This is a genomic window from Nocardia sp. NPDC004415 (assembly GCF_053602435.1).
In genome coordinates this window covers 1-57,671 of record NZ_JBSGDP010000033.1, presented here as the reverse complement: position 1 = coordinate 57,671, position 57,671 = coordinate 1, and the positions used below count along the sequence as shown (strand labels likewise).

37 protein-coding genes (1 of these 37 running past the window's edge) are annotated in these 57,671 nt (G+C 71.3%); 27 read left to right on the top strand and 10 right to left on the bottom strand.

Going from position 1 to position 57,671, the window contains the following annotated elements; translation table 11 throughout:
• From infB to ACWEMY_RS17340, 4 genes are all read left to right on the top strand, one after another.
• On the top strand, positions 1-712 hold the final stretch of the coding sequence (infB, locus tag ACWEMY_RS17355; RefSeq protein WP_452390833.1) for a translation initiation factor IF-2. The gene continues 2,261 nt to the left of window position 1, outside the view; the window shows 712 of its 2,973 coding nt (coding positions 2,262-2,973); the start codon falls outside the window, past its left edge; its stop codon occupies positions 710-712.
• 89 nt (positions 713-801) lie between these two features.
• Entirely contained in the window at positions 802-1,095 is a 294-nt protein-coding gene (locus ACWEMY_RS17350; RefSeq protein WP_375935315.1) for a DUF503 domain-containing protein, read from the top strand.
• 15 nt (positions 1,096-1,110) lie between these two features.
• Positions 1,111-1,560, top strand: a complete 450-nt coding sequence (rbfA, locus tag ACWEMY_RS17345; protein ID WP_452390832.1) for a 30S ribosome-binding factor RbfA — start codon at positions 1,111-1,113, stop codon at positions 1,558-1,560.
• Positions 1,561-1,641: 81 nt separating this feature from the next.
• Positions 1,642-2,640, top strand: coding sequence for a DHH family phosphoesterase (locus ACWEMY_RS17340; protein WP_452390831.1), 999 nt, complete (start codon positions 1,642-1,644; stop codon positions 2,638-2,640).
• 12 nt (positions 2,641-2,652) lie between these two features.
• Here ACWEMY_RS17340 and ACWEMY_RS17335 read toward each other — a convergent pair whose 3' ends face one another.
• On the bottom strand, positions 2,653-3,819 hold the full coding sequence (locus ACWEMY_RS17335) for an MFS transporter (RefSeq protein ID WP_452390830.1): 1,167 nt from the start codon (positions 3,817-3,819) through the stop codon (positions 2,653-2,655).
• Between the two features lie 217 nt (positions 3,820-4,036).
• Here ACWEMY_RS17335 and ACWEMY_RS17330 point away from each other — a divergent pair, with 217 nt between their 5' ends.
• Positions 4,037-5,386 (top strand): MATE family efflux transporter, encoded by a 1,350-nt coding sequence (locus tag ACWEMY_RS17330; RefSeq protein WP_452390829.1) that lies wholly within the window; start codon positions 4,037-4,039, stop codon positions 5,384-5,386.
• A gap of 5 nt (positions 5,387-5,391) precedes the next feature.
• Here the strand turns inward: ACWEMY_RS17330 and ACWEMY_RS17325 are convergent, their stop codons facing one another.
• The gene (locus ACWEMY_RS17325) at positions 5,392-5,694 is read right to left on the bottom strand and encodes a putative quinol monooxygenase (RefSeq protein WP_452390828.1); all 303 of its coding nucleotides are present in this window, start codon (positions 5,692-5,694) and stop codon (positions 5,392-5,394) included.
• An 86-nt stretch (positions 5,695-5,780) separates the two neighbouring features.
• Here ACWEMY_RS17325 and ACWEMY_RS17320 point away from each other — a divergent pair, with 86 nt between their 5' ends.
• The 4 genes from ACWEMY_RS17320 (at position 5,781) to truB (ending at position 8,821) form a co-directional block, all read left to right on the top strand.
• The gene (locus ACWEMY_RS17320) at positions 5,781-6,137 is read left to right on the top strand and encodes an ArsR/SmtB family transcription factor (protein WP_375929158.1); all 357 of its coding nucleotides are present in this window, start codon (positions 5,781-5,783) and stop codon (positions 6,135-6,137) included.
• Positions 6,134-7,090, top strand: coding sequence for a metallophosphoesterase family protein (locus ACWEMY_RS17315; protein ID WP_452390827.1), 957 nt, complete (start codon positions 6,134-6,136; stop codon positions 7,088-7,090). Before ACWEMY_RS17320 ends, ACWEMY_RS17315 begins: the two co-directional genes overlap by 4 nt.
• A gap of 121 nt (positions 7,091-7,211) precedes the next feature.
• Positions 7,212-7,895 carry a 4'-phosphopantetheinyl transferase Npt gene (gene npt, locus ACWEMY_RS17310; protein ID WP_452390826.1) on the top strand — a complete coding sequence of 228 codons (684 nt, stop codon included), beginning with the start codon at positions 7,212-7,214 and terminating at the stop codon, positions 7,893-7,895.
• The gene (gene truB / locus ACWEMY_RS17305; RefSeq protein WP_452390825.1) at positions 7,895-8,821 is read left to right on the top strand and encodes a tRNA pseudouridine(55) synthase TruB; all 927 of its coding nucleotides are present in this window, start codon (positions 7,895-7,897) and stop codon (positions 8,819-8,821) included. The genes npt and truB overlap by 1 nt, the downstream gene beginning before the upstream one ends.
• 47 nt (positions 8,822-8,868) lie before the next feature.
• On the opposite strand, the gene ACWEMY_RS17300 is transcribed toward truB, so the two are convergent.
• Complete coding sequence (locus ACWEMY_RS17300; RefSeq protein ID WP_452390824.1) at positions 8,869-9,567, bottom strand: hypothetical protein; 699 nt, start codon at positions 9,565-9,567, stop codon at positions 8,869-8,871.
• A 58-nt stretch (positions 9,568-9,625) separates the two neighbouring features.
• Between ACWEMY_RS17300 and ACWEMY_RS17295 the strand changes: the two genes are divergently transcribed.
• Entirely contained in the window at positions 9,626-9,844 is a 219-nt protein-coding gene (locus ACWEMY_RS17295; RefSeq protein ID WP_452390823.1) for a hypothetical protein, read from the top strand.
• A 608-nt stretch (positions 9,845-10,452) separates the two neighbouring features.
• On the opposite strand, the gene ACWEMY_RS17290 is transcribed toward ACWEMY_RS17295, so the two are convergent.
• The 4 genes from ACWEMY_RS17290 to ACWEMY_RS17275 all read right to left on the bottom strand — a co-directional run bounded on the left by ACWEMY_RS17290 (position 10,453) and on the right by ACWEMY_RS17275 (position 14,485).
• Positions 10,453-11,388, bottom strand: coding sequence for a hypothetical protein (locus ACWEMY_RS17290; RefSeq protein WP_452390822.1), 936 nt, complete (start codon positions 11,386-11,388; stop codon positions 10,453-10,455).
• Between the two features lie 4 nt (positions 11,389-11,392).
• The gene (locus ACWEMY_RS17285) at positions 11,393-12,475 is read right to left on the bottom strand and encodes a DUF3696 domain-containing protein (RefSeq protein WP_452390821.1); all 1,083 of its coding nucleotides are present in this window, start codon (positions 12,473-12,475) and stop codon (positions 11,393-11,395) included.
• The gene (locus ACWEMY_RS17280; protein ID WP_452390820.1) at positions 12,472-13,653 is read right to left on the bottom strand and encodes a DUF262 domain-containing protein; all 1,182 of its coding nucleotides are present in this window, start codon (positions 13,651-13,653) and stop codon (positions 12,472-12,474) included. Before ACWEMY_RS17280 ends, ACWEMY_RS17285 begins: the two co-directional genes overlap by 4 nt.
• Before the next feature lie 61 nt (positions 13,654-13,714).
• A complete protein-coding gene (locus ACWEMY_RS17275; protein WP_452390819.1) occupies positions 13,715-14,485 on the bottom strand; it encodes a metal-dependent transcriptional regulator in 771 nt (256 codons plus the stop codon).
• 63 nt (positions 14,486-14,548) lie between these two features.
• Between ACWEMY_RS17275 and ACWEMY_RS17270 the strand changes: the two genes are divergently transcribed.
• From ACWEMY_RS17270 to ACWEMY_RS17245, 6 genes are all read left to right on the top strand, one after another.
• The gene (locus ACWEMY_RS17270) at positions 14,549-15,526 is read left to right on the top strand and encodes a bifunctional riboflavin kinase/FAD synthetase (RefSeq protein WP_375929152.1); all 978 of its coding nucleotides are present in this window, start codon (positions 14,549-14,551) and stop codon (positions 15,524-15,526) included.
• Positions 15,527-15,653: 127 nt separating this feature from the next.
• Positions 15,654-15,923, top strand: coding sequence for a 30S ribosomal protein S15 (gene rpsO, locus ACWEMY_RS17265; protein WP_019048089.1), 270 nt, complete (start codon positions 15,654-15,656; stop codon positions 15,921-15,923).
• A 380-nt stretch (positions 15,924-16,303) separates the two neighbouring features.
• Complete coding sequence (locus ACWEMY_RS17260; protein WP_375929151.1) at positions 16,304-18,571, top strand: polyribonucleotide nucleotidyltransferase; 2,268 nt, start codon at positions 16,304-16,306, stop codon at positions 18,569-18,571.
• Between the two features lie 663 nt (positions 18,572-19,234).
• Positions 19,235-41,827, top strand: a complete 22,593-nt coding sequence (locus ACWEMY_RS17255) for a non-ribosomal peptide synthase/polyketide synthase (protein WP_452390818.1) — start codon at positions 19,235-19,237, stop codon at positions 41,825-41,827.
• A gap of 120 nt (positions 41,828-41,947) precedes the next feature.
• Positions 41,948-43,288 carry a M16 family metallopeptidase gene (locus ACWEMY_RS17250; protein ID WP_452390817.1) on the top strand — a complete coding sequence of 447 codons (1,341 nt, stop codon included), beginning with the start codon at positions 41,948-41,950 and terminating at the stop codon, positions 43,286-43,288.
• 51 nt (positions 43,289-43,339) lie between these two features.
• On the top strand, positions 43,340-44,716 hold the full coding sequence (locus ACWEMY_RS17245) for a tetratricopeptide repeat protein (RefSeq protein ID WP_452390816.1): 1,377 nt from the start codon (positions 43,340-43,342) through the stop codon (positions 44,714-44,716).
• A 3-nt stretch (positions 44,717-44,719) separates the two neighbouring features.
• Here the strand turns inward: ACWEMY_RS17245 and ACWEMY_RS17240 are convergent, their stop codons facing one another.
• Complete coding sequence (locus ACWEMY_RS17240) at positions 44,720-45,049, bottom strand: ArsR/SmtB family transcription factor (protein ID WP_375929147.1); 330 nt, start codon at positions 45,047-45,049, stop codon at positions 44,720-44,722.
• 108 nt (positions 45,050-45,157) lie between these two features.
• Here ACWEMY_RS17240 and ACWEMY_RS17235 point away from each other — a divergent pair, with 108 nt between their 5' ends.
• Positions 45,158-46,381, top strand: coding sequence for an MFS transporter (locus tag ACWEMY_RS17235; protein WP_452390838.1), 1,224 nt, complete (start codon positions 45,158-45,160; stop codon positions 46,379-46,381).
• Here ACWEMY_RS17235 and ACWEMY_RS17230 read toward each other — a convergent pair whose 3' ends face one another.
• Complete coding sequence (locus ACWEMY_RS17230; protein WP_452390837.1) at positions 46,382-46,780, bottom strand: VOC family protein; 399 nt, start codon at positions 46,778-46,780, stop codon at positions 46,382-46,384. It lies immediately after the preceding gene.
• Between the two features lie 136 nt (positions 46,781-46,916).
• On the opposite strand from ACWEMY_RS17230, the gene ACWEMY_RS17225 reads away from it, so the two are divergent.
• The 8 genes from ACWEMY_RS17225 (at position 46,917) to ACWEMY_RS17190 (ending at position 54,030) form a co-directional block, all read left to right on the top strand.
• Positions 46,917-48,017, top strand: a complete 1,101-nt coding sequence (locus ACWEMY_RS17225) for an alcohol dehydrogenase catalytic domain-containing protein (protein WP_452390815.1) — start codon at positions 46,917-46,919, stop codon at positions 48,015-48,017.
• Positions 48,018-48,090: 73 nt separating this feature from the next.
• The gene (gene dapB, locus ACWEMY_RS17220) at positions 48,091-48,837 is read left to right on the top strand and encodes a 4-hydroxy-tetrahydrodipicolinate reductase (protein ID WP_375929144.1); all 747 of its coding nucleotides are present in this window, start codon (positions 48,091-48,093) and stop codon (positions 48,835-48,837) included.
• Positions 48,834-49,328 (top strand): hypothetical protein, encoded by a 495-nt coding sequence (locus ACWEMY_RS17215; RefSeq protein WP_375929143.1) that lies wholly within the window; start codon positions 48,834-48,836, stop codon positions 49,326-49,328. Before dapB ends, ACWEMY_RS17215 begins: the two co-directional genes overlap by 4 nt.
• A 6-nt stretch (positions 49,329-49,334) precedes the next feature.
• The gene (locus tag ACWEMY_RS17210; protein WP_452390814.1) at positions 49,335-49,787 is read left to right on the top strand and encodes a flavodoxin family protein; all 453 of its coding nucleotides are present in this window, start codon (positions 49,335-49,337) and stop codon (positions 49,785-49,787) included.
• 110 nt (positions 49,788-49,897) lie between these two features.
• Positions 49,898-50,563, top strand: a complete 666-nt coding sequence (locus ACWEMY_RS17205) for a response regulator (protein ID WP_375929141.1) — start codon at positions 49,898-49,900, stop codon at positions 50,561-50,563.
• Positions 50,560-51,780: a sensor histidine kinase gene (locus ACWEMY_RS17200; protein WP_452390813.1), complete on the top strand. Its 1,221-nt coding sequence runs from the start codon at positions 50,560-50,562 to the stop codon at positions 51,778-51,780. The genes ACWEMY_RS17205 and ACWEMY_RS17200 overlap by 4 nt, the downstream gene beginning before the upstream one ends.
• A complete protein-coding gene (locus ACWEMY_RS17195) occupies positions 51,767-52,792 on the top strand; it encodes a hypothetical protein (RefSeq protein ID WP_375929139.1) in 1,026 nt (341 codons plus the stop codon). Before ACWEMY_RS17200 ends, ACWEMY_RS17195 begins: the two co-directional genes overlap by 14 nt.
• A 38-nt stretch (positions 52,793-52,830) precedes the next feature.
• Positions 52,831-54,030 carry a winged helix-turn-helix domain-containing protein gene (locus tag ACWEMY_RS17190; protein WP_452390812.1) on the top strand — a complete coding sequence of 400 codons (1,200 nt, stop codon included), beginning with the start codon at positions 52,831-52,833 and terminating at the stop codon, positions 54,028-54,030.
• Positions 54,031-54,037: 7 nt separating this feature from the next.
• Here the strand turns inward: ACWEMY_RS17190 and ACWEMY_RS17185 are convergent, their stop codons facing one another.
• Entirely contained in the window at positions 54,038-54,484 is a 447-nt protein-coding gene (locus ACWEMY_RS17185; protein WP_452390811.1) for a hypothetical protein, read from the bottom strand.
• A gap of 150 nt (positions 54,485-54,634) precedes the next feature.
• Between ACWEMY_RS17185 and dapA the strand changes: the two genes are divergently transcribed.
• Together dapA and ACWEMY_RS17175 are read left to right on the top strand one after the other, a co-directional pair.
• Positions 54,635-55,543, top strand: a complete 909-nt coding sequence (dapA, locus tag ACWEMY_RS17180; protein ID WP_375929136.1) for a 4-hydroxy-tetrahydrodipicolinate synthase — start codon at positions 54,635-54,637, stop codon at positions 55,541-55,543.
• Positions 55,540-57,633, top strand: a complete 2,094-nt coding sequence (locus ACWEMY_RS17175) for a ribonuclease J (protein WP_452390810.1) — start codon at positions 55,540-55,542, stop codon at positions 57,631-57,633. The genes dapA and ACWEMY_RS17175 overlap by 4 nt, the downstream gene beginning before the upstream one ends.
• Positions 57,634-57,671 lie beyond the last annotated feature (38 nt).

The following is a 57,671-nucleotide window of genomic DNA, read 5'->3' as shown; positions in this document are numbered from 1 at the left end:
GATCGCCGACCGCCGCAACGCCCGCAAGCGCAACGCGCTGGCCGCACGCAGCCGCAAGCGGATCAGCCTGGAAGATCTGGATGCCGCCCTGAAGGAGACTTCGGAGCTCAACCTGATCCTCAAGGGCGACAACTCCGGTACCGTCGAGGCTCTCGAAGAGGCCCTGCTCGGCATCGAGATCGACGACGAGGTGCGTCTGCGCGTCATCGACCGCGGTGTCGGTGGCGTCACCGAGACCAACGTCAACCTGGCGTCGGCCTCGAACGCGATCATCATCGGCTTCAACGTTCGCGCGGAGGGCAAGGCCACCGAGCTGGCCAACCGCGAGGGCGTCGACATCCGGTACTACTCGGTGATCTACCAGGCCATCGACGAGATCGAGAAGGCCCTCAAGGGCATGCTCAAGCCGATCTACGAAGAGGTCGAGCTGGGCCGGGCGGAGATCCGCGCGATCTTCCGTTCGTCGAAGGTCGGCAACATCGCCGGTTGCATGGTCCTGTCGGGTTCGGTCAAGCGCAACGCCAAGGCGCGCCTGATCCGCGACGGCCGGGTGATCGCCGAGACGATGACCATCTCCTCGCTCAAGCGGGAGAAGGACGACGCCACCGAGGTGCGCGAAGGTTACGAGTGCGGTATGACCGTGACCTACAACGACATCAAGGACGGCGACATCATCGAGGCCTACGAGCTGCGCGAGAAGCCGCGCGACTGATATCGCAGACCGCTGCACACGCCGCATCCGAGTTTCGGGTGCGGCGTGTGGTCATGCGGGCGATTCCATCTACCAGGAGGTGAGCACCGCTGTACATCGGTGCGCTCGAATTCGATCTACTGCTCGGTGACGTGCACTCGCTCAAGGAGAAGCGGTCGGTGATCCGCCCGATTCTCGCCGAGTTGCAGAAGCGCTACGCGGTCAATGCCGCCGAGGCCGGGGATCAGGACCTGCACCGCCGGGCATTGCTCGGGGTGGCCATGGTCAGTGCGGAGACGGGACACCTGAACGAGGTGCTCGACAAGTGTGAGCGGCACGTTGCCGCGCGTCCGGAGATAGAGTTGCTGGCAGTACGCCGCCGGATCTTCGGACCCGAAGACTAAGAGGAGGACAGACCCATGGTGGATCAAGCCAGGGCACGCCGACTCGCCAAGCGGATTTCCGCGATCGTGGCCACCGCGATCGAATACGAGATCAAGGATCCGCGGCTGCGGTTCGTCACCGTCACCGACGCCAAGGTGACCGGCGATCTGCGCGAGGCGACGGTGTTCTACACGGTGATGGGCGAGACGCTCGACGCCGAACCCGACTACGCGGCCGCGGCCGCCGGTCTGGAAGCGGCCAAGGGTGTGCTCCGGTCCAAGGTCGGCGCGGGCACCGGGGTGAAGTTCACCCCGATCCTGTCGTTCACGCTGGACAAGGTGCCCGACGCGGCGCGCGAGATGGAAGAACTGCTCGCCCGGGCCCGCGCCATCGACGACGAGGTGGCCAAGGTCGCGGCCAACGCCACCCACGCCGGCGAGGCCGACCCGTACAAGTCCGATCGCGACGACGAAGACGCCGAGTAGTCCGATGTCCGACCGGCGTCCGGTGACGGCGGCCCGCGTGCGCACGCGGGGCGACCGGGCATGCCTCGGGGTCCGCGTCGGATGACGGGGGTCCTGGACGGAACCCAGCTGGACGCTGCCGTCGCCGCACTGGCGGCGGCGCGTTCGGTGACCGTGCTGTGCCATGTGCACCCCGACGCCGACACCATCGGCAGCGGCCTGGCCCTGGCGCTGGCGCTGGAGCGGCGCGGGACCCCGGTGTGCGTGTCGTTCGCCGAGCCCGCCGAACTGCCGCTGTCGCTGCGCACCCTGCCCGGGGTGCGGCATGTGGTGCCGCCCGCGCAGGTGCCCGCCGAGGTCGATCTGCTGATCGTGGTCGACTGTGGCGCGCGCAGCCGTCTGGGCGCGCTCGCCGACCGATTACCGGGTGCGCGCACGACCGTGGTCATCGACCACCACCGCGCCAACGACGGGTTCGGCACCGTCGACCTGATCGACGAATCCGCGGCGTCGACGACCGAACTGGTCACCCGCCTGCTCGACGCCTGGGGTGTCGCGCTCGATGCCGAGATCGCGCACTGCCTGTTCGCGGGCCTGGTCACCGATACCGGGTCCTTCCGCTGGGCCAGGCCGGGCAGCCACGCGCTGGCCGAACGGCTGCTCGCCACCGGTATCGACGGCGCCGAGATCACCCGTGTCCTGCTCGACACCCATCCCTTCACCTGGCTGCCCATGCTGGCCAAGGCCCTCGCCTCCGCGGTGGTGGTGCCCGGCGCGGCGGGTGTGGGCCTGGTCTACGCGCTGGTGCGCGCCGCCGACACCCACGAGGTGGGCCCGGAAGAGGTGGAGAGCGTCATCGATGTCATCCGCACCACGGCCGAGGCGGGCATCGCCGCCGTCTTCAAGGAAGCCCGCGGCCAGAACGACCGCTGGACAGTGTCCCTGCGTTCGCGCGACTCGGCGCCCGGGATGTCCGATGGGGTCGATGTCGCCGCGGTCGCCGCCGGGTTCGGCGGGGGTGGGCACCGGTTCGCAGCGGGGTACACGACATACGGCAGCGCCGAGGGAGTCGTGCGCGCGCTGGTCGCCTCGCTCGGCTGAGCGAGCGCTCCGTCAGCTGACTTCGACGACCGCGCCCGGGCGAAGGCGGGAGGCCAGCAGGGCACCCAGGACGGTGGTGGTCGCGCAGAGGCCGAAGGCGAGGGCGGGGTGGTCGACGAACACTCCGGTCAGGCCCGCGACGACGAGGCCGCCGAGGTTGCCGGTCATCCAGATCAGGCCCGCCGCGGTGCCGTCGGCGGTGCCGGTGTGGCGTTCGGCCATGGCGAGCACGATGGGGAGCGCGGGGAGCAGGGTCAGCCCGATCAGGACGAAAGCCAGGAAGCCGGTGGCCAGTCCGGGAGCCACGGCGACGAGCAGACAGGCCAGGGCACTGGCCGTGAGTCCCACCATGACCGCGGGCAGTTCGATGCTGCGGCGCAGCACCGCGACGGGGATCACCGCGCAGCCGATGACCCCGGCGACCACATTGACCAGCAGCACCACACTGGCCGCGTCCGCGCTGACGCCCGCCGGTTCCAGCAGTGCCTGGCCGAAGGTCGCCAGGGCGACGAAGGTGCCGAACGGGAAGAACACGGCCGCGCACAGCCTGCGCACATAGCTGTCACCGAGCGTGGCCCGCAGCGCCACCATCGATGTCGATGTGCTCGCCACCGGCCCGTCACCCGCGCGCCGCAGCTCCAGGGTGAGCAGTACGGCGGTCACGGTGGCGAAGACGGCGCCGATCGCGGCCAGGGTGGTGAGCTGGTCCGCGCGCGGCAGCATCGCGCCGAGCACGAAGGCCGCCGCCATGCCCGCGAAGGTGCTGGCCGTGCCGACGGCGATCCCGGTCGCCCGGTCCTTCTCCGCCAGATAGTGCCCGGCGATCCCGGTGATGGCATTGAGCACCAGCGGCTGGGCCACGGCCACCACGGTCTGGCCGAGCAGTACCACGGCGAATCCGTCGTGCAGCAGGCGCAGGTCGGCGCCGATCGCGGTGAGGACCGCCCCGGCGATCAGCGCGGGCCGGAACCACCGGTCGAGCAGGATGCCCGCCGGGATCGCGAGCACCACGTACAACAGCGGGAACATGTTGGCCAGCCATCCGACGGCCGATTCGGAGACCCCGAAGTGCTCGGCCGCGACGGTCGTCACCGGGGCATAGGTGAGCCACACGAGCTGAGTCGCCGCCCCGACCAGGGCGAAGGCGATGATCACCCGCCACCGTTGCGCAAACGCCATGTCGCTGTCCTGAGTTCTCGGGCGAACCTGATGTCCGCGAGGATGTCCCGTAGCTGGGCGGACGACCAGTATCGCCGCTGCGCGCATTTCGTGCCGATGTTTCGCGCTGTCGCCCCCGCCCGTGTGGGCGCGGTGCGTGTCGGTGGCCTGTGCCAGGATCAGCGAGACAGTGCACAGCGCGCCGGAGGTGACGGCGCCTTCGGTGGGGAGGTCCGGCGTGGGTTCTGCGGCTGTCGATGTGGTGGATCAGGCCGGGCCGCGGCGGATTCTCGGGATCGCCGTGCCCACGCTCGGCGTCCTCGTGGCCGAGCCGCTGTATCTGCTGTTCGACATGGCCGTGGTCGGGCGCCTGGGCGCCCTGGCCCTGGCCGGGCTGGCCGTCGGCGGGGTGATCGTGGGGTCGGTCAGCACCCAGCTGACGTTCCTGTCCTACGGAACCACCGCCCGCGCGGCCCGGCGGCACGGAGCCGGTGACCGCGGGGGAGCGGTGGCCGAAGGCGTGCAGGCCAGCTGGGTGGGAGTGGCGATCGGGTTGCTGATCGTGCTGGTGATCCAGGTGTTCGCCGCGCCACTGTGCGCGGCGATCTCGGGCGGGGGCGACATCGCCGAGGAGGCACTGACCTGGGTGCGGATCGCGCTGTGCGGCGTGCCGCTGATCCTGCTGTCGATGGCGGGCAACGGCTGGATGCGCGGTGTCCAGGATGTGCGCAGGCCGCTGCTGTACGTGATCGCGGGCCTGGGGCTCTCGGCGGTGCTGTGCCCGATCCTGGTCTACGGCCTGCTGGGCGCACCCCGGCTGGAGCTGGCGGGCTCGGCCGTGGCCAATCTCGCCGGGCAACTCGTCACCGGCTCGCTGTTCGTCTACGCCCTGTTACGCGAACGGGTCTCGTTACGTCCGCACCCGGCGGTCATGCGCGCCCAGCTCGTCCTCGGCCGCGACCTCATCGTGCGCAGCCTCTCCTTCCAGGCGTGCTTCATCTCGGCCGCCGCGGTAGCCGCCCGCTTCGGCGCCGCCTCGGTCGCCGCGCACCAGGTGGTGCTCCAGCTGTGGAACTTCCTCGCGCTGACCCTGGATTCACTGGCCATCGCCGCCCAGACGCTCGTCGGCGCGGCCCTGGGCGCGGGGAATGCCCAGGGCGCCAAGGGGATCGCCCGCCGGGTCACGGGCTGGTCGGGAATCTTCGCGCTGGTGCTGGCCGGTGTCTTCGCCGCGGGCTACGGGGTGGTGCCGCTGCTGTTCACCGATGACCCGGCGGTCCTCGACCGGATCCACGTCATCTGGTGGTTCTTCGTCGCGATGATCCCCGTCGCCGGCGCGGTCTTCGCCCTCGACGGTGTGCTGCTCGGCGCGGGCGACGCGGCCTTCCTGCGCACCGCCACCCTGCTGGCCGCCCTGGGCGGGTTCCTCCCGCTGATCTGGCTCTCGCTCGTGTTCGACTGGGGTGTCGCGGGCATCTGGACCGGCCTGGTGGCCTTCATGTTGCTGCGTCTGGTCGCGGTCGTCGGCCGGGCCCGCTCGGGCCGGTGGGCGCGGGTCGGCGCGGACATCCCCCGCGGGGTCGCGTGAAGCGCTCAGCGCGGATACGGGCTGAGCATGTCGATCCAGCGGATCTCCAGATCGCGGGTCAGGTAGTCCATCCGCGACTCCCAGAACTCGCGCATGTGCGGTAGTGCCAGGTGCTGGTCGAGGTCGTCCTTGCTGCGCCAGACCTCGTAGAAGACGAAGACGTCGGGGTTCTCGCTGTCGACGTGGAAGTGGTACTCGAGGCAGCCCTCCTCGGCCCGGGTCGGCGCGACGAACGACAGCAGCAGCTCCTGGAGCTCGGCACGGCGTCCCGGTTTCGGATGGGCGAAGCCGACGAGGGCGTAGGTCATGATGCTCCTTAGGTACGATGGACGACGTACCTGAGGACCGTAGAGGCGCGATAGGTACGACGCAAGTCGTACCTTAGGAGGTGTTGGTGGACGAGTCCGCCGATCTGGAGCTGGGCGCCGTGCTCGCCGCCCTCGCCGACCCCCTGCGGCGCCGGGTGATCACCCTGCTCGCCCTGGACCCCGCCGACGGCGACCGCAGCTGTTCGTCCTTCGACCTGCCCGTCACCAAGGCCACCCGCACCCATCACTTCCGGGTGCTGCGCGAAGCCGGGCTCGTCCGGCAGGTCAACCACGGCAATCGCAGCACCGTCGTCCTGCGCCGTGCCGCGCTCGACGCGCGCTTCCCCGGACTGCTCGGGCTGCTCGTCGCCGAGGCGGGCGAATCCGAACAGTGGGAACCCGGCGGTGCGCCGGCGAGCGGATGTGCGACGGTGGAGCGGTGATTCCCAAGTTGATGGCGGTCAGCGACGTCCACGTCGGGCACCAGGGCAACAAGCCGGTCGTCGAGCAGATCCAGCCGGATTCGCCCGAGGACTGGCTGATCGTCGCCGGTGACGTGGGCGAGAAGGCCGACGAGGTCCGCTGGGCTCTGGAGCTGCTGCGCGGCCGCTTCGCCAAGGTGATCTGGGTGCCCGGCAACCACGAACTGTGGACCACACCCAAGGACCCGGTGCAGATGCACGGCGCCGCGCGCTACGAGTACCTGGTGGCGATGTGCCGCGACCTCGACGTGGTCACGCCGGAGGACCCGTTCCCGGTGTGGACCGGTTCGGGTGCCGAGCGCTACGGCGGCCGCGTCACCATCGCGCCGATGTTCCTTCTCTACGACTACTCCTGGCTGCCCGAGGGGACCACCACCAAGGCACAGGGCCTGGCGGTGGCCCGCGAGCGCAATGTCGTGGCCACCGACGAATTCCTGCTCACCCCCGACCCGTACCTCACCCGCGACGCCTGGTGCCACGCGCGCGTGCAGTACACCCAGCGCCGCCTCGACGCGCTCGCCCCCGAGACCCCGGTGGTGCTGGTCAACCACTTCCCGCTGGTCCGTCAACCCACCGAGATCCTGTTCTATCCGGAGTTCTCGCTGTGGTGCGGTACCGACCTCACCGCCGACTGGCACACCACCTACAACGTGGTGTGCGCGGTCTACGGCCACCTGCACATCCCGCGCACCACCTACTACGACGGCGTCCGCTTCGAGGAGGTCTCCCTCGGCTACCCGCGCGAATGGAAGCGCCGCGGCATGCCCGAACCGCTGCTGCGCCAGATCCTGCCCGAGCCCGTCTACGCCGAGGGCGAGCTCAACGCGTGGGGCGGCCATTTCCCGGTGACACCGGAGATGGAGGCCGCGGCCGCCGAGATGCGCGCCAAAGCCGAACGTCGTCGGGGCGTGTGACCGGTGATTTGCGTCGAGCTTCGAGCACTGATTTGGTGATGATCATGGGTAACTCATCGGGGACGGGCGAACGAGCCTGCTGCCGTCCCGTCAGCCGCCGGATGACGACGCAGGTCCGGCCATGAGCAGCGCGGGCTCGCTTCGCAACATCCTGCCCGCCGGCGTGGCCACGGCGGAGCTGCTGACCTATCCGGCGGATCTGAAGGCGCACCCGGCCGAGGAGCATCTCATCGCCAAGGCGGTCGAGAAGCGGCGCCGCGACTTCATCGGCGCCCGGCACTGCGCGCGCCTGGCCCTCGAACAGCTCGGTGAGCCGCCGGTCGCGATCGGGAAGGGCGAGCGCGGCATGCCGCTGTTCCCGCGCGGCGTGGTCGGCAGTCTCACCCACTGCGACGGCTACCGCGCCGCCGCGCTCACCCACGCGCTACGGTTCCGTTCGGTCGGTATCGACGCCGAACCGCACGGCGCGCTGCCCGACGGCGTACTCGATTCGGTGAGCCTGCCCGCTGAACGCGAGTGGCTGGCCACCGCGCCCACCGGGCTGCACCTGGACCGGCTGCTGTTCTGTGCAAAGGAGGCCACCTACAAGGCGTGGTTCCCGCTGACCCACCGCTGGCTCGGTTTCGAGGACGCTCACATCACCTTCGCGATCGACTCGCGCACCGGCGATTCCGGCTCCGGGACCTTCCACACCGAGCTGCTGGTCCCCGGCACCACCACCGACGGCGGTGTGCCGCTGCGCACGTTCGACGGCCGCTGGACGATCGCCGACGGGCTGATCCTGACCGCGATCGCGCACGGCTGATGGCCGCGCGCACGCCCCTGGTGGGCCAGCTCGGCGGTCTGGTGATAGTCGACAAGGATGGCGGCTGGACCAGTCACGATGTGGTGGCGCGCAGTCGGAAACTGTTGCGCACCAAGAAGGTCGGGCACGCGGGCACCCTCGATCCAATGGCCACCGGGGTGCTGGTGCTCGGGGTCGAGCGGGCGACGAAACTACTGGGTCAGCTGATCCTCACCTCCAAGGCTTACACCGCCACCATCCGACTCGGGCAGTCCACCGTCACCGACGATGCCGAGGGCGAGGTCACCGCGACCACGCCCGCGAGCGATGTCACCGATGCGGCGATCGCGGCCGGAGTCGCGGCCCTGACCGGCGACATCGAGCAGGTGCCCGCCACGGTCAGCGCCATCAAGGTCGACGGTGAACGCGCCTACGCCCGTGCTCGCGCCGGTGAAGAGGTGCAGCTGGCGGCCCGCCCGGTGACCGTGTCGCGATTCGAGGTGCTCGCCCGCCGCGACGAGGGCGACTTCGTTGACCTCGACGTCGAGGTCGACTGCTCCTCGGGTACCTACATCCGCGCCCTTGCCCGCGATCTGGGCGCCGCCCTCGGCGTCGGCGGCCACCTGACCGCGTTGCGCCGCACCAGAGTCGGCCCCTTCACCCTCGAACACGCCCGCACCCTCGACGAACTCGCGGCCGCCGCCGAGGCCGAACAACCCCTGCTCAGCCTCGACATAGACACCGCTGTCCGCACCGCCTTCCCGCACCGCGACATCGACGACACCCAGGCCGCCGACCTGCGCAACGGCCGCTGGCTCGAGCCGATCGGCATCAAGGGCGTCCACGCGGCGATCGATCCGGCGGGCCGGGCCATCGCGCTGCTCGAGGAGAGCGGCAAGCGGGCGGCTTCGGTGATGGTGGTGCGCCCGCAGGGCATCGGCGACTGATCCGTTCCTCGGGCGGTGGGGATCGCGCGGTCGACGTGAGCGCGCGTTCATCGCGGTAAGGTCGGCACTGGCGAGCACGCCGCCCCTGTTCTGAGGGGCTCGATGGCACTGACGTAGCGTTGGGTATGCCCGTTTCGAAGAAAACGTAAGCCAAAGCCCAAACGACAGAAGACGATTGATCGCGTCGTCGGCGGTAGGCCGGAATCGAACCCCATCGCGATGATGTTGAATCGCTCGCCGAACGAGAAAATAGTGCTCGCGCCCGTGCCGCGGCGGCCGCTAGCACCGCCACCGACCTCATCGCCGACATCACGGCGGCCGCCGCGCGAAGCACCGATGCCGAACTGGCCGACGAGTTGTGTCGGCGGATCGGCGAGACTCTCGATTCCGATGGCGCCGTGCCCGAACGGGCCCTGCCGTTGGAGTTCGCCGCCGCGCTGGTCGATGCCGCGATCCCGGCTGCGCGAACCTCGGCCGATGGCTACCGCGTGCTGACTGTGCTCGCGGATATGCTTCCGGTCCCTTGTCGGCACCCCGCCGACGACGCGGTGGCGGAGATCGGTGGGGCCGCCGCGCGCGCCCAGCTGCCAGTGAAGGTGGCCGGGACCGTGCGCTCGGCGCAGGATCGGTATGGTGGCCGATTCGCTGTGGTCGCCCCGATTGCCCCGATCGCCATGTCCAGCGAGCGTGTTCGCTGGTATCTGTGGGATGTCGATGTGTGTGGTTTCGAGCCGGTTGTCGTTCACAGCGGCTTCTACCCCACGGCGGAATCGGCGATGGACCAGGTGGCATGCCGCTGTCGGCGTGGTGGCGTCGGCGGACACGGAGCTGACCCCGGCCGAGGACACTGCATTGCTGAGCGACCTGCTGTCGACCGGCACCGGCGAGATCGAGCTCGGGGGTGAGGACCGCGCCCAGTTCACGGAGTACCTGCGCGCTCGTAGGTTGGCCCAGTTGGTCCGCGAAACGCTGTCGCCGATGGTCCGCCGCCCCGCCTTGGACAAGGAGGTGGCGGCCGAGTAGTTCGAGGCATGGATCAGGTCGGGCGAGGGCGAACTCCCTGATCTGCCAGACGATCTCACCGGCCTGATCGAGGAACTCGCCGACTCCTGGTACGCCGGTTCGTCGATCGTGGGGTACGAGACGTGCTCCCCGCACTGGGTGAGCTGCGTGATCGCCCAAGTCAAGGACTACTACCTCGATGACGTCGCGGACCAGTTGGTTGCCCTGCTCTCCGCGTGGGCGCGGTGGCTCGGTGCGCGCACCGGCCTGGCGCCGGAGCTGCTCGAGCGCTCACTCGCCTACACCGACGGTCGCCCTCACCCGCAGGTCTCGCCGTCGATAGTGGTGCGCCCAGCCTGTTCACTCGCGTCACGGAATAGGGCGAGACGTACGCCGGTCATGTCGGTGACCTCGGCCTGACCGCGCTGTCGCCCTGGTCGGCCTCGGCACGAACGTCTCCACCACTTCGTGTGACAACTCACCGAGACCGAGCGGCGACTCGAGGAGGACAAGCTCCGCAACCTGCTCTATGTCCCCGGTCGCGGGCCAGAGAACGACTCGCCATCATCTGGCCAAGCGTGCTCTCATCGCTGGTCGCCCGCCGAGCTAGTGACCCTTCGACGCGCGGCTCAGCACAGGAGATGATCGACAAACAGTCCGACCAGCAGCTGATCACCGCGGACGGCGAAATGGATTCGGTTGCGCTGGGGCTCGAGCTTGGCGTGCCACTCGCAACTGATCTGTTCACCGGCGAAGTCCACCAGTCGCTGCCGCATAGCCTTGGCGTTGCGGTGCGTCTGTGGGCTCTCCGGTGAGCAGTTCACGTCGGCGGTGATCCGCATCTGCTTGATCCGCTGGATCGGCTCGCTCTCGGCGGCCCAGATGCGCGTCGCGTGATCGTCGAGGCCACCAAGATTGGCGATCAGCGCGCGTCGAATCTCGATCGCGGCCCCGTCGAATCTGCTGATCTGGGACCAGATTCCCGCCGCGAAGACGGTATTGGGGAAAGGAAGGTGTGCGTAGTCGGTCAATTCGTCGAGCAGTTCGGGGTCGGCGTCGACGATCGCCCGCCAGAACGTCGGGGCGTCGGTCGCGTCGGCGATGAAGTGCACCGCCTCGCAGTCTGCCTCGGCGTCGGTCCTCGCCCGCACGAGCCGACGGCCGCGCCGGGCGGCGCTCGTGGTCGTCAGACAGGCGAGCAGGATACCCGCGCGCGCCAGTTCGAGGCACACGCCGAGGCTCGGTGCGATCGGCAGCACCTGTGCGTCGACCAGGAACTCCCACTCCGGCGGTTCGTTGTCGTATTGGGCGATCTTGTCCAGGCGACCATGCAACTCGTAGCGGACATCACGGTCGATCCGGGCATCGCCGAGCAGATCGACCAGGGTCCGACCCGAGGACGACTCGATATCGAACAGCACATCGGAACGCTTGACAGTGCCCGGCGTCGACCGCGCGTACTCGAGCAACTCAAGGTAGGCCTCGAATTCCCGCTCCAGCTCCACCGGGTCATCGGTGTCGAAGGCGAACCCGGCCTCATCGATGACGAATCGCCACCCCCGCATGGCGCTACCTCCGTCGCGCTCGATTGATGACACCGAGGTCGTCGTCGATCTGGTCGAAGAACCCGGCGGGCCAATCACTCATGGAACCGGTGGGTCCGATGGCCAATTCGTGTGGTGCGTGGTCGTGACCGAAGTAGTGCACGAGCGCGTCGGTGTGCCGCAACGACTCGGTGGTCGCTACCGCGCGTCGGATCCCGTTGAGCACATGGTCGCTGTGCGTTTCGACGATCACCTGCACCCCCGCCGCCGCGATCTGTGCGAGGAACCGGCCCATCATCGACTGCGCCGCCGGATGCAGGTGGGCCTCCGGGCTGTCCACGATGAGCAGCCCGTTCTCCGGCACCACCAGCCCGGCCACGATGATCGGCAGCACATAGCTGATCCCGAATCCGGTGTTGGTCAACAGGACCCAGTCGTCTTGCGAGTTGGCCCGCACGGTCAAGGTGGCGATCCCGGTGCGCAGTACCACCTTCGCCTCGATCTGCAGCGGTCCGACCATGCGCGTCATCCAGGCTTCCACCTGCGGGCGCAGCGTCGGTGTAGAGGAATCCGGTGCCAGTCGTCGTGGATCGATGTCGGCGCGGTCGAACAGCGCCAGGATGTGCGCGGCGAACCGCCCGTCCTCACCCACCACACAGCCGTTCTCCGAGGGCGAGGTCGGCAGGGCGATGCGTGGGCCGAGGCGTTCGGCGGCCAGATAGGTGAACGCGCCCGACCGGTCGCCCAAGGGGAAGATGTCGCCGTCGGGGCGCCTGATGATGCGCAGCCGAGCCGACTCGGGGTTCTCGGCACCGGTGAACGCCCAGTCCGACACGGTGCCGTCGGTCGACGACACCGCGACCTCGATCGTGTCCGAACTCGCCGTCGTAGCCAGCACATCGGCCGCCTGCCCGAGACTGAGCCCGGGATAGCCGTTGAGCGAGACGAAGCGATCGGAGTCGAGTTGGCCCTGATGCGCCAGGTGTAGCGCCTGGATCGCTGTGCTCTTACCGGCGCCGTTGAGCCCGGTGAGTACCGTCAGCGGTCGCAGTTGAAGTGAAAGCTGTTGAAAGCGCTTGAAATTGGCGATCGTCAGCGAAGTGATCACAGCGCGACATCTTGCAGGATGTCACGCGGCTTGGCAAAGCGGGCCTTGACTCGCTGCGGATCGGAGGTCGAGGCGCTGATCGAGGCGAGGTAGGCGTAATCGGAGGTCATCGCCTCGCGCGCGCGCGCGACGATCTCGGCCCGCGCCGGTTCGAGCTGGTCGGCGCTGTAGTCGGCCAGGACCACGGCCCAACTCTCGAACAGAGCGCGATTGAACGGCGAAAGCCGGTCGGAGTAGCGCGGCCACTTGCGAAAAGCGTGCGGGCCGAAGAGGATTTGCGCGTTGGCCATAGCGCGTTCGAAGTCCTGGTACCAGGTGTCCAGTGTATCGTCCGAGACATCCTCGGGGGAGTCGATCAGCTCGGCGGTACTGTCGAGCAAATGCTCCAGACTGCCATAGTTCTCGTACTCGTTGATGGTGGACAACCGGCGGAACGCGATGAACCGGAGTACCGCCTCACGGTCGTTCATCCGCACATGATCGCGCAGGCGGCCACCGGTCGCGGCTTGGAAGGACTCGTTGGAGGCACACCGTTTCAGGAACTCTCGGCTGCGATTGCGGCTCATGCAGTGGCGGATCTCCATCGCGTTGAGCGGTTCGCCGCCGGTGTTGATGCGCTTGAAGATGTTGTACTTCACGTCGCTGGGAGTGGACGGGTCGATTACGTGCACCACGATCTGGGTGTTGAGCAGCCGCCGACGCAAGGGTGCCGCCAGGTCGTCGAAGTGCTTGCCCTCGCACGAATCGGACAGGTACTCGAGATCGGCGAGTCCGACAACCTGGCGGCGGACGAAGTCATGAATGGTGGACAGGCGTTGCAGGCCATCGACCACCCGCAGGATTCCGTCCTTGTCCTCGGCGAAATAGAACGCGGGCAAGGGAATCTGGAGCAGCAGACTCTCGATCAAGCGGGACTTCTGTCGCGGCCGCCACACTCGGTTACGTTGGAAATCAGGGGCGAGTTCCAAGTCTTCGTCATCGATCATGTCCATCACGTTGCGCATCGCGAACTGGCGGGTCGTCACGCGGATCTTCTCGGGATCCCACGGCCTGATCTCGGTGTCGTGGGGATCGAGTTGTCCGTGCTCCACTTCGACCCCGGTCGCCTCGCCCTCGAACACCTCCTCGACGGCGTCCGCCGGATCGAACTCGACGTCGGGCAGCTCCTCGTGCGACATGGGGGGAGTCTAACCGAGCGCGGCCGAGGTCGTTCCGGACCTGATGGCGGCCGAATCGTCACTACGGGGAAGTCAGCCAGATCGCTTCGGCGGCAAGGGTGCCCAGTTCGGTGGGGGTGTCGGCGGTGGCGATGCGGACGGCGATGGTGCCCGCGAAATCGCGGCGTTCGACGACCTCGATCCGGGTGTCGAGGGCGATGCCGACCGAGTCAAAGTAGCGCAGCATGGCGGGGTCGGAGTCGGAGATGCGGGCCACCCGGCCCGATTCGCCCGCGCCGAAATCGCTGAGCTGGCGGGCAGGGGGAGTGGGGACCGCGCCGTCGACCGAGGGGATCGGGTCGCCGTGCGGATCACGGTCGGGGTGGCCGAGTTTCGCGTCGATGCGCGACATTAGCAGTTCGGAGACGGCGTGTTCGAGGACCTCGGCCTCGTCGTGCACCTCGTCCCAGCCGTAACCGAGCTCGTTCACCAGGAACGTCTCGATCAGCCGGTGCCTGCGCACCATCGCCACGGCGGCGCGACGACCGTGCTCGGTGAGGGTGATCGCGCCGTAGCGGGCATGTTCGACCAGGCCCTGGTCGGCCAGCTTGCGCACCGCCTCCGACACCGTCGAGGCCGAGACGCCGATGCGTTCGGCCAGCAGCTTGGTCGACACCTTCTCCTGCGACCATTCCTGAGCGGTCCAGATGACCTTCAGATAGTCCTGTGCCACCGCGGAGAGCTCCGGCGCGATCGTGGCGGTGGCGGCGAGTTCGGCCTGCTCGCCGGGCTGTGTGGGCGCTCGGCGGGTCGCGACATCTCGTTTACCTGGCACATCATTGATGTTAGGCATCCCTGCCGCGTTTGACACATCCGGCGAACCGGCGCGGCGCACGGCCGCGATAGGCTTCGCTGTGTGCAGAGATGGCGAAGCCTCGACGAGGTGCCCGCGGACTGGGGGCGCTGCGTCCTCACGATCGGCGTGTTCGACGGCGTGCATCGCGGGCACGCGCAGCTGATCAGCCGGGCCGTGGCGGCGGCGGACAAGCGTGGAGTGCCCTCGGTCCTGATGACCTTCGACCCCCACCCGATGGAGGTGGTGCGGGCAGGTTCGCACCCGGCCCAGCTGACCACCCTGACCCGCCGCGCCGAGCTGGCCGAGGAACTCGGCATCGACGTGTTCTGCGTGATGCCGTTCACCCAGGAATTCATGAAACTCACCCCCTCCGGTTACGTGCACGACCTGCTCGTCGAGCGTCTGCACGTGTCCGAGGTGGTCGTCGGCGACAACTTCACCTTCGGGAAGAAGGCCGCGGGCACCGTCGACACCATGCGCGAGCTCGGCGCGCGTTTCGGCTTCGAGGTCGACGGGGTGACCCTGCTCGGCGAGCACGCCGTCACCTTCTCCTCCACCTACATCCGCGCCTGCGTCGACGCCGGGGACATGGCCGCCGCCGCCGAGGCGCTCGGTCGCCCGCACCGCGTGGAGGGCGTCGTCGTGCACGGTGACGGGCGCGGTCGCGGGCTCGGCTTCCCGACCGCCAATGTCGCTCCGCCCATGCACGCCGCCATCCCGGCCGACGGGGTGTACGCGGGCTGGTTCACCGTGCTCGGCCAGGGCCCGTCGATCGGCACCGCCGCGCCCGGCGAGCGCGCGATGGCCGCCATCTCGGTGGGCACCAATCCGACCTTCTCGGGCCGCTCGCGCACGGTGGAGGCGTTCGTGCTCGACGGCGAGGCCGACCTCTACGGGCAGCACGTGGCGGTGGACTTCGTCGAGCAGCTGCGCGGGATGCGCAAGTTCGACTCCATCGACGACCTGGTCGAGGCCATGGGCCGCGATGTCGAGGCCGCCCGCAAGGTGCTCACCGCGGACGCCGCCGAGCAGGCCTGACCCGATTCGGGCGGCCGTCGGACGTGGGCGTAGAGTGGCTCCTCGGGTTTGCTGCGGTCCGCGGTGGCGCCCATCCCGGGTAACCGGACCTTCGAGCGCGGAACTGAGAAATGAGGAGTCTGCCCGCATGGCGCTGACCACTGAGCAGAAGTCGGCCATCCTGGCCGAGTACGGCCTGCACGAGAAGGACACCGGCTCGCCGGAGGCGCAGATCGCGCTGCTGTCGAAGCGGATCTCGGACCTGACCGAGCACCTGAAGCAGCACAAGCACGATCACCACACCCGGCACGGCCTGCTGGCCCTGATCGGTCGTCGTCGCCGCCTGTCGAAGTACCTGCAGGCCAAGGACATCGAGCGCTACCGTTCGCTCATCGAGCGTCTCGGCCTGCGCCGCTGATCTGCTCCGACACGCCTCCACGCTGAGGCGGTCGGCGAGTAGCCAATGGGAAGAAGTACACTTCTTCTCGTTGGCTATTCGTGTATTCGGAGACCATGGGGTTTCCGTGTGCACTACAACATGTGACAGCCGTGTGCATCCGTCCGCGTGGCGTCGGTCTTCGGTAGTGGCCTTTCGGCCGGCGATCTCTCAGTTCCGCCGCCGTCGGGCTTCGATCGATGACCGCCTCCGCGTCGCCGCTCCAAGGGGATCCGGCCGGGTGCTGCGCGTGGCAGCCAGGAGGGCTGCCACGGGTCCGTGTCCGGTACGGCTGACGAACAGCTGGTCCGCGCCCATCCGGTGCTGCGTTCCAGCGAGACGAGAGGTCGAGAGAAGAGAATATGACGCAGACAACTGAACGTACGTCGACCGCGGTCGAGGTCGAGCCCGGTGTTTTCGAGTCGGTCGCGCTGATCGACAACGGCAGCTTCGGTACCCGCACCGTCCGTTTCGAGACCGGCCGTCTGGCCAAGCAGGCCGCGGGCTCCGTGGTCGCCTACCTGGACGACGAGACCATGCTGCTGTCGGCGACCACCGCCGGTAAGCACCCCAAGGACCAGTTCGACTTCTTCCCGCTGACCGTCGACGTCGAAGAGCGCATGTACGCCGCGGGCCGCATCCCGGGCTCGTTCTTCCGTCGTGAGGGCCGCCCCTCCACCGACGCGATCCTGACCTGTCGCCTGATCGACCGTCCGCTGCGCCCGTCGTTCGTCGACGGCCTGCGCAACGAGATCCAGGTCGTGGTCACCGTGCTGAGCCTGGATCCCAAGGATCTCTACGACGTGGTGGCCATCAACGCCGCCTCGGCGTCCACCCAGATCTCCGGCCTGCCGTTCTCCGGCCCGGTCGGCGGCGTGCGCGTGGCCCTGATCGGTGGCCAGTGGGTCGCGTTCCCGACCGTCGAGCAGCTCGAGGACGCGGTCTTCGACATGGTCGTGGCCGGTCGCGTCACCGAGACCGGTGACGTCGCCATCATGATGGTCGAGGCCGAGGCCACCGACAAGGTCATCGCGCTCATCGAGGGTGGCGCCCAGGCGCCCACCGAGGCCGTCGTGGCCGAGGGCCTCGAGGCCGCCAAGCCGTTCATCGCCCGCCTGTGCCGCGCGCAGTCGGACCTGGCCGCGCTGGCCGCCAAGCCGACCGAAGAGTTCCCGCTGTTCCCGCCCTACGGTCCCGACGTGTTCGAGACCGTCGAGGGCACCGCGAAGGTGGAGCTCAACGAGGCGCTGAGCATCGCCGACAAGCAGGCCCGCGAGGCCCGCATCGACGAGATCAAGGCCGAGGTGCTCGGGCGCCTCGGTGACGACTTCGTCGGGCGCGAGAAGGAACTGGGTGCCGCGTTCCGCTCGGTCACCAAGAAGCTGGTGCGCCAGCGCATCCTCACCGACGGTTTCCGCATCGACGGGCGCGGCCTGGCCGACATCCGTCAGCTCTCCGCCGAGGTCGACGTGATCCCGCGCGCCCACGGTTCGGCGCTGTTCGAGCGTGGCGAGACCCAGATCATGGGCGTCACCACCCTGGACATGGTGAAGATGGCCCAGCAGGTCGACTCGCTCGGCCCGGAGACCTCCAAGCGCTACATGCACCACTACAACTTCCCGCCGTTCTCCACCGGTGAGACCGGTCGCGTGGGTTCGCCCAAGCGTCGCGAGATCGGCCACGGCGCCCTCGCCGAGCGCGCCCTGGTGCCGGTGCTGCCCTCGCAGGAGGAGTTCCCCTACGCCATCCGTCAGGTCTCGGAGGCGCTGGGCTCCAACGGCTCCACCTCGATGGGCTCGGTCTGCGCCTCGACGCTGTCGCTGCTCAACGCCGGTGTGCCGCTGAAGGCGCCGGTCGCGGGTATCGCGATGGGCCTGGTGTCGGACACCGTCACCAACGACAAGGGCGAGGACGAGGTCCGCTACGTGGCGCTGACCGACATCCTCGGCGCCGAGGACGCCTTCGGTGACATGGACTTCAAGGTCGCCGGTACCCGCGACTTCGTCACCGCCCTGCAGCTGGACACCAAGCTCGACGGCATCCCCTCGCAGGTGCTCGCCGGTGCGCTCAACCAGGCGCACGACGCCCGCACCACCATCCTGGACGTGATGGCCGAGGCCATCGCCACCCCGGACGAGATGAGCCCCTACGCTCCGCGCGTCACCGCGATCAAGATCCCGGTCGACAAGATCGGCGAGGTCATCGGCCCCAAGGGCAAGATGATCAACCAGATCACCGAGGACACCGGCGCCAACATCTCCATCGAGGACGACGGCACCGTGTTCGTCGGTGCGACCGACGGGCCTTCGGCCCAGGCCGCGATCGACGCGATCAACGCGATCGCCAACCCGCAGCTGCCCAAGGTCGGCGAGCGTTTCCTGGGCACGGTCGTCAAGACCACCGCCTTCGGCGCGTTCGTGTCGCTGCTGCCGGGCCGTGACGGTCTGGTGCACATCTCCAAGCTGGGCAACGGCAAGCGCGTGGCCAAGGTCGAGGACGTGGTGAACGTCGGCGACAAGCTGCGCGTGGAGATCGCCGACATCGACAACCGCGGCAAGATCTCGCTGGTCCCGGTCGAGGACGAGGCCGCCGCCGAGCCGGCCGCCGAGGAAGCCCCCGCCGCCGAGTAGGCGCCGAGGTAGCTCCACCGCAGTACCGGAACCCCCTGCCGTCGTCGACGGTGGGGGGTTTCGTCGTCTCCGGAACCGGCCGGTCGGTCGATCAGTGGCATGTGTCACGTCTATGCAACGGTGATGCAACGTTGGAGCGTCTAGTGTTGCCGGACACAGCGCGACCGCGCGCGGGCAGCCGTCGCGCCGCCCCGAGGGGTGGCGCCGTGACCGCTGCCCGCTCGGCGTATGCGGCCGGATTGCTGGCGCGCTCCCGGAACCCGATCGGGAAACCCGGCGACCAAGATTTTGACTGAATCTGGTCCGGTTTATTATCGAACCGAATACGCTTCCTCTCGTCCGCGGGCGCGTGTGTCAGGTGTCGGGGTTGACGATGGAGGTCGGGAGATAACCGAGTCATAGCTGCAAGGGATGCAACCCCTGGATCGTGGGCACGGCGGAGACGGACTGGCCGGTGCCCGGTTGCATGGCAGCGCGCCGGAGTGTGGTGATCGTGTCATAGCCGATCGCACTGAATCCCGGTTCGCGCGGGCGGATTTCGGGCAGGGTGCCCGAGGTTGGCCGCCCACTGCCCGTCCCGTCACCCGGAAGGACCCGGGAGTTCCGAGAGTTTGTGCGGTCGCGCGATGTCACCTGCGGCCGGTAGATGGAAGGCAGTGTGCGATGACCAACCCCACTCCGGCGCGCGCGGAAATCGAGCAGCTGGCAGCGCTGGTGGCGACGGTCGCGGCGATGGAGCCGGCGCGGATCGCGGTCGGGTTCGACGGCACCACGGTGTCCTACGCCGATCTCGACGCCCGGCTCACACTGATGGCCGAGCTCACCGGCGGCGCCCTCGATCCCGAGACGCTGGTGCAGGTGGTGCTCGCCGAGCTGTTCCCCGGCGTGGTCGACGCGGCCGAGGGCACCTTCGGGCAGCTGCTGGACGCGCTGGCCGCCGACACGATGGCCGCTCTCGGCATCGAATCCACGCACACCGCCGCGCCGACCCTGGTCGACCGGTTCACCGCCCAGCTGGCCCGCACCCCGGAGCGGGTCGCGGTGCAGTTCGGCACCGAGACCCTGACCTACGCCGAGTTCGACTCCAGGGTGCGGGCGCTGGCCGCCCGGCTGGTGGCGCTCGGGGTGGGGCCCGAGGCGCTGGTCGGCCTGTCCATGCGGCGCGGTGTCGACCTGATCGTCGCCGTGCACGCCATCGTGCGCGCGGGCGGCGCCTATGTGCCGCTGGACCCGGATCACCCGGTCGAGCGTCTGCACTACGTGCTGGAGGTGGCCCGCCCGGTCGTGGTGGTGACGCGGGCCTGCGACGAGCCGGACCTCGCCGGCGCGCCGGTGCTGCGGACCGACGACATCGACTGGACCGCACCGGCCGCCGAGGTGAGCGGGGGAGCGCGGGCGGGCAATACCGCCTACGTCATCTTCACCTCCGGGTCCACCGGCAGGCCCAAGGGTGTGGCGGTGACCCACGGCGCCATCGTGGCCAACCTCGACTGGCGGCAGCGCTGCTACGGCATGACCGAGGCCGATGTCGTCCTGCAGAAGACGCCCTACACCTTCGACGTGTCGGTGTGGGAACTGTTCTGGCCCTTGCAGATCGGTGCCCGGCTGGTGGTCGCCGAACCCGGCCGTCACGGTGACCCGGCCTACCTGGCCGAGCTGATCGCCGCCGAGCGGGTGAGCATCACGCACTTCGTGCCGTCCATGCTGGCGGCGTTCGCGGGTGAGCTGGCCGAGTCCGGTGACGCGGTGGACCTGTCGTCGCTGCGGTTGGTCTTCGCCTCGGGTGAGGCGCTGCCCGCCGCCACCGCCGCGCGGCTGCGCAAGCTCTCCGGTGCCACACTGCACAACCTCTACGGCCCGACCGAGGCGGCCGTCGACGTGACCGCGCACGAGGTCACCGCGGCCGACGAGGTGTCGGTGCCGATCGGTGGCCCGGCCGACGACACCGGGCTGCTGGTGCTCGACGAGAACCTCGACCAGGTGCCCGCCGGGGTGGTGGGCGAGCTGTATCTGTCCGGTATCCAGCTCGCGCGTGGTTATGTGGCCCGCCCGGGACTCACCGCCGACCGGTTCGTGGCCAACCCGTACGGCGTGCCCGGCGAGCGCATGTACCGCACCGGTGACCTCGTCCGGCAGCTGCCCGGTGGGGTCGAGCTCGAATACCTCGGGCGTACCGACTTCCAGGTGAAACTGCGCGGGCTGCGGATCGAGCTGGGCGAGATCGAGGCGGTGCTGGCCGCGCATCCGCGCGTCGGCAATGCCGCGGTGGTGCTGCACCGGCACGCGGCCGGGGAGGCGCTGGTCGGCTATGTGGTCAGCGTCGACGGCGAACCGCTGGACGAGGCCGAACTGGCCGCGCACGCCAAGGCGTCGATGCCGGAGTACATGGTGCCCGCGCTGCTGGTGCAGCTGGCGGCCATGCCGATCAATGCCAGCGGCAAGCTCGACCGCAAGGCCCTGCCGGAACCCGACTTCCGCGTGGCGGCCGCCGAATACCGGGCCCCGCGCACCCCGACCGAGCAGGCCGTGGCCGCCTTGTTCGCCGACCTGCTCGACGTGGAGACCGTCGGCCTGGACGACGATTTCTTCCGCCTCGGCGGCAACTCGCTCGTCGCCACCCGCGCCATCGCCCGGTTGCAGGCGAATTCCGGTGTGCGCGTGGATGTGCGCGACTTCTTCGACAATCCGACCGTCGCGGTGCTGGCCGCCCTGATCGACGGCGGCGTCGCCGACGCGCGCCCCGCCCTGGTCGCGGGCCCGCGCCCCGAGGTGCTGCCGCTCTCGCCCGCCCAGCAGCGCATGTGGTTCCTGAACCGGTTCGACCCGGCCACCGGCGCCTACAACATCCCCATCGCGGTCCGCCTCTCCGGCACCCTGGACCTGCCCGCCCTGCGCGCGGCCGTCGGCGATCTGATCGCCCGGCACGAGGTGCTGCGCACGGTGTACCCGGAGGTCGACGGCGTCGGCACCCAGGATGTGCTGACTCCCGCCGAGGCCCTCGAATTGCTCGTCGCCGAGGCAGGTTCGACCATGCTCGCTGCTGGCGCTGCTGGCGCTGCTGGCGCTGCTGGCGCTGCTGGCGCTGCTGGCGGCGGGGTGGGGGCCGAGGGGACAGGTCTGGCGGTTGTCGGTGTGGGTGGGGATTCGGGGCTGCTCGCGCCGATCGGTATTGCGGCGCACGAACTTCCGGAGGCGCTGGCCGCTGTCATTCTGGCCGGTTTCGATGTGACCGTGGCGCCGCCGGTGCGGGCGCGGTTGTTCGAGGTCGACGGGGAGCACGTGCTGGTGCTGGTGGTGCACCACATCGCGGCCGACGGCTGGTCGGCCGGGCCGCTGGTGCGCGACACCATGGTCGCGTACTCGGCGCGGACGGCCGGTGCCGCACCCGAGTGGACGCCACTGGCGGTGCAGTACGCCGATTACACACTGTGGCAGCGGGCGGTTCTCGGCGCCGAGGACGACGAGACCGCGCAGGCGGGCCGCGAGATCGCCTTCTGGCGGACCGCGCTGGCCGGGCTCCCGGACGAGGTGGGCCTGCCCTCGGATCGCCCCCGACCCGCCACGGCGTCGATGCACGGCGCCCGCGTCGGCTTCCAACTCGACGCCGACCTGGTGGCGGCGTTGAACACGATCGCCGCCGACCAGGGCGCGACCCTGTTCATGGTGCTGCACGCGGCGCTGTCGGTACTCGTCGCGCGCCTGTCGGGCAACTCCGATGTGGCGATCGGCAGCCCGGTCGCGGGCCGTGGTGCCGCCGAACTCGACGACGTGGTGGGCATGTTCGTCAATACCGCCGTGCTGCGCGCCCAGATCCGGTCGGAGGAGTCGTTCACCGCACTGCTCGGCCGCGTGCGCGCCGACGACCTGGCGGCCTTCGCGCACACCACCCTGCCGTTCGAGCGCCTGGTCGAGGTGCTCGCACCCCCGCGTTCGGCCGGACGCCACCCCCTGTTCCAGGTGGCACTGTCGCTACAGAACCTGCCGCCCACCTCCTTCGAGTTGCCCGGCCTGCGCGCCGCCGCCGTCGACCTGCCCTACGACATCGAGAAGTTCGACCTCTCGGTGACCCTGCGCGAATCCGCCGCCGGTCTGACCGGCGAGTTCTCCTACGCCACCGACCTTTTCGACGAGGCGACCGTCGCCCGGATGACCCGCCGCTTCACCGGCCTGCTCGCCGCCGTCGCCCGCGCACCACACACCCCGGTCGCCGACCTGCCGCTGCTGATCGACACCGAACCCACCGAACTCACCACCCGCTCCGGCGGCCCGGCGGCCCCCGCCCCGCTGCTGCCGGAGATCCTCGCCCGCGCCGCCGCCGACCCCACCGCGATCGCGCTGCGCGACGGCGCCCGCACCCTCACCTACGGCGAGCTCGACACCACCTCCACCGCCCTCGCCGCCCGCCTGACCGCCGCGGGAATCGGCCCCGGCGATCTCGTCGCCGTCAGCATCCCGCGCTCGGCCGACTCGATCACCGCCGTCTGGGCCGTCGTCAAGTCCGGCGCGGGCTTCCTGCCCGTCGACCCCACCTATCCGGCCGACCGCATCACCCACATGCTCGCCGATTCCGGTGCGGCAGCGGGCATCACGATCGCCGACATCCACCCGGACCTGCCCGCCACCGTGCCCTGGCTGCTGCTGGGCGACGCGCCGAGCACCGCTACGGTGCCGGGCGCGCCGACGAGTGACGACGGTTCGGCGGCCGCGGTGATCGACGACGGGCCGAGTTCCGATGTGGCGACCGGCCGGGTCTCGCCCGCCGATGAGGTGCCCGCGCTCGATGGTGAGGCCCACGCCGACGTGCCGAGTGTCCCGGCACGCCGGGCGCTCGATCCACGCGATCCCGCCTATGTCATCTACACCTCCGGCACCACCGGTCTGCCCAAGGGCGTGGTGATTCCGCACGCCGCTGTCGCGGCGTATCTGCCGGTGCAGGCGGGGCGCTATGTGGCCGCGGCGGACGCGCGGGTGCTGCACGTGGCCTCGCCCTCGTTCGACATCTCCGTGGCGGAGCTGCTGCTGACCGTCACCGAGGGCGCGACCATGGTGATCGCGCCCGTCGGGGTGTTCGGCGGGGCGGAGCTGGGTGCGTTGCTGCGGGCCGAACGGGTGACCCATGTGGTGATCACGCCGTCGGCGCTGGCGACGGTGAACCCGGACGGGCTCGACGACCTCCGCGTGGTCGTCGTCGGTGGCGAGGCGTGCCCGCCGGAGCTGGTGGCTCGCTGGACCGGTGCCATCCCGGGCCTGGTGTTCCGCAACGGCTACGGGCCGACCGAGACCACCATCGTCACCAATATCAGCGAACCGCTCGGCGCGGACACCCCGATCACCCTCGGGGCGCCGGTGGAGGGTACGACCGAACTGGTGCTCGACGAGCGACTGCGGCCGGTGCCCGCCGGCGTGGTCGGCGAGCTCTACATCGCCGGACCGCAACTGGCGCGCGGCTACCATCGCAGGCCCGCGCTGACCGCGGGCCGGTTCGTCACCAACCCCTACGGTGCTCCCGGTGAGCGGATGTACCGCACCGGCGACACCGTGCGCTGGGTACACCGCGACGACGCCTACGACCTGGAATACCTGGGGCGCAACGACTTCCAGGTGAAGGTGCGCGGCTTCCGGATCGAGCTCGGCGAGATCGACGCCGTGCTCGCCCGGCACGCCTCGGTGGACTTCGCCGCGACCGTCGGTCACCGCACCGAGGCGGGCGCGACCCTGCTGGTGTCGTATGTGGTGCCCGTCGCCGGGGCGAGCGTCGATGCCGCCGGTCTGCTCGCGCACGCCGCCGAGCACCTGCCCGCGCACATGGTGCCCGCCACGATCATGGCGCTGGACGCGGTGCCGCTCACCCCCGTCGGCAAGCTCGACCGGGCCGCGCTGCCCGCGCCGGTGTTCGAGGCCGCCGTCTACCGGGCACCGCAGACGCCCGCCGAGCAGGTGGTCGCCGCCGCGTTCGCCGAGGTCCTCGGCCTGGACCGGGTCGGCCGCGACGACGACTTCTTCGACCTGGGCGGCAACTCGCTGCTCGCCACCCGCCTGATGGCCCGCATCGGCACCGATCTCGACATCCGCGTCCCGGTGCGTCAGCTCTTCGACACCAGCGCCGTGCGCACCCTCGCCGCGGCCGCCGACGCGCTGCGCGGCACCGGTTCCGGGCCCGCGCTGGTCGCCGGGGCCCGGCCCGATCCGCTGCCGCTCTCGCCCGCTCAGCAGCGCATGTGGTTCCTCAACCGCTTCGATCCCGGCTCGGCCACCGACAACATCCCGATGGCCGTGCGGCTCACCGGAACACTCGATGTCGCGGCCTTGCAGCAGGCGATCGCCGACGTCCTGGAGCGCCACGAGGTGCTGCGCACCCGCTACCCGGAGCGCGACGGGCAGGCCGTCGCCGAGATCCTGTCCGCCACCGGCCTGGTGCCCGAGGTCCTCCCGCGGCTCGTGCCCGCCGCGGACGTGGCCGACGCGGTCCGCGCCTTCGCCGCGACCGGTTTCGACCTCACCGTCGACGCGCCGATCCGCGCCGCGCTGATCCGCGTCGTCACCGACGAACCGGAGTACGTGCTGGTCATCGTGCTGCATCACATCGCGGCCGACGGCTTCTCGTTCGGGCCGCTGATCCGCGACGTGCTCACCGCCTACGGGGCGCGCGCCGCCGGTGCGGCGCCGCAGTGGGCGCCGCTGGCGGTGCAGTACGTCGACTACGCGATCTGGCAGCACGCGGTGCTCGGTGCCGCGAACGACCCGGAATCCCTTGCCGCCGCGCAGCTCTCGTACTGGCGCGACACCCTCGCCGGTATGCCCGAGCAGCTCGAGCTGCCGACCGACCGCACCCGGCCCGCCGTCGCCTCGCGACGCGGCGCCACCCACGACATCGCCATCGATGCCGAGACCCATCGCGCGCTCGCGGAATTCGCGCGCGCGCACGGGATCACGGTGTTCATGGCCGCCCATGCCGTGTTCGCCGCGCTGCTGGCCCGGCTCTCGGCCACCACCGACATCGCCATCGGCACCCCGGTCTCCGGACGCGGTGAGCGGGCCCTCGACGACCTCGTCGGCATGTTCGTCAACACCCTCGTGCTGCGCACCGAGGTCGCCCCGGCCACGCCGTTCACCGAGCTGGTCGCCCAGGTCCGCGACACCGATCTGGCCGCCTTCGGCCACGCCGACATCCCCTTCGAACGGCTCGTCGAGGTCCTGGACCCGGTCCGCTCCACCGCGCGCAACCCGCTGTTCCAGGTGATGCTCTCGCTCGACCAGGACACTCCCCGCGCGCTCGCCCTGCCCGGGCTGACTCTCGGCGAGGTGGACCTGTCCACCGGTATCGCCAAGTTCGACATCGAACTGTCGCTCACCGAGCATCGTGACGACAACGGCGCCCCCGCGGGGCTGTCCGGCGCGTTCGTGTACGCCACCGACTTGTTCGACGCGGCCACCGTGGCCGGCTTCGCGGCGCGCCTGCACCGCCTGCTCGCCGCTGTCCTCGCCGATCCCACCCGCCCGATCGGCGATATCGACCTGCTCGACCCGGCCGAACGCACCACCGTGCTGACCACCTGGAACACCACCGCGGCCCTCGAGGAGGCAGGCACCCTGGCCGACCTGTTCGCCGACCAGGTCCGCGCCACCCCCGACGCGATCGCGGTGGTCGTCGACCACCCCACTGCCTCCGCCGGCGCCCTCGCGCGGCTGACCGACGCTGCCGCCGCGGTGCCCGACGCCGAGGCCGCGGTGCTGTCGTATGCGGAATTCGGGGTACGGGTCGCGAGGCTGGCGCGGTACCTGATCGAGCGTGGCGCGGGGCCGGGTGCGCTGGTCGCCGTGGCGATGCGACGGGGGATCGAGCAGTTGGTGGCGGTGCACGCGGTGCTGGCCGCCGGTGCCGCGTATGTGCCCGTCGATCCGGATCATCCGGTCGAGCGGTCCGAGTACGTGCTCGCGCGGACCGCGCCGATCTGCGTGCTGACCGTCACCGGAAGCGGTGTGGCGACAGCGGATTCGGTCGTCGCCGTCGACACCCTGGATCTGTCGGAGCTGTCCGGGGAGCCGGTCACCGATGCCGACCGGACGCTGCCGCTGCACCCCGGACATCTCGCCTATGTGCTGTTCACCTCCGGCTCCACCGGCCGCCCGAAGGGTGTCGCGGTGCCGCACAGGGCGGTGGTGAACCAGCTGCGGTGGTTGCAGCGCGAATACCCGCTCGGTGCCGACGACGTGGTGTTGCAGAAGACGCCGTTCACCTTCGACGCCTCGGTGTGGGAACTGCTGTGGCCGGTGCAGGTCGGCGCCCGCCTGGTGCTGGCCACCGCCGACGGGCACCGCGACCCCGCCTATCTGGCGGACGCGACGGTGCGTCACGGCGTGAGCGTGGTGCAGTACGTGCCCTCGGTGCTGGCCGCCGTGCTCACGGAACCGGCTGCTGCCCAGGCCGATTCGCTGCGACTGGTGTTCGCCGGTGGTGAGGCGCTGACCGCCGAGCTGGCGCATCGCGTGCGGACGAGCACAGGCGCGGAGGTGGTCAATCTCTACGGCCCCACCGAGACCACCATCCAGGTCACCACCCACCGCGTCGGCGACGACCGGGGCGCGGCGGTGCCGATCGGTACCCCGGTCGCCGGAACCCGGGTGTACGTGCTGGATTCGCGGCTGCGTCCGGTTCCGGTGGGGGTGCCCGGCGAACTGTATGTGGCGGGCACCCAGCTCGCCGACGGCTATCACGGCCGCGCCGACCTGACCGCCGAACGCTTCGTCGCCGACCCGTTCGGCACCGGCGCACGCCTCTACCGCACCGGTGACCTCGTCACCTGGCGCACCGGCCCCGACGGCCCGGCCCTGCACTACCTGGGCCGCACCGACTTCCAGGTGAAACTGCGCGGCCTGCGCATCGAACCGGCCGAGATCGAAGCCGCCCTCGGCGCGGTGCCGGGCGTGCACCGGGTCGCGGTCATGGTCCGCTCGGACGAAGGGCGCCCCGACCAACTGGTCGCCTACGTCGTCCGGTCCACCGAACCCGCTGCGCTGGATACTGCCGTCGACACCCCGGGCGCGGCGACTCCCGCCACGGTGGATGGTGGCGTCGCCCCGGACGCGGCGACTTCTGCCACGCTGGATGACGCCGTCACCAGGCACGCGGCGACCGCGGCCGTGCTGGATGCCGGCGTCGCCACGGACGCGGCGACTCCCGCCACGCTGGATGACGCCGTCACCAGGCACGCGGCGACCCCGGCCGTCCTGGATGCCGCTGTCGCCGCGGTGCTGCCCTCGTACATGGTGCCCGGTGCCTACGTCTTCCTCGACGAGCTGCCCGTGAACAGCTCCGGCAAGCTGGATCGCCGTGCTCTGCCCGCTCCCGAGTTCCGCACCCTGGACTTCCGCGAGCCCGCTACCGCGACCGAGCGGATCGTGGCCGCCACCTTCGCCGGGGTCCTCGACCTCGAGCGGGTCGGGGCCGACGACGACTTCTTCGCCCTCGGTGGCAACTCGCTGCTGGCCACCCAGGTGGCCGCGCGGCTCGGCGCCGCCCTCGACGCCCGGGTTCCGGTGCGTGAGCTGTTCGAGGCGAGCAGTGTCGGTGGGCTCGCGGTGCGGCTGGACGCGCTGCGCGGGACCGGCAGCAGGCGGGGGCCGGTGGCCGGGCAACGGCCGCAGCGTATTCCGCTCTCGCCCGCCCAGCAGCGCATGTGGTTCCTGCACCGCTTCGATCCGGACTCGGCGGCGTACCACATCCCGGTCGCCCTGCGGCTCAGCGGCGAACTCGACGCCGCCGCGCTGCGCGGCGCCCTCGGCGACCTGATCGCCCGGCACGAGACCCTGCGCACCACCTACCCCGAATTCGACGGGCAGGCCACGCAACTCGTCGGCGCGCCGTTCGTGCCCGAACTGGCCGTCACCGAGGTCGACGCGGCCGCCGTGCCCGCGGCCATCGTGACCGCGCTGGCCGGTGGGTTCGACATCACCACCGAGGTGCCGGTGCGCGCCGTCCTGCTGCGGGTCGCCCCGGCCGAGCACGTGCTGGTGCTGGTGGTGCACCACATCGCCGCCGACGGCTGGTCGATGGGCCCGCTGACCCGCGACCTGGTCACCGCCTACGCCGCCCGCACCGCGGGCCTCACCCCGCAGCTGCCCGCGCCGGCCGTCCACTACGCCGACTACGCGCTGTGGCAGGTGGAGGGCCTGGGCAGTGCCGACGATCCGGACGCGCCGCTGGCCCGCCAGCTCGGCTACTGGACCGACCGCCTCGCCGGATTGCCCGACGTGCTGACCCTGCCCGCCGACCGTCGCAGGCCGCTCATCGCCTCCAACCGGGGCGCCACCCTCACCATCACTCTGGACGCCGACCTGCACCGCGGCATCGAGGACCTGGCCCGCGCCCACCGCGCCACCCCGTTCATGGTGCTGCACGCCGGGCTCGCGGTGCTGCTGGCCCGGCTCTCCGCGGGTGCCGACATCGTCGTCGGCACCCCGGTGGCGGGACGTGGTCATCGCGAACTCGACGACATCGTCGGCATGTTCGTCAACACGCTGGTGCTGCGCGCCGAGGTGCGCTCCGGTGCCCGCTTCAGCGACCTGCTCGACGAGGTCCGCGCCGGTGACCTCGACGCCTTCGACAATGCCGACGTGCCTTTCGAAAGCCTCGTCGACGCGCTCAATCCGGCGCGCTCGCAGGGCTATTCACCGCTCTACCAGGTGTCGCTGGCGCTGCAGAACCAGCGCCGCACCGCCTTCGAACTGCCCGGCCTCACCCTGTCGGGGCTGACTCTGCCGGACGCGCCGATCGAGGTGGACCTGGACTTCACCTTCGTCGACCGGTTCGCCGCCGACGGCACCGCCGAGGGACTCGACCTCGAACTGCGCTACGCCACCGACCTGTTCGACGCGGACACCGTCGCCGACCTGGTCGCCATGCTCGAGCGCGTCCTGCGCGCGGCCATCGCCGATCCGGGGACACCGGTCGGTGACCTCGCCCTGCACGACGCCGCCGGTCACGCCGCACTGCTCGCGGGCCCGCACGGTGACGTGGAACCCCTCGACCGCGCCCTCGCCGAACTCGGTGTGCGCGCCCCGCTGGCCGCGCACCTGCTCGACGCCGCGGCCGCCCGCGACCCGCACGCGGTGGCGGCGGTGTTCGAAGGCGCCGAGATCGGTTACGGCGCCCTCGCGGCCCGGGCCAACCGGTTCGCGCGCAGGCTGATCGAATGCGGTGTCGGCCCGGAAACCCCGGTGGCCGTGGCGGTTCCGCGCGGTATCGACCTGCTCGTGGTGCTGCACGGCGTGCTCGCTGCCGGTGGTGTCTACGTGCCGATCGATCCCACCCAGCCCGCCGACCGCATCGGGCACGTGCTCGAGACCGCCGCGCCCCGGCTGGTGGTCGCCGCCGCGGCCGCCGACCTCGACCACGTCGACTCGAGTATCCGATCCGCCACCGCCTCGGTGCATTTCGCGGCTGCCTCGCGCTCCGGGTTCCCGGTGCTCACCGTCGCCCAGCTCGAGGACCCGGCCCAGCGGCCCGTGCCCGGCACGCCGGTCAGCGATGCCGAGCGGCTCGCCCCGCTGCACCCGGAGCATCCGGCGTACGTGCTGTTCACCTCCGGCTCGACCGGCACCCCCAAGGGGGTCATGGTGTCGCATCGCGCCCTGGTCAACGAATTGTGCTGGCTGCGCGGCGAATACACGATGACCGCCGCCGACCGGTTCCTCCAGCGCGCCCCACTGACCTTCGACGTCTCGATCTGGGAACTGCTCGCCCCCGCCCTGCTCGGCGCGCCACTGGTGCTGCTGCGCCCCGGCGGTCACCTCGACCTGGCTTACCAGGCACGGGTGCTGCGCGAACAGCGCGTCACCATCGCGGAATTCGTGCCCTCGGTGCTGGCCGCCCTGCTCGCCGAAGGTCTCGGCGACGCGCTGGGCGGGCTGCGGATGCTGCACGCGGGCGGTGAGGAACTGCCCGCGCCGCTGGCGGCCGCCTTGCTCGCCGCGATCCCCGGCGAACTGCACAACACCTACGGTCCGACCGAGGTGACCATCACCAGCACCTTCCAGCAGATCACCGCGCCGGTCGAGCAGACCGAACTGCCCATCGGCAGGCCCAGCTGGAATGTGCGCGCCTACGTCCTCGACGAGCGGCTGCATCCGGTGGCCGCCGGGGTCGCGGGGGAGCTGTATCTGGCGGGCGCCCAGCTCGCGCGCGGCTATCTGGGCAAGCCGGATCTGACGGCGGACCGGTTCGTCGCCGACCCGTACGGTCCCGACGGCACCCGCATGTACCGGACCGGTGACCTGGTGCGCCGTGACCGCTCGGGGGCCCTGGTCTATCTGGGCCGCAACGACTTCCAGGTGAAGATCCGGGGCTTGCGGATCGAGCTCGGCGAGATCGAGACCGCCCTCGGCGACGCACCGGGCGTCACCCACGCGACCGTGCTGCCCGCCGTCGACGACGCCGGGCGCCAGTGTCTGGTCGCCTACGTCGCCGGTGAAGTGGAGCCCGCCGTGGTGCGCGGACACGTCGCGAGCCGGGTGCCCGCCTACATGGTGCCCGCGCATCTGGTCGTGCTCGACACCGTGCCGCTGAACTCCGCGGGCAAGCTGGACCGCTCCGCCCTGCCCGCCCCGGACCTGTCCGTCACCGCCGCCTATGTGGCGCCGCGACCGGGCGCGCAGACCACCCTCGCCGGGGTGATCGCCGAACTGCTCGGGGTGGACCGCGTCGGTGCCGACGACGAATTCTTCGCCGTCGGCGGCAACTCGCTGCTGGCCATGCGCCTGGTCGCGCGCGCCAACGCGGCGCTGGGCAGTGCGCTGGACGTGCGCGATGTCTTCGACGCGCCCACCGTGGCGGGCCTGGCCGAGCGGGCCGGGGTCCACCGTGACCAGCTCCCCGCCTTGGTCGTGGCCGCACCGCGCCCGGCCCGTATCCCGTTGTCGCTGGCCCAGACCCGCCTGTGGCTGCTCAACCGCATCGACCCCGACTCGGCCGTCTACACCCTGCCCATCGCCCTGCGCCTGACCGGCGAGCTGGACACCGACGCGCTGTGGGCCGCGCTCGGCGATGTGATCGAACGGCACGAATCGCTGCGCACGATCTTCCCGGAGGACGCCGACGGCCCGACCCAGGTCGTCCTCCCGGCCGAGCGTGTCCGGCCGGACGCGGAGGTACGCGAACTCCCCGAGGCCGACCTGCCGGACGCTGTACGCGCCGTCGTCGGCACCGGCTACGACCTCACCACCGAGCCCCCATTGCGCGCCGCCCTGTTCCGTCGCGCCACATCGAGCCCGGTGGTGACGGAGGGGGGTCCGACCGAGGTCGAGCATGTGCTCGTGCTCGCGGTGCATCACATCGCCGCGGACGGGGTGTCGACGACGCCGTTGGCGCGTGATCTGATCACCGCCTATGCGGCGCGGGTGGCGGGGGCGGTGCCGCAGTGGGCGCCGCTGCCGGTGCAGTACCCGGACTTCACGCTGTGGCAGCGCGAGGTACTCGGCGATCCGGACGATCCGGAGTCGCGGCTGGCGCGGCAGGTGGCGCACTGGCGGGACGAACTGGCCGGGCTCGCGCCGGTGCTGGAGCTGGCGACCGATCGGCCGCGGCCGGTGGTGCGGTCCGGGGCAGGCGGGTCGGTCGGATTCGACGTGCCCGGCGAGGTGGTCGCCGGGATCGAGGCGCTGGCCCGCAGGCACGGGGTGTCGACGTTCATGGTGGTGCACGCGGCGTTCGCGGTGCTGCTCGCCAGGCAGGGCGCGGGCGCCGATATCGCCATCGGCACGCCGGTGGCCGGTCGCGCCGATGCCGCGCTAGACGATCTGGTCGGCATGTTCGTCAATACCCTGGTGCTTCGGACCGAGGTCGACGCGGGCGCCGGATTCGGCGAGCTGCTCGCCACGGTGCGGGCAGCCGATCTGCGGGCGTTCGCCCACGCCGAGCTGCCGTTCGAACGGCTCGTCGACGAACTGAATCCGGTGCGGTCGACGGCCTATTCGCCGCTCGTGCAGGTGATGCTCGCCTTCGAGCATCGCGAGGACACCGCCATCGAGCTGCCCGGTCTGCGCATCGCCGAATTCGCCCTGCCCGCCGCGACGACGCAGTTCGATCTGTCGCTGGCCGTCAACGAGATCACCGATGCGGCAGGCGAACCCGGCATGCGGGGCTGGCTGCGCTACGCCACCGATCTGTTCGACGCCGACACCGTCGCCGCCTTCGGCGCGCGCTTCGTGCGGGTGCTCAGCGCCGTCGTCGCCGACGACACCGTCCCGGTCGGCGCCATCGATCTGCTCGATGCCGGTGAGACCGCGCAGCTGGCGGCCTGGAACGACACGGCCGCGCCGCTCGACACCGACGCCACCCTGGTCTCGCTGTTCACCGAGCAGGCCCGGCGCAGCCCCGACGCGGTGGCGCTCGACTTCGAGGGCACACGGATCACCTACGGCGAGTTCGCCGCACGCGTGGCCCGTCTGGCCCGGTGGCTCATCGCCGAGCAGGTCGGGCCGGGCGCCGTCGTCGGTGTCGGTCTGCGGCGCGGGATCGACCTGCTGGTGGCCCTGTACGCGGTGCAGGCCGCGGGCGCCGCCTACCTGCCGCTGGACCCCGACCATCCGGCCGACCGCATCGCCGATGTGCTCGACACCGCGGCACCGGTCTGTGTCCTGGCCGCGGCGGGCTTCCCCGACACCGGAACCCGCACGGTCGATCCGGCCGATCTGGACCTGAGCAGTTTCGACAGCGCGCCCGTCACCGACGCCGAGCGGCTGCGGCCGCTGCGCGGCGCCGACCTGGCCTATGTGCTGTTCACCTCCGGCTCCACCGGCAAGCCCAAGGGTGTCGCGGTCGCGCACACCGCCATCGTCAACCGCCTGGTCTGGATGCAGGACACCTACCGGCTCGACGCCGCGAGCACCGTGTTGCAGAAGACGCCCATCACCTTCGACGTGTCGGTGTGGGAACTGTTCTGGCCCTTGCAGATCGGTGCCACCCTGGTGATCGCCCGCCCCGACGGGCACCGCGACCCCGCCTACCTGGCCGAGGTCGTCACCCGCACCGGCGTAGACGTCGCGCATTTCGTGCCCTCGATGCTGGCCGCCTTCCTCGCCGAACCCCGTGCCGCCGAGTGTGTGTCGCTGCGGCAGGTGTTCGCCTCCGGTGAGGCACTGCCCGCCGCCGACGCGCAGCGGCTGCGGACGCTGCTGCCCGGGGTGGCCGTGCACAATCTGTACGGGCCCACCGAGGCCGCGGTCGACGTCACCTTCCACGAGGTCACCGACGCCGACACGGTCACCGTCCCGATCGGCGCGCCGGTCGCCAATACGGCCCTGCACGTCCTCGACGGGCGGCTGCGGCCGGTGCCCGTGGGTGTCCCGGGGGAGCTGTACCTGGCCGGTGTCCAGCTGGCGCGCGGCTACCTCGCCCGCCCGGACCTGTCCGCCGACCGCTTCGTCGCCGACCCCTACGGGCAGCCCGGTTCTCGGATGTACCGCACCGGCGACCTCGTGGTACGCACCCGCACCGGTGAACTGGAATACCTGGGCCGCACCGACTTCCAGGTGAAGCTGCGCGGCCTGCGGATCGAGCTCGGCGAGATCGAAGCCGTCCTCACCGGGGTCGAGGGTGTGGATCGCGCGGTCGTCACCGTCCGCGACGACGGCATCGGCGACCACCTCGTCGCCTATCTGCTCCCCGCGGGCACCCGCCGAGCCCTGCTCGACCTCGACGAGGTGAAAGCCGCTCTGCGGCACGCACTTCCGGCCTACATGGTGCCGGGTGTCTTCGTGGTGCTCGACGAGTTCCCGGTGAACGCGTCCGGCAAGCTGGATCGCCGGGCGTTGCCCGCGCCGGAGCTGGTGGTCCGGGAGTTCCGGGCGCCGTCGACGCCCACTGAACTGCTCGTGGCCGGAGTGGTCGCCGAGGTGCTCGGGGTCGAGACGGTCGGCGCCGACGACGACTTCTTCGATCTGGGTGGCAACTCGCTCGTCGCCACCCGGGTCGCCTCACGGCTCGGCGCGGCGCTGGAGCGGCAGGTGCCGGTGGCGCGGATCTTCGAGACCCCGGTGGTGGCCGAGCTGGCCGCCGCCCTCGACACCGAGAACGGGACCGCGCGGGTGGCGCTGGTGGCGGGGGAGCGGCCCGCCGCGATTCCGCTCTCGCCCGCCCAGCAGCGCATGTGGTTCCTCAACCGGTTCGATCCCGACTCGGCCGGCTACAACGTGCCCGTCGCTGTGCGGCTGCGCGGCGCCCTCGACCCGGACGCGCTCGCGGACGCGATCACCGATCTGGTCGCGCGGCACGAGGTCTTGCGCACGTACTACCCGGAAACCCCCGACGGGCCGGTGCAGCGGATCGTCACCGCCGCCGAGGCCGGTGTCGCACTGCGGATTCGCGACCTTCCCGCCGACGAGATCGTCGCGGCCGTGACCGAGCTCGCCGCCACCACCTTCGACGTCACCGCCGCAGTGCCGTGGCAGGTGGTGCTGTACCGGATCACCGCCGACGAGGCCGTGCTGGCGCTGGTCGTGCACCACATCAGCGCCGACGGGTCCTCGATGCCGCCGCTGGTCCGCGACCTCATGACCGCCTACCTGGCGCGTCGCGACGGCACCGCGCCACAGTGGACACCGCTGCCCGTGCAGTACGCCGACTACGCGCTGTGGCAGCGCGCGGTGCTCGGCGAGGAATCCGATCCGGGTTCCGTCGCCGCCCGTCAGCTCGACTTCTGGCGCACCGAACTCGCCGACCTGCCCGAGGAACTCGCGCTGCCCCTGGACCGGCCGCGCCCGGCGGTACGCAGCCTCGCCGGTGGCACCGTGCCGGTGACCCTCGACGCCGCCACCCACGCCCGGCTGAGCGCACTGGCCAAGGACGCGGGCGCCACGCTGTTCATGGTGGTGCACACCGCCTTCGCCGCCCTGCTCGGCAGGCTCTCCGGCAGTGCCGACATCACCGTCGGCACCCCGGTCGCGGGGCGCGGGGAGGCCGCGCTCGAGGATCTGATCGGCATGTTCGTCAATACGCTGGTCTTCCGCACCCGGCTGACGGCGGGAGAGTCGTTCCAGCAGTTGCTGATCCGGCAGCGGGCCACCGACCTCGCGGTCTACGCCCACGCCGACGTGCCGTTCGAGCGTCTCGTCGAGGTCCTCGACCCGGCCCGCTCGACCGCGCGGCACCCGCTGTTCCAGGTCGGGTTCTCCTTCCAGAACTTCGAGCGCGCCGAACTGGCCCTGCCCGGTATCACGGTGTCGGGCATCGACACCGACACCGAGCTGTCCCAGTTCGACCTGCACCTCATCGTCAGCGACGACTACACCGCCGACGGCGAGGCCGCGGGCGTCACCGGTGTGCTCACCTACGCCAACGACGTCTTCGACACCGCCACCGCCGCGGCCGTCGCCACGCGTCTGGAACGGCTGCTCACCGCCGTGGCCGCCGATCCGCACGCGCCGCTGGACACCGTCGACGTGCTCGAGCCCGCCGAACGGACCCGCGTCCTCGCCGAGTGGAATGCCACCACCCACGAGATCGACCGCACGGCGACCCTGCTCACCCCGTACCGCGCCCAGGCGCAGGCCCGGCCCGAAGCGACCGCCCTCGTCTTCGAGGACACGACGCTGACCTACGCCGCGTTCGACGCCAGGGTGAACCGGCTGGCCCGCCACTTGATCGCCGAGGGTGTGGGCCCGGACGTGCTGGTCGCGCTGGCCATGCGCCGGTCCGTCGACCTGGTGGTGGCCATGTACGCCGTGCTCACCGCGGGCGGTGCCTACGTGCCGATCGATCCCGACCACCCGTCCGACCGCATCGCCCAGGTACTCGACACCGCCCGCCCGCATCTCGTCCTCACCACCCGTCGCGACGAGTTCACCGTGCCCGGGTCGCTCGCGTCGAGGCTCCTCACCCTCGACGACCTCGACACCGCGCGTCACGCCGCGCATCCGGTGACCGACGCCGAACTCCGTGTGCCGCTACGGGATTCCCACCTCGCCTATGTGCTGTTCACGTCCGGTTCGACCGGCAGGCCCAAGGGTGTGGCGATGAGCCACGCGGGGATTCGCAATCAGATCGCGTGGTTGATCGAGCAGTACCGGCTCGGTGACGGCGATGTGTACCTGCAGAAGTCGGCGGCCGGGTTCGACCTGTCGGTGTGGGGGTACTTCGCCCCGCTCGCGGCGGGCGCGACCCTCGTGCTGGCCACGCCGGACGGGCATCGTGACCCGCAATACCTGGCCGAGCTCGTCGCGGCGCGAGGCGTCACCGTCGCAGACTTCGTGCCGTCCATGCTGGCGATGTTCGCCGCCCAGGCCGAGGCCGGACAGTTGACCAGCCTGCGGCTGCTGCTCGCCATCGGCGAGGCGCTCACCCCGGAGATCGTGGCCGCCGTCGGCGCCAAAACCTCGGCGCCCGTGCACAATCTGTACGGTCCCACCGAGGCCGCGGTGTCGGTCACCGCGTGGCCCGCCGCCGGGGCGACCGGGGCGACGGTGCCGATCGGCGTGCCCGCCTGGAACACCCGCGTGTACGTCCTCGACGACCGGCTGCGGCCCGTCGCACCCGGCGTCGCGGGGGAGCTGTACCTCGCGGGAGAGCAGCTGGCCCGCGGGTATCTCGGACGTGCCGACCTCTCGGCGGACCGGTTCGTCGCCGACCCGTTCGGCGCGCCGGGGCAGCGGATGTATCGCACCGGTGACCTGGTGCGCTGGAACCGCGACGGTGTGCTGATCTACCTGGCGCGCATCGACTTCCAGGTGAAATTCCGTGGTCAGCGCATCGAGCTCGGTGAGATCGAGGCGGCGCTGGGTGCGCTGCCCGAAGTCAGCCAGGCCGCGGCGGTCGTCTCCCCGAGCGAGACCGGTGACCGGCTCGTCGGATACGCGGTGCCGGTGCCCGGCGCGGTGCTCGACCCGGTGCGGCTGCGCACCGAGGTCGCGGCGGTGCTGCCGTCGTACATGGTGCCGTCGGTGATCGTGGTGCTCGAGGCGTTCCCGCTCAACACCTCCGGCAAGCTCGACCGCAAGGCCCTGCCGACGCCGGAGTTCGTGGCACGACCGTTCCGTGCGCCGGTGACCCCGGTGCAGCGGGTGGTCGCCGAGGTCTTCGGGGAAGTGCTGGGGCGCACCGGGATCGGCCTCGACGACGACTTCTTCGAGCTCGGCGGCAACTCCCTCGTCGCCACCCGGGTCGCCGCCCGCCTCGGCGCGGCCCTGTCCACGCGGGTACCCGTGCGCGTGCTGTTCGAGGCGACCACCGTCGCCGGGCTGGCCGCCGCACTGGCCGGACAGGCGGGCACCGGCGCCGGACTCGCCCTGGTCGCGGGTGAACGGCCACACCGGATTCCGCTGTCGGCCGCCCAGCAGCGGATGTGGCTGCTCAACCGGCTCGACCCGGACTCGGCCGCCTACAACATCCCGATCGCGGTGCGGCTCACCGGCGACATCGACGCCCCGGCGCTGGCCGCCGCGGTCACCGATGTGCTCGACCGGCACGAGGTGCTGCGCACCGCCTACCCGGCGATCGACGGCATCGGCCACCAGGCGGTGTGGGAATTCGTGCCCGCGCCGGTGGTGGAAGCGGTGGACCGGATCGCGGTGCCCGCCATCGTGGCCGCCGAGATCGGCCGCGGCTTCGATGTCACCGCCGCGCCGCCGGTGCGGGTGCGGGTGCTGCGCTGCGCGCCCGACGAAGTGGTGCTGGTGGTGGTCGTGCACCACATCAGCGCCGACGGCTTCTCCGCCGGACCGCTGCTGCGCGACATGACCGCCGCCTACCTCGCCCGTCGCGCGGGTGCCGAACCCGGCTGGGCGCCGCTGCCGGTGCAGTACGCCGACTACACGCTGTGGCAGCGCGCGGTGCTGGGCAGCGAGGACGACACCGACTCGCTCGCCGCCCGCCAGATCCGGTTCTGGCGCGACGAACTGGCCGGGCTGCCCGGCCTGCTCGACCTGCCCACCGACCGGCCCCGCCCCGCGGTCGCCTCCCAGCGCGGCGCCGGCGTGGACACCGTGATCGCGCCGCGGCTCTGGCAGCGCGTCGGGCAGCTGGCCCGCGGTGCCGAGGCCAGCGAGTTCATGGTGGCGCACGCGGCGCTGGCCGTGCTGCTCGCGCGGTTCAGCGGCAGCGGCGACATCGCCGTCGGCACACCGGTCGCCGGTCGCGGCGATCGCGCGCTCGACGCGCTGGTTGGCATGTTCGTCAACACCCTGGTGCTGCGCACCGCGGTCGACCCGGCCGACTCCTTCCGCGCGCTGCTGCACCGCGCCCGCCGGGTCGACCTGGACGCCTTCGAACACGCCGATGTGCCCTTCGAACGGCTCGTCGACGCGCTCGACCCGGTCCGCTCCACCGCGCACACCCCGCTGTTCCAGGTGATGCTCGCCTTCCAGAACCTCGCCGCCGCCCCGGCCGAGGTGGTGCTGCCCGAGCTCACCGTCACCGGACTGGACGCCCCGGCCGCCGTCGCCAAGTTCGACCTGGACCTGGTGCTCACCGACACCGCCGACGGCGGCTGCGCGGTGAGCCTCACCTACGCCACCGACTTGTTCGACGCGGACACCGCCGCCCGCCTCGCCGAGGGGTACGTGCGGGTCCTGGACGCGGTGACCGCGAATCCCGACGGGGTGGTCGGCGAGGTCGACCTGCGCACCGACGCCGACCGCGCGCTCTTCGGCACCTGGTGCGACACCGCGGCCCCGGCCGTGGCGGCGGTGCTGCCCGACGGGTTCGCCCGGCAGGCCGCCGCCACCCCGGACGCCGTCGCGGTGGTCGACGGCGACACCTGGCTCACCTACGCCGAATTCGCGGCCAGGGTGCACCGGCTGGCCCGGCACCTGCTCGCGCACGGCGTCGGCCCGGACACCGCCGTCGCGGTGGCGGTGCGCCGCTCGGCGGACCTGCTGGTCGGGGTGTACGCGGTGCTCGCGGCGGGCGGTACCTATGTGCCGGTCGACCCCGATCATCCGGCCGAACGGATCGCCCGCATCCTGCGGATCGCCCAGCCCGCCTGTGTGCTCACCACCGGCCGGGACCGGGTCGACCTGCCGGGCGGGCTCGACACGGTCGACCTGGACACCGTGGACCTCGACGCCTACCCGGACGGCCCGATCGTCGACGCCGAACGGGCCCAGCCGCTGCTGCCCGAGCACACCGCGTACGTCATCTTCACCTCCGGTTCCACCGGCCTGCCCAAGGGCGTCGGGGTGCCGCACCGCGCGATCGTCAACCAGCTCGACTGGCTGGCCGGGCGATTCGGCTTCGCCGCCGGTGACACCGTGCTGCACAAGACACCGGTCACCTTCGACGCCTCGATCTGGGAACTGCTGCTGCCCCAGCGCGTCGGCGCCTGCACCGTCGTCGCCCGCCCCGGCGGACACGGCGACCCGGCCTACCTGGCCGCGCTGATCGCCGAATACGGCATCGACACCGTGCAGTTCGCCCCGACTCTGCTGGCCGCCTACACCGCCGAAGTGGAACGCGGTGCGGTCCGGCAGAGTTCGCTGCGGCGGGTGTTCGCCGGCGGTGAGGAACTGCCCGCGGCGCTGGCCCAGCGGGTGCGCGCGCTGACCGGGGCCGACGTCGTGAACCTGTACGGGCCCACCGAAACCGCCGTCCAGGTGAGCGCGCACACGGTCACCGACGCCGACACGGTCACCGTGCCGATCGGCGCGCCGGTGCGCAACACCGGGCTCTACGTGCTGGACGCGCGCCTGCGTCCGGTGCCGACAGGGGTGACCGGCGAGCTGTACGTCGGCGGTGCGCAGCTCGCGCACGGCTACCTCGGCGCGGCCGAACTCACCGCCGAACGGTTCGTACCCGATCCGTTCGGCGCGCCGGGAGCCCGGATGTATCGCACCGGCGACCTCGTGCGCCTGCGCGCGGACGGGAACGGCACGGCCGCACTGGAATACGTCGGCCGGTCCGATCTGCAGGTGAAGCTCAACGGTCAGCGCCTCGAGCTCGGTGAGGTGGAAGCCGCGCTGCAGCGGCAGCCGGGTGTCGCCCAGGCCGCGGCGGCCGTGGTCGCGGGGGTGGGTGCCGACCGGCTCGTCGGGTACGTCGTCCTGCGCGAGGGCCACGGCGACGCCGGTGACCTGCGTGCCGCGCTGGCCGCCGAACTGCCCGGCTACCTGGTGCCCGCCGTGGTGCTCGCGCTCGACGCGTTCCCGGTCAACACCTCCGGCAAGCTCGATCGCGCCGCCCTGCCCCGGCCCGAACTGCGCCAGGCCGCCTACCGCGCACCGGTCACCGCCACCGAACAGCGTGTCGCCGCCGAATTCGCCCGGGTCCTCGACCTGGACCGGATCGGCATGGACGACGACTTCTTCGGCCTCGGCGGCAACTCGCTGACCGCGGTCCAGCTGTCGGCGCGGCTGAGCGAGACACTGGGCGTGGCGGTGCCGGTGGCCTGGTTCTTCGCCGAACCGACACCGTCGGTCATCGCCGCACGCGTGGCCGGACAGCAGGATTCGGCCGACGACGCGTTCGCGGTGCTGCTGCCGCTGCGCACCGGCGGCCGCGGCGCACCCCTGTTCTGCATCCACCCGGTCGGTGGCGTGGCGTGGTCGTTCGCGGGGATCACCCGCCACCTCGACCCCGAGCGTCCGGTCTACGGCCTGCAGTCACCCGCGCTCAGCGACACCGAACCGCTGCCCGCGACCATCGAGGACTGGGCCGATCGTTATGTGGCCGCCATCCGGTCGGTGCAGCCCGACGGGCCCTACCACCTGCTCGGCTGGTCGCTGGGCGGGCTGCTCGCGCACGCGGTGGCCACCCGGTTGCAGGCCGACGGCGCTACGGTGGCCCGGCTGGCCATGATGGACAGCTGGCTCGGCGACGCGCCCACCGGCACCGCCGCCCCGACGGTCGGCGACCTGCTCGGCGGCACAGCGGGCCAGGACGTGCCCTTCGACGTGGACGGACTGGTCGACGCCGCCGCCGCGCTCGGCGGGCCGCTGGCCGGACTGGACCGGGCCCGAGTCACCCGCATCGTCGACGCCGCGGTGGCCTCGATGCAACTGGTCGACGACTACCGGCCACGCCGGTTCGACGGTGACCTGGTGTACTTCGCGGCCACCGTCGACGACCCCACCGGCGCGCGCGGCGCGGCGAGCTGGGCGGAGGCGATCGGCGGCACCGTGCACCGGCACGGCATCGACGCCACGCACTGGGCGATGACCGGCGAGCAGGCGCTGGCCCGGATCGCGGACGTTCTCGACCGGGCCGAACCCGGCGACGGCACCGGCGATCCGGCCAGGGCCGCTGCACGGGCGGGGGCGATGGGCGCATAGAATCGCGGCACCGGCCGTCGTGCCGGCTGCCCCGCCGCGCCGAGGTATCCCCGCACGTCACCGGCTCCCGTGTCGAGAGGTTGAGAACGCCATGCCAGTACAGCCGTCCGGTGGGATCGGGTGACGAAGCCACAGTTGAGCCAATCGCCCACCACCGAAGACCTCGCCACCGACGGGGGAGTGCGCCGCACCGTGCTCCCCGGGGGCCTGCGGGTGGTCACCGAGCACGTGCCCGGCGTGCGCTCGGCCTCGATCGGCGTCTGGGTCGGCGTCGGCTCGCGGGACGAGGGCCCGACGGTGGCCGGCGCCGCGCACTTCCTCGAACACCTGCTGTTCAAGGCGACCCCCACCCGCTCGGCGCTCGACATCGCCCAGTCCATGGACGCGGTCGGCGGCGAACTCAACGCCTTCACGGCCAAGGAACAGACCTGCTACTACGCCCACGTCATCGACGAGGACCTGCCGCTGGCGGTCGAACTCGTCTCCGACGTGGTGCTCAACGGGCTGTGCCGGGCCGTCGACGTCGACGTGGAACGCCAGGTGGTGCTCGAGGAGATCGCCATGCGCGACGACGACCCCGAGGACCTGGTCGCCGACTCCTTCCTCACCGCCATGTTCGGTGACCACCCGATCGGGCGGCCGGTGATCGGCACCGTCGAATCCATCGAGGGCATGCAGGCCGCCCAGCTGCGCGGCTTCCACCAGCGCCGCTACCGTCCCGAACGGATGGTCGTCGCGGTGGCGGGCAATGTCGAGCACGACCGGGTGGTGGAACTGGTGCACCGGGCTTTCGAGGCACGCCTGGACACCGCCGCCGAACCGGCCCCGCGCCGCGAGGGCAAGTTCCGCGCGCAGGCCGCGCCCGGGCTGGTGCGGATCAATCGCGACAGCGAGCAGGCGCACCTGGTGTTCGGTGTCCGCGCCTTCGGCAGGCACGAGGGACAGCAGCGCTGGCCGCTGTCGGTGCTCAACACCATCGTCGGCGGCGGGCTGAGTTCCCGCCTGTTCCAGCGCATCCGGGAGGAACGCGGGCTGGCGTACTCGGTGTACTCGAGTGTCGACACCTTCGCCGACACCGGCGCGTTCTCGGTGGCCCTGGGCTGTCAGCCGGAGAACCTGGCCCAGGTGGCGGTGCTGGCGCGCGGCGTGCTCGACGAGGTGGCCGCCAACGGTGTCACCGATGCCGAATGCGCCAGGGCCAAGGGCTCGTTGCGCGGCGGTCTGGTGCTCGGGCTCGAGGACTCGGCCTCGCGGATGAACCGCATCGGCCGCAGCGAACTCAGCTACGGCAACCATCGCAGCGTCTCGGCGACCCTCGCGCGCATCGACGCGGTGACCACCGAGGAGGTCAGCGAGATCGCCCGCACCCTGCTGGCGCGCCCCTACGGCGCCTGCGTCGCCGGGCCCTACCGGCGCACCCGCGACCTGCCCGCCTCGGTGCGTAAACTCGTCGAACGCTGAGCGTTTCGCCGCCGGGGCAGTCTGCACCGGGCGGCACAGGGGGAGGCAGTCGTGCAGGTGGAGGTGGCGCTCGAACGCGCCGAAGTGGCCAGGGAGATCGGGCGGATCGAGGAGGCGCGGCGGTTACTCGGGGCGGCGTTGACGGTCGCGCCCACGGATACGCGGGTACTGATCGCGTTGGCCGATATCGCCTTCGCCCAGGACGACTACGACGCCACCCTGCGGCTGGCCGGACAGGTCGTCCACGCCGATCCCGAAGCGGCCAGGGGCCACGAACTGGTCGCGCTGGCGTCATCGATGCAGGGGCGCTGGGACACGGCCGCCGAACACGCGGCGACCGCTGTCCGGCTGCTGCCGGACGATCCAGGGGCCCTGCTGATGGTGGCGTGGCTGGCCGCCAACAGTCCGCGTAAGGACCGGGAACGGGCCAGGTGGGCGGTGCGGGAAGCGCTCGCGCTCGCCCCCGAGGACGCCTCGGCGCACTGCTCGGCCGCGGAGATCTATCAGCGCCTGCTCGACATCGACGAGGCGCGAGAGCACATCGACGCCGGATTGGCGATCGACCCGCTGCACATCGACCTGCTGCGCATGCGGGCACAGTCGGAATTCTCGCGCGGCCGCCGCGCGGCCGCCCTCGCGACGCTGCGCGGACTGCTCGCCCATGCCCCCGCCGACGCGATGGCCGCTCAGCTGCTCGGCGAGGTGTTCTGGCGGACGCTGCTGCGACCGGCGGTGTGGGTCTGGGCTTTCGCGGGCTGCTACGCGGCCGCGGCGATGTGGGCGCCGGTCGGGGTCTTGCGGGTGCTCTCGCCGCTGCTGTTCGCGGCGCTGCCCCTGGTCTGGTGGCGGGTGTTCCGCACGCTGGGTGAGCAGCTGCCGCCGGGCTATCTGCGAGCCAGGGTGCGCCTACCCCGGGTCGTCCTCGCGCTGGCCGCGGTCGCTGTCTCCGGACTGCTGGTCGATGTGGGCGCCGTCGCCATGCGCTCCGAGGTCGCCGGGTTCGTGCGGCTCGGTGGCCTGGTGCTGGTGCTCGGCGCCGCCGGCGCGGCGTGCGGGCACCTGCTGATCGTCACCGCGTGGCAGCGCTCGCGCGGCGACGCCGATCCGCTCGCCGGCTTCCGCTTCGTCACGCGTAAGGCTTTGGCGCTCGGGCTGGTATTCGTCGTGCTGGTGCCGATCCTCGGCCTCGTCCGGGGCTGGGCCCGCCAACCCGCCGTCTTCGGTGCGCTGGTCGCGGTGCTCGGCATCATCGTCGGCACCCGTGCTCTCGGGGCCTGCTACGTGGCGTGGCGCCGCCGATCCCGCCGCGTCTCGCTGGGCACGGTGATCCTGCTCGTCGTGCTGGTCTGCGCGGGACTCGCCGTCTGGTGGGGTGGCGGCGAACTCGTCCACGGGGAGATCCGGGCGGCGGTGGCCGGCGACGGCTGAGGTCTACCCCTGGGCGCGGTTGGCGGCCTCGACGATCGCCGGGAGCAGGCCCGGGACGGCGTCCTCGACCTCGGCGGTGCGTAGCCGCTGATAGGTCTGGCCGTCGATGATCAGGCGCTCGATCAGCCCGGCCTCGCGCAGGATCTTGAAATGGTGGGTCGCGGTGGACTTGTTGATCGCCTCGTAGAGGGCCGAACAACGCACCGCGGTCCCCGCGTTGCTCAGGCGGCGGACCATCTCCAGCCGAACCGGATCGTGCAGCGCGCCGAGCACGGTCGGCAGCCCGGCGACGGGCAGGGTCGGCGCCGGGGGGAGATCTTTCGCCTGGGTCATGATCTACCTCACTGAGGGGTTTGATAACCATCATACTCGGCGTAGGGTCTGCGGTGTTCGATGACGATCAAACTCCGCTGATGGGGGGATGCTGTGGCAGCGACAACGATGGCCCCGGTCGAGGCAGGGCAGCGCTGGGCGTACGGGCTGGTACTCGCGGCGACCGGCGTCGCCCTCGGCGTCTCCGGAGCGCCCGCACCGCTCTACGGCATCTACGAGACCCAGTGGCATCTCAGCCCGCTCAGCACGACCACCGTCTTCGCCGTGTACGGCATCTCGGCGCTGGGCGCGGTGCTGGTCTCCGGGCGGATCTCCGATGTGGTGGGCCGCAAACCGGTGATGGTCGGCGCCTTCGTCACCATGATCCTCGGACTGGTCGCGTTCCTGCTGGCCGATTCGATGCCCATGCTGCTGGTCGCCAGGGCGCTGCACGGGGCGGCGGTCGGGGCCACGGTCGTCGCCGGTGCCGCCGCGCTGCTGGACCTGCGGCCCGAACGCGGCGCGCGATCCGGGCAGCTCAGCGGGGTGGCGTTCAATGTCGGCATGGCGGTGGCCGTGCTCGGTACCGCGGTGCTCGCCCAGTACGCTCCCTCGCCGCTGCGCACCCCGTATGTGGTGATCGCGGTGATCTGCCTGGCGGTGGCCGCGGGCATGCTGGCCCTGCGTGAACCGCACACCGCGCGCGTGCGCACCCGCATCACCATCGCCAAGCCCGCGGTGCCGCGCGAGATCCGCGCCGATTTCTGGTTCTCCGCCATCGGGGTGATGGCCGCGTGGTCGGTGCTGGGTGTGCTGCTGTCGCTGTATCCGTCGCTGGCCGCGGCCGAGACCGGCGTGCACAATCTGGTCTTCGGTGGTGCCGTCGTGGCCAGTACCGCCTTCGCCGCCGCCATGGCCCAACTGTTCGCCACCCGCATCCCGGCTCGGCGCGCCGCCATCGCCGGTGACCTCGGAATGGCCGCCGCGCTGCTGGCCACCATTCCCGCGCTGGGCACCGCGCAGCCGGTCGTCGTGGTGATCGCCGGGCTGGTGCTGGGCGCGACCTTCGGTCTCGGGTTCGGTGGGTCGCTGCGGCACCTGTCCGAAGTCGTTCCGCCGCATCGCCGGGGCGAGACCATGTCGGCCTATTACCTGCTGGCCTACTCCTCGATGGCGCTGCCCACGCTGGCCGCGGGCTGGGCCGCCACCACCTGGGGACTGGCCACCGTCTTCCCGTGGTTCATCGCCACCGTCGCGGTGGCCTGCGTGCTGGCCGCACTGCTCGGCATCCGCGGCAATCGCGCGGCGGCACAGCGGATTCCGGCCGGCCCGGGGACCGGCCGGAACGCCTGACTACTCCGGCGGCCAGCCACCGTACGGGACGGTGATCAGCTCCAGGAAGTGGCCGTTGGGGTCGAGAAAGTAGACCCCGCGGCCACCGTCGTTGTGATTGATCTCGCCGACCCCGTGCTGCTGCGGGTCGGCCCAGTGATCCAGTTTGTAGCGCTGGATCTTGGCGTAGGCCGCGTCGAACTCGGCCTCGGAGATCAGGAATGCGTAATGCTGTGGCTGGATCTCGGACACCTGGGGCGGCACCTTCGCGAAATCGAAGACGGCGCCGTGATCGAGGGGGAGCGCGATGAACGGGCCCCACTCTTTTCCGATGTCCAACCCGAGGATGTCCGCCCAGAATTCGGCGGTCTCCCTATTGTCCTTGCATCCGACAATGGTGTGATTGAACTGTACTGACAGGGGATTTCCTCCTGGATTCGTGATGGCACCGACCCTGGGCTCGGTACGAGGCGGCCGACAGGAGCACCATCACCGCGACCGAGGTTAGCGGCCGATCCCGCGCCGTGCAACGGCCGATTGACGGTAGGTTCGCGCCATGAGGATTCGTGGAGCCGTCCTGGAACGCATCGCCGATCCGGCGCCGTTCGCCGAGTCGCGGCCGATCACCGTCTGCGAACTCGACCTGGCCGCACCGGGCCCCGGCGAACTGCTGGTGCGCATCGAGGCGGCGGGTCTGTGCCATTCGGACCTGTCGGTGGTCGACGGCAACCGGGTGCGGCCGGTGCCCATGCTGCTCGGGCACGAGGCGGCGGGCATCGTCGAATCGGTCGGCGCCGGCGTCGACGATGTGGCGCCGGGGCAGCGCGTGGTGATGACATTCCTGCCCCGCTGCGGCGAGTGCGCGGGCTGCGCGAGCAACGGCCGCACCCCGTGCGGGCCCGGCAGCGTCGCCAACAATGCCGGGGAACTGCTCGGTGGCGGTCGCCGCCTGCACCGCGACGGCGCGGAAGTCCATCACCACCTGGGGGTTTCGGGCTTCGCCACGCACGCCGTGGTCGATCGCCGCTCGGTGGTCCCCGTCGACGCGGACGTGCCGCCCGAGGTGGCCGCGGTGCTGGGCTGCGCGGTGCTCACCGGCGGCGGCGCCCTGCTCAATGCCGCGAAACCCGGTGCGGGCGACTCGATCATGGTGGTCGGGCTCGGCGGGGTCGGCATGGCGGCGGTGCTGGTGGCGGTGTCCCTCGGCCTCGGCGAGGTGATCGCCGTCGACACCGTGCCCGAGAAGCTGGCGCTGGCCACCGAATTCGGTGCCACCGCGGTCTACCCGCCCGGCGAGCTGGCCGGGGTCACCGCCGACGTGGTGATCGAGGCCGCGGGCAATGTTCGCGCCTTCGAAACCGCCGTCGCCGCCACCGCGCCCGGTGGCGTCACCGTGACGGTCGGCCTGCCTGCCCCGGATGCCACCGCGACGATCTCGCCGCTCACCCTGGTCGCCCAGGGCCGCACCATCATCGGCAGCTACCTGGGCTCGGCCGTTCCCGACCGCGACATCCCCGAGTACGTGCGGCGCTGGCGGGCGGGCACGCTGCCGCTGGACCGGCTCGTCTCCGCGCGCATCGGCCTCGATCAGGTCAACGAGGCCATGGACGAACTCGCCGCCGGTGCCGCGCTGCGCCAGGTGATCGTCTTCGGCTGACCTCGCGCCCACGCCCGCGCCGCTGCTCGATAGGCTGACAGCGACGACGACGCGAGACGACGAGGAGATACCGGTGACCATTCGGGTCGGAGTGCTCGGTGCACACGGCAAGGTCGGGCAGGCGATCTGCGCCGCGGTGGACGCCGCGGACGATCTGGAGCTGGTGGCGCGGGTCGACAAGGACGACGCGCTGGAGAAGTTCACCGAGACCGGCACCCAGGTCGTGGTCGACTTCACCAACCCCGACGTGGTGATGGGCAATCTGAAGTTCCTGGTCGAGAACGGTATCCACGCCGTCGTCGGCACCACCGGGTTCGACGAGGGCCGCCTGGCCGAGGTGCGGTCCTGGCTGGCGCAGCGCCCCGAGGTCGGCGTGCTGATCGCCCCGAACTTCGCCATCGGCGCGGTGCTGTCGATGCGCTTCGCCGAGCAGGCGGCGCGCTTCTTCGACTCGGTCGAGGTCATCGAGCTGCACCACCCGAACAAGCTCGACGCCCCCTCCGGCACCGCCTACCGCACCGCCGCGCTCATCGCCGCGGCCAGGGAGCAGGCCGGGGTCGGGATCAGCCCCGACGCCACCACCACCGAGCTCGAGGGTGCCCGCGGCGCCGACGTCGACGGGGTGCGGGTGCACTCGGTGCGCCTGGCCGGACTGGTCGCGCACCAGGAGGTGCTCTTCGGCACCCAGGGCGAGACGCTGACCATCCGGCACGACTCCATCGACCGCAACTCCTTCGCCCCCGGCGTGCTGCTCGGCGTGCGCGAGATCGGCGGACGACCCGGGCTGACGGTCGGGCTCGACCCGTTCCTGGATCTGTGAACGCCGCGGCGGCGCGACCCGACCGGCAGGTCTACCGGATCGTCACCCTGGTGGCCCTGCTGGTCCTGGCGGTGATCTTCTACTTCGTCCGTCTCGGCGGGCTGGCGGTGGCCTTCATCGCCGACGGCAAACCCGCGGGCATCGCGCTCGGTGTCGCGATGCTGCTGCTGCCGATCGTCGGCGCCTGGATCCTGTGGGCCACGCTGCAGGCGGCCTTCGCCCATCAGCGCCTGGCCAAGCGCATCCACGAGGAGGGCCGCGAGGTGGACACCTCGCAGCTGCCGCGGCGCCCGTCCGGCCGGATCGAACGCCCCGCCGCCGACGCGCTGTTCGCCGAGATCAAGGCCGAATGGGAGGCCGACCCGGACAACTGGCGCTCCTCCTACCGGCTGGCCCGCGCCTACGACTACGCCGGTGACCGCACCCGCGCCCGCGAGACCATGCGCCGCGCGGTCGCCCTGGAGAAGCTGGAACGCGACAGCGGAGAGTAGCGAGCCATGGCCCGGTTGCTGATCATCCACCACACCCCCTCGCCGCACACCCAGGCGATGTTCGAAGCCGTCCTGGCCGGGGCGAGCGACCCGGAGATCGAGGGCGTGGAGGTGGTGCGCCGGGCCGCCCTGGCCGTCACCGCCGTCGACGTCCTCGACGCCGACGGCTACCTGCTGGGCACCCCCGCCAACCTCGGCTACATGAGCGGCGCCCTCAAACACGCCTTCGACACCATCTACTACCCGTGCCTGGACTCCACCCGCGGGCGGCCCTACGGCCTCTACCTGCACGGCAACGAGGGCACCGAGGGCGCCGAGAGCTCTGTCGACCGGATCACCACCGGGCTGGGCTGGAACCGGGGCGCGGCGCCGGTCGTGGTGTCGGGTCCGCCCGCCAAGGCCGATCTGGAACGCTGCTGGGAACTCGGTGCCACCCTGGCCGCGAGCTTGATGGCCTGACCGCGCCCCGAATTCTGGTGGGCTGACAAGCCGGGCGCGGATGCGGTAGAACTCGACACCGACGTGTTGCGGGCTGGCCGCGGTGGGTGTTCGAGGATGGGGAGTGGTCGGTGAGCGAGAATCCGGCGGTCCGGCGGATCGGGTTGGTGGAGGATCACGAGTCGGTGGCGATCGGCCTGGCGGCCATGCTCGGGCCCGAGCCCGACCTGGACCTGGTCGCGACCTCGCAGACCGTGGCCGGACTGCTCGCCGTCGACGCCGACCTGGACCTGGTGGTGCTGGATCTGCGCCTGCCCGACGGTTCCACACCCGAGGACAATGTGAACGCGCTGCGCGAACACGGCATCGAGGTGCTGGTGTTCACCGGCGCCGACAACGCCTTCCTGGTCCGTTCGGCCGCCAAGGCCGGGGTGCTCGGGGTGCTGCGCAAGTCCGAGAGCGTGGCGACCGTGGTCGAGGCGGTGCGCCGGGCGGCCTCGGGCGAGCAGGTCGTCACCACCGACTGGGCCGCGGCCATCGACGGTGACCCGCAGCTGTCCGACGTGGGGCTCAGCCCCCGTCAGGAGGAAGTGCTCATGCTCTACGCCTCGGGGGAGAAGGCGTCGCGGGTCGCCCGGCTGACCGGGCTGTCCGAGCAGACCGTCAACGACTACCTCGGCCGGATCCGGCAGAAGTACGCCGACGCGGGCCGCCCGGCACCGACCAAGACCGACCTGTACAAACGCGCCGTCGAAGACGGCTGGTTACCGGTGCCGGAACGGCAGCAGCGCACGTGATCGCCACCGCGGTCCGCGCGGTGGCAGGCCCTGACATCGAGCTGGAACGCGCCGCGACCGAGCAGATCCGCCGCAGGCTGGGCCTGGTGGTCGGCATCGGGGCCACCATGGTGATGGTGCTCGAGCTGCCCGCGGTGCTGGTGCAGCCGGTCAACCGGTCGGTGTGGCCGGAGGTGCACCTGCTGGCCGCCTACGCGCTGTTCGCGCCGCTGGCGATCGTCTCCGCGCGCGGCCCGGCCGGACTGATCCGGCGGGTCGCCGGCGCGGCCGCGATCTGCTATTTCGCCGCCACTCTGCTCACGCCGCTCGTCTACTCGGTGGTGCACATCGGCTCGTTCGCGTCCTGGCCCTATCGCGGGCTGGTGCTCGGCGTGATGGCGGCCGGGCTGGCCTGGCCGCTGCGGGTGGCGGCGGGCTACGCCGGGATGCTCGCCGTGGCGACCAGCGTGTCGAACGTGTTCGTGGTGCCGGGTAGTTCGGTGTGGGCGCTGCTGGGTGACGTCACCCGGGCGCTCGGGGTCGCGGCGCTGTTCCTGTGGTGTGTGGTCTACGCGCGCACGGCCGCCGAACGGGTCGACCAGGAGGCGGTCCGCCAGCGCACCAGGGCGGCGACGGTCGCCGCGACCGCCGCGCGCGACCGGGAGAGTGCCCGCTTCGCCGCCCTCATCCACGACGCGGTGCTGTCCACCCTGCTGGAGGCCTCCCGGACCGAGCGGTCCTCACCGGTGCTGCGCAGCCAGGCCGCCAGGACGCTCGAACAACTCGAGCAGGCGCGCTGCGCGACCGAGACCGTGCACCTGGACGCCGCCGCGGCCGTGGCCTTTCTGCGCGATGCCGTGCGCGACGCGAACCCCGACATCCCGGTCCAGGTCACCACCCGGCGCGGAGCGGACCTGAGCCTGCCGATGGAGGCGGCGCAGGTGCTCGGCGCCGCGCTCACCGAGGCCGTGCGCAACAGCCTGCGCCACGCCGACATGCCCGCGCGCCGGGTGCGCCGCGGCGTGTCGATCACCATCGCCACCGGCACCGTGCGGGCGGTGCTGTCCGACGACGGCGCGGGCTTCGACCCGGCGCGGGTCCCGGCCGACCGGATGGGCGTCGCGGGCAGCATCCTGGGCCGCATGCAATCACTGCCGGGCGGAACGGCTTTCGTGGAATCGGCGCCCGGCAAGGGCACCGTGGTGACGCTGGTGTGGGGTGCGCATGGTCGAGCGTGACCTGCCCTTCGGCATGCGGGACCTGTTCGGGCTCAGCGACGGGATGGCCTGGCTGTTCGTGGTCATCTTCGAGGCCACCATCGTGCTGTACCTGCGCGTCAACTTCGATTTCGTGCCGCCGCTGATGGCGGGCGTGGCGCTGGTGCTGATGGCGGTGGCCGCGCTGGTGGTGCTGGTCTTCCCGGTGGACCCGCTGCCCTGGCCCGCCACCGCCTTCGTGGCCTGCGCGGGCCCGGTCGCGATGGCGGTGACCGTGCCGTGGATCGAGAACCCGACCGGCTTCTCCCACCAGCTCTGGACCGCCTATCCCACCTCCTACCTGCTGGCCATGCTGGTGTTGCGCGGGCGCATCGGGGCGGCCTGGGTGGGGGTGGCGGCCGCGGCGACGGTGCTGGTGACCCTGGGTGTGTTCACCGACTGGCATCCCGAGACCGTGATCCGCGCGCTGACCCCGGTCGCCACCGTCGGCGCGGTGACGGTGTTCATGGCGATCGTGCGCCCCTCCCAGCGCTCGCTGCGCGAACTGCGCGGCCAGGCCAATCGGCGGGCCGCCACCGAGGCGGCGCTGGGCGCGGCCACCGCCGAACGCGACCGGCAGCTGACCCGCCTCGACCAGGTGGCCCGGCCGATGCTGGCGCGCATCGCCGAGGGCGCCCAGCTCACCGCCGCCGAACGCGAACAGTGCCGGTTGCTCGAGGCGGAACTGCGCGACGGGTTGCGCGCGCCCGAACTGGTGGCCGAGCGGCTCAGCACCGCCGCGCGCGAGGCCCGCGGGCGCGGGGTCGAGGTGACCCTGCTCGACGACGGTGGCTTCCGCGGCGTCCCGGAATGGGTGCGCGGCAAGGTGATCGACGCCGCGGTCGGCGCGCTGGACGCCGCGGCGGCGGGCACCGTCACCGTGCGGGTGCTGCCGGTCGGGCGGCGCTGGGTGGCGACCGTGCTGGCGGCCGACCCGCACGGTGACCGGCGCATCGAGATCGACACCGCGGGCGCGATCCAGGTCCGCGACTGAGCCGGGAATCTGTCGGACCCCTCTGTCAGGCTGAGGGGATGCAGCGGATGAATGCGGCCACGGCCCGGCGGACGGCGCTGGCCGCGCAGGGCTTCGGTAAACGGCGACCGGCCAACCCCAACCGGCGCGCGGTGCTCGACGTGGTCGCCAGAACGCGTCTGCTGCAACTGGATTCGGTGTCGGCGGTGGTCCGCGCGCACTACGCCCCGGTGTTCAGCCGGATCGGCCCCTACGACCGGAGCCTGCTCGAACGCGCCGCCTGGAGCGACAGCCCGCGCGCCCGCCGCGGCCTGGTCGAGTACTGGGCGCACGAGGCCGCGCTGATCCCGGTGAGCGACTGGCCGCTCATGCGCTGGCGGATGGCCGAGTACCGGCTGGGCCGCTGGGCGGGCATACGCAAGGCGGCCGAACGCAATCCGACCCTCGGCAAGGACATCCTCGATGTCGTCACCGAGGTGGGCGCGGCCAGCGCGGGCGAGATCGAGAAACACCTGGAGCTGGACAAGCCGCGCCCCAAGGGCACCTGGTGGAATCTCAGCGACACCAAACTCATCTGCGAGCAGCTCTTCGCGGCCGGGGAACTGTCCACCGGCACGCGGGTGGGCTTCACCCGGCACTACGACCTCACCGAACGCGTCGTCCCCGCCGACGTGCGCGCCAGGGAGGTCCCCGAGGACGAAGCGGTCCGCGAGCTGATCCGCCGGGCGAGCCGCGCCCTGGGCATCGCCACCGAAGCCGACCTGCGCGACTACTACCGCCTCGCGCGACGGCAGAGCACCCCGGCCATCGCCGCGCTGGTCGACGCGGGCGAACTGGTCCGCGTCGTGGTCGACGGCTGGGACGCGCCCGCCTACCTGCATCCCGAGGCGAGCACCCCGCGCCGCGTCGCCGGGGCCGCCCTGCTGTGCCCGTTCGATCCGCTGATCTTCTTCCGCCCGCGCACCCAGCGCCTGTTCGATTTCCACTACCGGATCGAGATCTACACCCCCGAACCCAAACGGGTGCACGGCTACTACGTCTTCCCGTTCCTGCTCGACGGGCATCTCGTCGGCCGGGTCGACCTGCGGGCCGAGCGCGCCTCCGGACGCCTGCTCGCCCCGGCCGCCTTCGCCGAGCCCGGTCACGCCACGCCCGAGACCGCCCACGCGCTGCGGGGCGCGCTGCGCGAGATGGCCGATTGGCTCGAACTCGACGACGTCGTCATCGGCGAGCGGGGCGATCTGGCGCCGCTGTTGTGAAGGCGGGTCACCAGCCCTTCGGGCCCTGCCCCCGCATCTGATCGCGCAGTGCCCCGCTGACCGCGCCCGAGAGCCACGAGTTCAGCGACTGCCCGTTCTGCTGGGCCGCCTCCTCGGCGCGGGCCTTGAGCTGTTCGACCAGCCGCAGGGTGACCCGGCTGATATCGCCGGTCATCTCCTCGAAACTCGGCGCCTCCCCGGAATCCGACGGCGTGTTCTTGCGCACGTCGGCCACCGCGTCGGTGCCGTCGAGCCGCACGTGCACGGTGCGGTCGCCGAGTTCGGTGCTGATCTCGGCGGCCAGTTCCGACAGCGCCGACAGCAGCACCAGCCGGCTCGAGCTCTCCACCGCCGCGGCCAGTGCGGCGGCGGTGGCCTGCGTTTTCTCGTCTCCGAGGGCGGCCGCGGCGATCAGTTCCTCGCGCAGCCGCGCGGTATGCGCGTTCAAATCCATGACATCAGTGTGGCGTCATGAATGACATCACGCAAGGGTGTTCGTGCTGTCACGCGCGGCGGTGCGAAATCGCCGGAAAATCCGCGCCGGTCACCGCGCAGGCCGCTAGGGTGTCGAGGCTCATGCGGCGACCGGGTAGCCTTTCTGACCATGACGAACGGTGAATCGACGCCAACGGAGCTGCACGCGTCCGGCACGGTAGGTGTCGCGATGGTGACCCCCTTCAGCGCCGCGGGCAAGCTCGACGTCGATGCCGGTGTGGGGCTGGCGGCGCGCCTGGTCGATCGCGGCGTCGACCTGCTGATCATCTCGGGGACCACCGGTGAGTCGCCGACCACCACCGAGACCGAGAAGGCCGACCTGCTGCGCGCCGTGGTCGACGCCGTGGGCGACCGCGCCACCGTGGTCGCCGGTGCGGGCACCTACGACACCGCGCATTCGATCGAACTGGCCCGCGCCGCCGAGAACGCCGGTGCGCACGGCCTGCTCGTGGTGACCCCGTACTACTCGCGCCCCACGCAGGAGGGCCTGATCGCGCACTTCACCGCGGTCGCCGACGCCACCTCGCTGCCCATCACGCTCTACGACATTCCACCCCGCTCGATCGTGCCGATCGCCATCGACACCATCCGGCACCTGGCCGAGCACCCCAATATCGTCGCGGTCAAGGACGCCAAGGGCGATCTCGTCTCCGGTGCCGACCTGATCGCCACCACCGGGCTGGCCTTCTACTCCGGTGACGACGGCCTGAACCTGCCGTGGCTCTCGGTCGGCGCGACCGGATTCATCAGTGTCATCGGCCATCTCGTGCCAGAGAAGCTGCGCGCGATCCACTCGGCCTACGCGATCGGTGACGTGACCACGGCCCGCGAGATCAACGCGACACTGCTGCCGCTGTTCGCGGCCATGACCCGCCTGGGAGGTGTGGCGATGTGCAAGGGAGCACTGCGATTGCTCGGCGTCGACGTGGGTGAACCCCGGTTGCCGCAGTTGATGCCCACCGCGGCCCAGCTCGACGAGCTGGCCCTGGACCTGCAGGCCGCGGGGGTGTCGGCATGAGCGAACCCACCGCCCGCAAGCCCCGTCGCCGTTCGGCTTCCCGCGCCGCGGGTGCCCCCGAGCCCACCCCGGTGCGCACCGAGCCCGTCGCTCCCGCCGCCGCGGAGCCCGCCGCGCCCGCCGAATCCGCCGCGCCCGCGGCCGCCCAGCCGGTCGCCGCCCAGCAGGCCCCCGCGCCCGCCGAGCCCGTCGCCGAGATCGCCGCGGCCGCCGATCTGGCCGGTGCGGCCGAGGTCGGCACCGATCTGCTCGGCTCCGCCGAAGAGCGCCCCGCGGCCAAGAAGGCCCCGCGTCGCGCCAAGAACAAGCCCGCCGAACAGGCCGCGCCGCAGCAGAACCGCCGCGGTGGCGGTCGCGGCAGGCAGGGCGGTCGCGGCCGGGGGGACGCCCCCGCCGAGCCGCGCGCCAAGGCACCCCAGGACCGTCTCGGCCCGCCGCCGAAGCTGCCCAAGAACGGCCTGCGCCTGTTCGCCCTCGGCGGCATCGGCGAAATCGGCCGTAACATGACGGTTTTCGAGTACGGCGGCAAGCTGCTCATCGTCGACTGCGGTGTGCTGTTCCCCGAGGACCAGCAGCCCGGCGTCGACCTGATCCTGCCCGACTTCGGCCCCATCGAGAACCGGATGGCCGACATCGAGGCCATCGTGCTCACCCACGGTCACGAGGACCACATCGGCGCGGTGCCGTTCCTGCTGCGCCTGCGCTCCGACATCCCGGTGATCGGCGCCAAGTTCACCCTCGCCCTGATCGCGGCCAAGGCCCGTGAGCACCGGCTCCAGCCCAAGCTGCGCGAGGTCGCCGAGGGCGAGACCACCGTGCACGGCCCGTTCGAGCTCGAGTACTTCGCGGTCAACCACTCCATCCCCGACGCGCTGGCCGTGGCCATCCGCACCGGCGCGGGCGTGGTGCTGCACACCGGTGACATCAAGCTCGACCAGCTGCCGCTGGACGGCCGCCTCACCGACCTGGCCGGTTTCTCCCGCCTCGGCGACGAGGGCGTCGACCTGTTCCTGGTCGACTCCACCAATGCCGAGGTCCCCGGCTTCGTCACCCCCGAGCGCGAGATCGGCGGCGTGCTCGACAATGTGATCGGCAAGGCGCGCAACCGCGTGATCGTGGCGTCGTTCGCCAGTCACGTGCACCGCATCCAGCAGGTCGTCGACGTGGCGCAGAAGTACAACCGCAAGGTCTGCTTCGTCGGCCGCTCGATGGTGCGCAACATGCAGATCGCCCAGGACCTGGGCTACCTGACCGTGCCCGACAACGTTGTCGTCGACCTGGACCAGGCCGCGAACCTGCCCGGTGACCGCCTGGTGCTCATCTCCACCGGCTCCCAGGGCGAGCCGCTCTCGGCGCTGGCGCGCATGGCCCGCGGTGACCACCGCCAGATCAACATCCGCGCCGACGACCTGATCGTGCTGGCCTCCTCGCTGATCCCCGGCAACGAGAACTCGGTGTTCGCCGTGGTCAACGGCCTGGCCCGGCTCGGTGCCACGGTGATCACCCAGCAGAACGCGAAGGTGCACGTCTCCGGCCACGCCTCCGCGGGTGAGCTGCTCTACCTCTACAACGCGGTGCGCCCGACCAACGCCATGCCGGTGCACGGCGAGTGGCGCCACCTGCGCGCCAACGCCGCGCTGGCGGTCGCGACCGGGGTGCCCGAGGAGCGGGTGGTGCTGGCCGAGGACGGCGTGGTGGTCGACCTGGTCGACGGCATCGCCTCCATCGTCGGCCGGGTGCCGGTCGGGCACGTCTACGTCGACGGCCTGTCCGTCGGTGACGTCGGCGAGTCGACGTTGTCGGATCGACTGGTGCTCGGTGAGGGCGGTTTCCTGTCCATCACCGTCGTCATCGACTCGACCACCGGCAAGGCGGTCAGCACCGAGCTCAACGGGCGCGGCTTCTCCGACGACCCGACCGCGCTGCAGGGCGCCGTCGAACTGGTCGAGGCCGAGCTGCTGCGCCTGGCCGGTGAGGGCATCACCGACACCCACCGCATCGCCCAGGGTGTGCGCCGGGTGGTCGGGCGCTGGGTCGCCGACACCTACCGGCGTCGTCCGATGATCGTGCCGACGGTCATCGGGGTCTGACCTCCGACACACGAGAACCGCCGGGTGACACTGTCACC

Bases quoted from the DNA above. Each gene is read 5' to 3' on its own strand.
- rbfA (WP_452390832.1), top strand. From the start codon at position 1,111: ATGGTGGATCAAGCCAGGGCACGCCGACTCGCCAAGCGGATTTCCGCG.
- ACWEMY_RS17255 (WP_452390818.1), top strand. From the start codon at position 19,235: ATGACCAACCCCACTCCGGCGCGCGCGGAAATCGAGCAGCTGGCAGCG.
- npt (WP_452390826.1), top strand. From the start codon at position 7,212: ATGAGCAGCGCGGGCTCGCTTCGCAACATCCTGCCCGCCGGCGTGGCC.
- rpsO (WP_019048089.1), top strand. From the start codon at position 15,654: ATGGCGCTGACCACTGAGCAGAAGTCGGCCATCCTGGCCGAGTACGGC.
- ACWEMY_RS17190 (WP_452390812.1), top strand. From the start codon at position 52,831: ATGCAGCGGATGAATGCGGCCACGGCCCGGCGGACGGCGCTGGCCGCG.
- ACWEMY_RS17325 (WP_452390828.1), bottom strand. From the start codon at position 5,694: ATGACCTACGCCCTCGTCGGCTTCGCCCATCCGAAACCGGGACGCCGT.
- truB (WP_452390825.1), top strand. From the start codon at position 7,895: ATGGCCGCGCGCACGCCCCTGGTGGGCCAGCTCGGCGGTCTGGTGATA.
- ACWEMY_RS17185 (WP_452390811.1), bottom strand. From the start codon at position 54,484: ATGGATTTGAACGCGCATACCGCGCGGCTGCGCGAGGAACTGATCGCC.
- ACWEMY_RS17275 (WP_452390819.1), bottom strand. From the start codon at position 14,485: ATGCCTAACATCAATGATGTGCCAGGTAAACGAGATGTCGCGACCCGC.
- dapA (WP_375929136.1), top strand. From the start codon at position 54,635: ATGACGAACGGTGAATCGACGCCAACGGAGCTGCACGCGTCCGGCACG.
- ACWEMY_RS17225 (WP_452390815.1), top strand. From the start codon at position 46,917: ATGAGGATTCGTGGAGCCGTCCTGGAACGCATCGCCGATCCGGCGCCG.
- ACWEMY_RS17195 (WP_375929139.1), top strand. From the start codon at position 51,767: ATGGTCGAGCGTGACCTGCCCTTCGGCATGCGGGACCTGTTCGGGCTC.
- ACWEMY_RS17235 (WP_452390838.1), top strand. From the start codon at position 45,158: ATGGCCCCGGTCGAGGCAGGGCAGCGCTGGGCGTACGGGCTGGTACTC.
- ACWEMY_RS17175 (WP_452390810.1), top strand. From the start codon at position 55,540: ATGAGCGAACCCACCGCCCGCAAGCCCCGTCGCCGTTCGGCTTCCCGC.
- ACWEMY_RS17335 (WP_452390830.1), bottom strand. From the start codon at position 3,819: ATGGCGTTTGCGCAACGGTGGCGGGTGATCATCGCCTTCGCCCTGGTC.
- ACWEMY_RS17260 (WP_375929151.1), top strand. From the start codon at position 16,304: ATGACGCAGACAACTGAACGTACGTCGACCGCGGTCGAGGTCGAGCCC.
- ACWEMY_RS17340 (WP_452390831.1), top strand. From the start codon at position 1,642: ATGACGGGGGTCCTGGACGGAACCCAGCTGGACGCTGCCGTCGCCGCA.
- ACWEMY_RS17290 (WP_452390822.1), bottom strand. From the start codon at position 11,388: ATGCGGGGGTGGCGATTCGTCATCGATGAGGCCGGGTTCGCCTTCGAC.
- ACWEMY_RS17240 (WP_375929147.1), bottom strand. From the start codon at position 45,049: ATGACCCAGGCGAAAGATCTCCCCCCGGCGCCGACCCTGCCCGTCGCC.
- ACWEMY_RS17280 (WP_452390820.1), bottom strand. From the start codon at position 13,653: ATGTCGCACGAGGAGCTGCCCGACGTCGAGTTCGATCCGGCGGACGCC.
- ACWEMY_RS17210 (WP_452390814.1), top strand. From the start codon at position 49,335: ATGGCCCGGTTGCTGATCATCCACCACACCCCCTCGCCGCACACCCAG.